Raw genomic sequence first — 57,671 nt, forward strand, 5'->3', positions numbered from 1 at the left:
CGCTGGCCGGCTTCGAGCATCCGGGCCTGGAACGCACCCTGCAATGGGACCCGCGCCATGCCCTTGAGCTGATCACCCATCTGCTGTCGACCCTTGAAAACCTGCCGCAGCGGGCGGCGCTGGAGCAAGTGGCCGAGCAGGTGGCGCTCCGGGTGCCGCCGTTGGCTGATCGACTGCCGTGGCAAGCCGTGCACATGGATATCACCGATGACAACGTGGTGTGGCAGCGCGATGCCCAGCGGCATTGGCAGGTCCAGGGCGTGATCGACTTCGGCGACCTGGTGCGTACCTGGCGCATTGCCGACCTGTCGGTGACTTGCGCGGCACTGCTGCACCATGCCGAGGGCGATCCGTTCGCCATTCTGCCGGCGATCCAGGCGTGCCACGCGATCACTCCGTTGCAGCACGAAGAGTTGCAGGTGCTATGGCCGCTGATCGTCGCGCGGGCTGCGGTGTTGGTGCTGAGCAGTGAGCAGCAGCAGAGGCTGGACCCGGATAACACCTACCTGTTGAAGAACGCCGAGCATGAGTGGGAAATCTTCCACGTAGCCACCTCGGTGCCTTTTGAGTTGATGGAGGCGGCGATCCTGGGCTGCGTCGGTGCCAAGTTGCCGCCTATTGCCGGCGAAGGCTTTGCGCCGTTGTTGCCGGGGCTGGTTGGGCGTGAGTTCGCGCTGATTGACCTGGGCGTGCTCAGCCCGCATTTCGAGGCCGGTAATTGGGAGCAGGAGGGCATTGATCGCCGCCTGCTGGAACAAGCGGCTGTGGTCCATGGCCTGGCAGCCAGCCGTTATGGCCAGTATCGACTGTCCCGGACCCAGCCCGACAGCGCCGTCGAACCCGAGACTTTCCCGCTTCATGTAGAGCTGCACATGCCCCTGGGCGCCACGGTGGAAGCACCGTTCGCCGGTACCTTGCGCTGCGCCGCCGACGGCCTGCTATGCCTGCACAGTGCGCAGTTAAGCGTTCGATTGTGGGGCGTGAACGCCTTGTTGCAACACGGCGCCGCGGTGGTAAAAGGCCAAGTGCTCGGCGAAGTTGCCGGCCCGCTGACGGTGCAACTGTGCCGCGCCGAACTCGAGCCGCCGTTGTTCTGCACGCCGTCCCGGGCGGTGGCCTGGCAAGCGTTGTGTCCCTCCCCGGCAACCTTGCTGGGGCTGGCCTGCGACGCCGAGCCGGAACTGGACCCCGAGGCCTTGCTGGCTCGTCGCGATGCCAGCTTCGCCCGCTCGCAGAAGCACTATTACGTTGACCCGCCGCGCATCGAGCGCGGTTGGCGCAATCATCTGATCGACATGCAGGGTCGCTCCTACCTCGACATGCTCAATAACGTCGCGGTGCTCGGCCACGGTCACCCACGCATGGCCCAGGTGGCGGCGCGGCAATGGTCGCTGCTCAACACCAACTCACGCTTTCACTATGCGGCGATTGCCGAGTTCTCCGAGCGTCTGCTGGCCCTGGCGCCGGACTCCATGGACCGGGTGTTCCTGGTCAACAGCGGCACCGAAGCCAATGACCTGGCCATTCGCCTGGCCTGGGCCTACAGCGGCGGGCGCGACATGCTCAGCGTGCTGGAGGCCTATCACGGCTGGTCAGTGGCGGCGGACGCGGTGTCGACCTCGATTGCCGACAACCCCCAGGCCTTGAGCAGCCGCCCGGACTGGGTGCACCCGGTGACCGCGCCGAATACCTATCGCGGCGAGTTCCGCGGGCAGGACAGTGCGCCGGACTACGTACGCAGCGTGGAACATAACCTGGCGAAAATCGCCGCGCAGAACCGCCAACTGGCGGGCTTCATTTGTGAGCCGGTGTACGGCAATGCCGGCGGGATCTCCTTGCCGCCTGGCTATTTGCAGCAGGTATATGCCCTGGTTCGGGCACAGGGCGGCGTGTGCATCGCCGATGAAGTGCAGGTGGGTTATGGCCGCATGGGCCATTTCTTCTGGGGTTTTGAAGAGCAGGGCGTGGTGCCGGACATCATCACCATGGCCAAGGGCATGGGCAACGGCCAGCCATTGGGCGCGGTGATCACCCGCCGGGAAATCGCCGAGGCGCTGGAGGCCGAGGGTTACTTCTTCTCGTCATCAGGCGGCAGCCCGGTGAGTTGCCGCATCGGCATGGCGGTGCTGGATGTGATGGAGGAAGAAAAACTGTGGGAAAACGCCCAGGTGGTAGGCGGGCATTTCAAGGCGCGCTTGGAAGCGTTGGTCGAGCAGCATCCGTTGGTGGGCGCGGTGCATGGTTCCGGGTTTTACCTGGGGCTGGAGTTGGTCCGCGACCGGCAGACCCTGGAACCGGCCACCGAAGAGACCGCGCTGCTGTGTGATCGCCTGCGGGAACTGGGGATCTTCATGCAGCCCACCGGCGACTATCTGAACATCCTCAAGATCAAGCCGCCGATGGTCACTTCCCGGCAAAGCGTGGACTTCTTCGTCGACATGCTGGCGAAGGTGTTGGACGAGTCGCTTTAACCATTTGTCGGGGTAATTCGATTGTTATCGGTAATTGTTCGGTAATTTATGAGTGGTAGATGTAAATCGTCTTTTAAGGTCGATTTTTATCCGATATAAAGGCGTCATGCTCACGCAGCCGTCCCAGGAGATTTTTCATGACCACTTTGCACAGCACCCCCCGCGCCGACGGCTTCCATATGCCTGCCGAATGGGCGCCACAGACCCAGACCTGGATGATCTGGCCCGAGCGCCCGGACAACTGGCGCCTGGGCGGCAAGCCGGCGCAGGCCGCCCACGTGGCGGTGGCCAAGGCCATTGCACGCTTTGAACCGGTGACCGTGGCGGTCTCGGCCAGCCAGTATGAAAACGCCCGGGCGCGCCTGGACGTACCGAATATCCGCCTGGTGGAAATGTCCAGCGACGACGCCTGGGTACGGGATACCGGGCCGACGTTTGTGATCAACAACAGCGGCGAAGTGCGTGGCGTGAACTGGGATTTCAACGCCTGGGGCGGCTTTGATGGCGGCCTGTACTCGCCGTGGAATCGCGATTCCCAGGTGGGCGGCAAGATCCTCGAGATCGAGCGCAGCCCGCGTTATCGCACCGAAGGGTTTGTGCTGGAAGGCGGCTCGATTCACGTCGACGGCGAAGGCACGCTGATCACCACCGAAGAATGCCTGCTCAACCGCAATCGCAACCCGCACCTGCAGCGCGAGGAAATCGAAGCGGTGCTCAGTGCCAACCTGGCTGTGGATAAGATTATCTGGCTGCCGGATGGCCTGTTCAACGACGAAACCGACGGGCATGTGGATAACTTCTGCTGCTACGTGCGCCCGGGCGAAGTGTTGCTGGCCTGGACCGATGACCCGCAAGACCCGAACTACGCACGCTGCCACGCCGCCATGGACGTCCTGCAAAGCAGCACCGACGCCAAGGGCCGCTCGTTCACAGTGCATAAAATGCCGATCCCGGGGCCGCTGTACGCCACCGAGGAAGAATGTGCCGGCGTGGATCCAGTCGACGGCACCCAGGAGCGCAATCCCACCGTGCGGTTGGCCGGTTCCTACGTCAACTTCCTGATCGTCAACGGCGGCATCATCGCGCCGAGCTTCGACGACCCGCTGGACAGCCGCGCCAAGGAGATTTTGCAGAACCTGTTCCCGCAGCACGAAGTGGTGATGGTGCCGGGGCGCGAACTGTTACTGGGGGGCGGCAACATCCACTGCCTGACCCAGCAGCAGCCGGCGCCGCACAAAAACTGAGTGCACTTGTAACAGCCTGATACCCGGTTGAGTGCCAATCGGGTGCGCCGCGGTTTGGGCGCTCACAGCAAGCCCACGGCCCGTCAGGTTCGTGGGCTTTTTTGTGACCATGTGCCGACAAACCGGGCACATTGGCATAGCTCTTGTATCGCTGTTGCGACAGGGAGCGCTTAGTCTGACTAAGCGGTTCTGTCATAAACCTTGAGTAAGTTAGCCGCTCAAGCCGTCGGAGAGAGCGCTGAAATGAATGCCGATATCAACCTTATGTACAAGCGTACGTTCCACCCCTTGCGGGTGAACGGCGACGCGATCCATGCGCTGGCGCTCTGGTTGAAGGCAAACGGTTCGAGGCAGATCAGGACGCCCGACCCGCGCCGGGTGATGAGCGAACGGTACCCGGTGGGGCTGTTCAGCGAGGATGAGGTGCAGGCGTTGTGTGAGTTGATGCAGAACTGAAGGTTGTTTTCAATGTTGCACCGGACTTTGTGGCGAGGGAGCTTGCTCCCGTTGGGGTGCGCAGCAGCCCCAAAACAGATCACCGAGTTCTATCTGGAAAAACACAGTCGCCTTATTTTGGGGGTGCTTCGCACCCCAACGGGAGCAAGCTCCCTCGCCACAGAAAAGTGCGTTGCTGTTTAGAAACTGTACGTTCCGGTAACCACCAGACTACGCGGGTCCCCAAACTGAATCTGCGCCGCACTCGTCGCCGACGCGTAGTACGTCTTGTCGCTGATATTGTTCAGCGCCGCCCTTACATCCCATTCCTTCTGCCGGAACCCGGCCAGTGCATCCCAGCGGCCATAACCCGGTAACAGCACGGTGTTGGCGTTATCCGCATAACGCTCCCCCACCAGCGTCAACCCGGTTTCCGCGTACCAGCCCATCTCCGGTTTCCAGGTGACGAACAGGCTCGCATTACGCTTGGCCACATCGCTGATGCGCTTACCTTCAAAACCGTTGTTGTCCTTCACCACCGTGGCGTCCTGCAGGCCAATGCCACCGCGTACATACCAGTTGCCGATGATCTTGCCGGCAGCGGTCAACTCCACGCCACGGGAGCGCTGCTCGCCGCTGAGCAGGGTGATGGTCGGGTCCAGCGGGTCACGGGTGCGGCGGTTGTAGAGTTCCAGTTCGTACACCGCCAGGGTGGTGCTCAAGCGGTCATCGAGCCAGTCACTCTTGACCCCGATTTCCTTCTGCCTGGTCAGCTCCGGGCTCAGCTCGTTGGCGTTGCCCGCCGCATTGGGCGTGATGCCGATCAGGCCGCCACCGGTGGGCGAGAAGGTCTTGCTCCACGAGGCGTAGAACGAATGGTGTTCCAGCGGCGTCCAGACCAGGCCCACCCGCGGGCTGGTGCTGTGGCTCACGACCTGTTCCGAGGCGTTGGTCAGTTTGTTGGTGGACTCCACATCAAAGCGGTCGTAGCGCAAACCGGCGAGCAGTTGCCACTGATCGTTCAGGCGCAGTTGGTCTTGCACATACACGCCCTGGCTTTGCACTTCGGTGTGGCTGCTGCTGAATGCCGGCAGGCGACCGTTGTGGCGCAGGTCCGGGTTGGGGTTGTACACATCCACGCTCGGCACGGCGGCGAGCGGCGCCCGATAGAGTTTCGGGTCACGGCGCTGGTTGCCCAATTCCACTCCGGTCAGCAAACGATGCTCCAGGCCAAAAGTGCTGAAGCCGCCTTCCAGTTCGACGTTGTTGAGGATGTTGCGTGTGGTCAATTCCTGCTGCCAGCGTTGGCGCCCGACCTTGTTGGTTTTGGGGTCGTAGCTGACGGCGTAGGTGTTATCGAAGTCGCTGTCGAGGGTGAACACGCCCAGGGTATGGCGCAGTTGCCAACTGTCGTTCAACTCATAGGCCAGCCGGGAGCGCAGGGATTGGGACGTGTCGTCGATGTAATCGCGCTTGTCACCATAAGTGGTGCCGCGGCTGACATCCGCCGGCCGCCCATTGACCCCGGGAATGCCACGGTCGGGCGTGCGGTTGTAACGGCTGTATTCGTACTGCACCAGCCAGTTCAGGTCGGGGGTCAGTTGCCAGCTCATGGACGGTGCAAACAGCTGGCGATTGCCGCTGACGCCGTCGCGGAAACTGTTGTTGTCCTGGTTGCCCATGTTCAGGCGCAGGCTGATGTTATCGGTGGGGTCGGTGCTGAGGTCGGCGTACAGGCTGCGCAAATCATTGCTGCCGCCTTGGGCTTCGATGCTGGAGACGCGACCGGCCTGGGGCAGTTTGCTCACGCGGTTGACGATGCCGCCCTGGCCGCCGCGCCCGTACAACACGGCTGCCGGGCCTTTGAGCACTTCGATGCGTTCGATGTTGTGCAGGTCGCGTACGTATTGGCTGTCGTCGCGAATACCGTCCAGATAGAAATCGTTACTGGCGTCGAAACCGCGGATGCGCAGGCTGTCGAACCGCGTGTCGGCGCCGCTGCTGACGTTGGGCACGCCGCTTAAGGCCTGGCCCAGGTCATTGGTGCCGTAGGAACGCAGGCTGTCGGTTTTCACCGAGTCGATGGCCTGGGGCACGTAGCGCACGGGTGTGGCGGTGCGGGTAGCGGTACTGGTTTCCTTGACGCGCGGGTCGTCTTCGTCGGCTTCAGCACTCACGGAAGTTTCCGGCAGGACGGTGGCAGCGCAGGCAAATCCGGCAGACAGCAGTACAGAAAGCCCAAGGGTAATGGGCGTCAGGCGCAGGGCAGGCATCGGGGTGTGTATCCAAAAAGGTTGGCAGGATAAAAGCGCGTTAATGGTAATGCTTACTATTTGCGCAGGTTATCTATTCCTAAGTTGACCCTTCTGAAAAATGTTACGGCATATGTTTTACAGGGATATTCGACCGATTCCCGAAACAGTCTGGGAGCCAATTCGGGGTTTTTCCGAACTGTAGGTAAGACTAATCTGCCGGGCATCAACGTCTATCGGAGCCCGTCATGTCGGCAGCCACGCTTCATTACATTTACGACCCGCTGTGCGGCTGGTGTTACGGCGCCGAGCCGCTGCTGCATGCCGCCCGGGATGTATTGCCTGTCCAGCTGCACGGCGGCGGCATGATGACCGGCGCGAATCGCCAATCTGTCTCGCTGCAGTTGCGTGACTACGTGATGCCCCATGACCGGCGCATTGCCGAGTACACCGGGCAACCGTTTGGCCAGGCGTATTTCGAAGGCTTGCTGCGGGACCACGACGCGGTGTTCGACTCAGCCCCGCCCATCAGCGCGGTGCTGGCCGCAGAAAAAATTGCCGGTCGCGGCCTGGAATTATTGGCGCGTTTGCAAACGGCGCACTACGTCGAAGGTCGCCGAATCGCCGATAACGACGTGCTGCTGACTCTGGCTGAGTCCATCGGTTTGGATCCTCAAGTCTTCAACACAGCCTTCAATGAAATCCAGGGCGCAGAAACCCAGGCTCACATCAAAGACAGCCGCCAATGGCTGGCAAAAATCGGCGGCCAGGGCTTTCCCACCTTGGCCCTGGAGCAGGGCGGCCAACTGCAATTGCTCGACATCAGCCCCTGGCTGGGCAAGCCCCAAGCCTTTGCTGAGTGGCTGAGACAAACAGTCGCAATTTCGATTCCAACCACCCAATCGAGTGCACCAATGTGTGGCCTGCAGGGTTGCGAAGAGCCGAGAAGGGCTTGATAGAGCCTTGCACCATGATGGCTATTTAATGTTTCTTAGACTTTTTTAGCCTAAATACAGACGATTCACGAAATTGACACACAGTAAAGGGCGCGGATAGGATTCGCCCCAACGCCTGTGGCTAACCGCCATGACTTCTCCAATAAAAAAAGGCCCGCGGCATTTTAGTCGTCCGCGGGCCTTTTTTTATCTGGGGAAAGTCGACACCAGAAAAGCAACACGGAGCCTGGTGTCACAGCGCGTACTCAACCAGTAATAAGGAATATAAGAAAATGTTGAAACAACGGATGGGGCTGATCGCTCTGGGGATTTTGAGCGCTACGCAAGCAATGGCTGACGACCAATCCCAATCAAAGGGTTTTGTTGAAGACAGCCACCTGAACATTGCGGCACGCAACGCGTACATCAGCCGCGACTACAAGAACGGCAAGCAAGACAAAGCCGAATGGGGCCAGGGTTTCATCGGCAAGTTCGAGTCCGGCTTCACCCAAGGCACCGTCGGTGTGGGTGTGGACGTGATCGGCCAGTACGCCATTCGCCTGGACGGTGGTAAAGGTCGCAGCGGTGCTGGCGGTATCGACTTCTTCAAGCAAGGCGACAGCGGCGCAGCAGCCGATGACCTGGCCAAGGGCGGCGCAGCCGTCAAGGCACGCATCTCCAACACCGTGATCAAATACGGTCAGCAGATGCCAGCCGTGCCGGTGCTGCAGTACGACAACTCCCGTCTGTTGTCGGAAACCTACGAAGGTACTTCGATCGTTTCCAAAGAAATCGCCGGCCTGCAACTGGACGCTGGTCACTTCACCAAGGAAGCTCGCAAGAGCGCCGAGGGTTCCGACAGTGGCGCGCTGAAAAGCATCGACTACATCGGCGGTAGCTACAAATTCACCGAAAGCCTGTCGGCAGCGCTCTACGCTTCCAACATGCAGGACGTGCTGAAGAAGCAATACGTCAACGTCAACTACGTGCTGGCCCTGCCAGAGAAACAATCGTTGACCTTCGACTTCAACGGCTACAAAACCAAGCTCGACCGTAGCTTCGCCCTGGAAAACCAAGGTGACGCCGACGCTCGCGACAACAAAATCTGGAGCCTGGGCGCCACGTGGGCCGTTGGCCCGCACAGCTTCACCCTGGCCCACCAGCGCAGCACCGGTGACACCGGTTACCTGTACGGCGGCTACCGCAACGCAGGCGGCATCGGCGACGGTGGCAACACCATCCTGCTGGCCAACTCCTACTGGTCTGACTTCAACGGCAAGGACGAGCGCTCCTGGCAAGCAGGCTACGGCCTGGACTTCAGCGCCTTCGGCGTGCCTGGCCTGACCTACAACATCGCCTACGTGCGCGGCACCAACATTGACGACGGTTCCAACCGCGGCAGTGGCACCGAGCGTGAGATCTTCAACCAGTTCAAATACGTGGTACAGAACGGCCCGGCCAAAGACCTGAGCCTGCGTGCCCGTGCGTCGTGGTTGCGCGTTTCCAACAACGCCAGCAACTACAACGTGGGCGGTAACGAGATCCGTCTGTTCGCCGACTACCCAATCAACGTTTTCTGATTGATTCGGCGTCGCGCCTGATTCCAGGCGATAAAAAACCCCGACTGGTTCGGGGTTTTTTTATGCCTGGGATCTGAGCTTATTGATTACATAGCATCACTAATGAAGTACTCCGCCCCACCTTTATCCACCTCAAGCAACCTCATAAATTGGCCCCACTGCCTGCCCATCATGCCGATGGGCACGTCACTGGAGCCTTGTCATGCCATTTGTCAGCGTACGCATCACCCGCGACGGCGTTACCTCGGAGCAGAAAGCCCAGGTCATTGCCGAAATCACCGAAACCCTCGAGCGCGTCCTCAACAAACGCCCCGACCTGACCCACATCGTCATCGAAGAAGTCGACACCGATAACTGGGGCTATGCCGGTATCACCACCACTCAATACCGCAAACAGCTCGCGGAAAATCCGTCATGAGCACGCCCGTCACCCTCGACTTCATCTCCGACGTGGTGTGCCCGTGGTGCGCCCTCGGCGCCACCGCCCTGGAACGAGCCATCGACAACCTGGCGGGCGAAGTGAAGGTTGAGCTGACCTTCAAACCCTTCGAACTCAACCCCGACATGCCGGCCGAAGGCGAAAACGCCGTCGCCCACATGATGCGCAAATACGGGCGCAGCGCCGAGGAAGTCGCCAGCGGTAAAAGGATGCTGATGGAGCGCGGCGAGGCCATCGGCTTCAGCTTCGACCTGGAAAAACGCAGCCACTTCTACAACACCTTCGACGCCCATCGGTTGCTGTTTTGGGCGTTGCAGCAAGGGCGCCAGACCGAGCTGAAAAAGGCCTTGTTGCGTGCGTACTTCAGCGATGGCCAGAACGTCAGCGACCCCGAAACCCTGGCGCGTTTAGCCGCCGAGGCCGGGCTGGACCTTGAAGGCGCACGCAAGGTGCTGGGCTCTACCGCCTACGCCAACGAAGTGCGCGAGCTTGAAGTGTTCTACCGCGAGCACGGCATCAACTCCGTGCCGGCCATGGTCCTCAACGGCCGCCAGTTGGTTTCCGGGTCGCAATCAGTCAGTTACTACGAACAGATGCTGCGGGAAATGTCCGCCGCGGCTGCTTGAACCATCCCATTTTCCCTATAGAGGTTTCATCATGAGCAATTCGAAAAAAGTCGTTGTGATTACCGGCGCATCCCAAGGCCTTGGCGCGGCGGCGGTAAAGGCTTACCGCGAGCTGGATTACCGCGTGGTAGCCACCTCCCGGTCGATCAAACCGTCGACCGATCCGGACATTCTTACCGTAGCCGGCGACATCGCCGACCCGGCCACCGCCGAGCGCGTCATCCGCGAAGGTGTGGCGCGGTTTGGCCGCATCGACAGCCTGATCAACAATGCCGGGATCTTCGTTGCCAAACCGTTCACCAGCTACACCCACGAAGACTACGTGAACGTGCTGGCGGTGAACCTGAACGGATTCTTCTACATCACCCAACTGGCGATTACCGAGATGCTGAAACAGGGCGCCGGGCACATCGTCAACATCACCACCAGCCTGGTGGACCACGCGATTGACGGCGTGCCATCGGTACTGGCTTCGCTGACCAAAGGCGGGCTGAACTCGGCGACCAAATCGCTGGCGATTGAATACGCCAAGCGCGGGATTCGGGTGAATGCGGTGAGCCCGGGGATTATCAAGACGCCGATGCATGGTGAAGAGACGCATGCGGCGTTGGGCAGCTTGCATCCGGTTGGGCATATGGGGGAAGCGCGGGATATTGCGCAGGCGATTGTTTACCTGGAATCGGCTGGGTTTGTGACGGGTGAGATTCTGCATGTGGATGGTGGGCAGAGTGCCGGGCACTAAGCGACGCGGCTGAACGAAAAAACGCCCCGGACCGTGATGGTTCGGGGCGTTTTTGTGTGTGACGGCTTCAAGCCAAGCACTCTAAAACAAACAACAAAGATCAAATGTGGGAGCCGGGCTTGCCCGCGATGGCGATGGCCCAGCCAACACATCCACAATCTGATACACCTACAGATTATTGCCCGGCGACTCCAACACCTTCACCACATCATCAATCACCGCCTTGCTCATCTCTTGCAGATAGTGCGAAGCCCAGGCGTAGCGATCCGTATCCCGAATCATCGCCGCGTCCTCTGCCAACAGCTTGGCGACATGCAGCAAATTGGATACGTGAGACAGCGCTTCAGGCAGGGAAACCCCGCTGTTAACGCGAAACAAAGGCTGGTCGGAATGAAATGAAAAAGGCGTAACGCCGAGGGTAGTGAGGTTAGACGGATTTGGAGCGTTCATCGGTAAAACTCCCGTATCAAGTGAGAGCTACCACGTTCGTTCTCAGGCGAATGGGTGGCAGCTGTGCGCAGGCTGAGAACCGGAGATACAGGAACCCGGCAGACCCGAAGGTCTCCCACGCACAGCCGCCATTGCACGAAACTACGGGCGTAAAAAAACGCCTGCAAATCGTGATTGGTGGCGCTGTTGCGCCTGCATCATGTCGGGTTCTCAGGCCCGGTCGCTGAATTGGCAGCGACGGGGGGAGGGTAGCGTGGTGGTGGGGTGGGTGCAACTGGGGAAATAGTTGTTTCGTTTTGCTGCTGCCGGGCTTGGTTCTGGCGGCCTGAAAATGAGTCTGTCGCGTTTTCTCAGAACGCTGAGCTTGAAGGGCAGGTTTGCTATTCCTGCAGCCAGCTCAGGATGCAAAATCGTGCGGCTCGTGCAGTTATGCCGTTTTATGGATACGTCATAATTATTGGCTACCCATAATTTGGCATAAAGAAGACGGCCATCCGATGGACGACGCAATTCGCCGCAGCGTAGAACGACAATTCGCCGAACTTACCGGCGGTTACCATCTGCCACGCTTTGCCCGCGTTGTCGCAGTGGCCGACGCGCCCGCCGGCGTCGGGATCTGCGACGACTTCCGTCCACGCGACGCGGTCGACATTGAGGTCATGGGCCCGGACGGTGAGCCAGACACCAAGCTGCCGATCCTGGCCGGCGTGCCTTTGCCGCTGCCCACCGGTGGCGAGGAAATGGGCATTTATGCGTTCCCCGAGGAAGGCACCCAAGTCGTGCTGTGTTTCGCCTACGGCCTGCCGCACAAGCCCTATATCCAAACGATTCTGCCCCACGGCCTGATCATGCCCAGCGTCCCGAAGGGTGACCAGGTGTGGCTGCACAGCGAAGCCTGTCAGCAGCGTGTCGACGCGGACGGCAACTGGCTGCGCCAGACTGACGGCAAGATCCTGGACAAGGCGATCGAGCGGGAAGTGGAGGCGATGGGCAACACGGAGCGGTTCCAGAGCCACACCAGGACCGTGGACGACCATTCCACCGAGTTGGTGGGCGGCATCAAGACGTTTGAGGCCTTGGGAGCGCTCAAGCTGCTGTCGGGCGGATCTGCGAGCCTGGCGGCGGTGGATGACTTGCACCAGGCGACCGGGCGGGACTTGAACCTGGTGGTGGGGCAGAAACACAACGCCACGGTAGGTGGCGACATGGAGGAAAGGATTCACGGGTTACGCAAGAGTGTGGCGGTGTTCAACCAGCAACTAATCGCGCCCAAGACATGGTTGGGATCTGATGCTGTGAACGTGCTGCAGGTGCTGTGCGATCTGCTCGATCTGGTCGAGCAAATGAATATTCAGTTAGCTGTTCATACCCATGGTCCGACACCAGTACCTAACAACGCGGCCGCATTTACTTCTAAGGCAGTTGAAACACACCAATTAGCCAGACAACTTGAAGAAATAAAGCTGTAACGTCAAGTCGGATGAGATTTATAGAAATAAATGTAGCCCTGTTTCGCAGGGCTACACCAGAATACTCTGTTGCGTAGGGTATTATAGATAATTTTAATAGGCTCATTTTCTGCGAGACTTGGGAAAGTATTGCCTTTCTTCAATCTCCATATTCGCACCGCTATACCCAGGAAATAATTTTGATGGACCATAACCGAGCGCTCTAAGATGCTTTGCAACTTTTTCAGACTCATTATTAGGGAGCGTAATTTTAATGAGCATGTTAGGTCTTTCGCCTATCTTATGGCTGTCGAAATACTTCTGTATTAAACTTACTAAACATGTTTTTGCATCATCGGTATAGAGTTCATCACCCAAAAGACTATCAATTCCCGAGAGCTTTGTAGACCAGTGTGTAAATAAACCCTGCTGGGCGGATAGGTTAGGGTTGCCGTGATAGGGTGGGGTGATTAACTTAAGCGGAAACTCCCTGAGTAGTTTTTTCTCTCCTAATAAATCCGCAGCTTTATGAACCTCATATAAAAAACCTATATCTTGGATGTTAAGTCCCCAAATACATAGCTCGCCATTTGTATTGAACCCCTTTTTTTCTCCGCTAAGCTTTGGTGCCGTTGCAAAATAAGCCGCTACCAGGGGGTCGTAAGTCCAGTCTAGTAAGCGTGTAGGAACCCCGTAATGTTGAGCTAGGGCAGCCGCATTTAGCATGTCATCTGGAAGCCAAGTGTCCCCGGTTTTCCATCCTGCCATTGTATTATATTCGGCTTTTTTGTAATGTAGATTTCGAAGTAGTTTAGATTCTGGTATATAGAGTCCTTGCATGTCTGCAATTCTATAAAAGTCGCGAATTAATTGATATTCGACTGTTGCTTGAGTGTAGGGTTCGTTCTCTCTGTCGGGTGGAACATCAAAAAAAATCAACATTTTTTTTCGCATGTCTTCAAGAGCACCGTCGCGTAGTGCAGAAGGGACGAGCGAGTAATTTGCGTTGTGTTGGCCTCTGAATATGTAGTCGCCGAAGGATAACTCCCTGCTTGGTAGTTTTCGGTGCAGTAAAATATTTAAGAACTCATCGCTCGTTAGTGTTTTCTCTTCTAGAACTAATGTGCTCATGTCTTGCCTTCATTCTTCAGATAAAAGTGATTTTTTCTTGCGTTAAGACAAAATCTACCTGAGCGTCTAGCGCCCGTAGAGTCGCTTGATTTAAGCGGGCTGTTCTTGGTCCTTCAATATTCCGTAAATACCCATGAATTGAATATCCAAAAAGTCATTGTTTCGAATCAATGTGAGGATTTGATTTGGTCTGAACATCACCTGTCTAGCGTTAATAGAACCATCCCAAGTCTGAAACAAGAAATTTTCTGCGACTTTAAAATCAATACCCCACCAGTGTACAAATACATTTAGGAATGAAGTCATAACCTGAAGCGCCGCCTTGGCATCCTTATGAGTGTAGAGCTCTGGGTCATTACCTAGGAGCTTCGGCTTTGGGTCCTTTCCTTTCTTAAACTCTGTCTTTAGGGCAGTGTGGCTGATGGTGCCATCTTCGCCTGCTGCGGTTTCCACTGACATGGACCGGGTTGCGACTTTCGGATGAACCATAACATTTCGGTTTTTTATAAGGTTTTTAACCGCTTGAACGTAAGAGTCTCCGGCATCAAGGTGGTGATTTGTATGCCATTGAAGAACAAAATCAAATTTTTCTATTGTTGTGAATTTATCGATTTTCTCTCGCAAAACGCCTATCAATTCGATTGATTCAAGGAACGAATTAGCCGCCGCCTCGATTGCATAGTTCACAGACAATACTGAAGACTTTGCCAGCGCGCTATTTAGATCTGAGTCTTCGCATGCTGCTGCCGCCTCATATAGTAGAACGGCATCCGAGAAAATCAGCAAAAAGTTGTTTTGCGATAACGTTACTTCACGAATCATATTCCTCTCCTTATCTAGCTGGTAGATGTCCTTGTGGCTCGTGCTGGTGGAGCGTAACACCCGCGCTACGTTGAGGTGATGAGTCAAATGCAGGTGCAAGATTGAAAAAATCCACACTCGTAAAAAACCAGTCTGAAAAGCACTTATCCCCCTCCCGCCGACGGGGTTTGCGTCCTTTTTTTGTGCAAACCCGGATGTAGTGCAAACGAACCGGCAGCCCAGGCGGGCCGGGGCGTTCTGCGGGCGACCGGCAGTTTCACAGATTGCAAAGTTTTGAAGAGAAGTGCAGTGCGGTTGCACAGCGGTCCAGCAGACGACTACGAACGGGTCAGGGCTGGAGGCCCCGGTTTCGTTGGGTCGAAAATTTTAAAACATTCGAACCAGGCGGTTTTCAGAATCGCAATCGGTCGAAAGTGCACGTCATTGCAGTTACAGGGCGTGTCTCAGGATATGCAGGGAGCTGCCCGCCGGCTGGGCCTGGTAGGCTGATTACATGGGGGAGAGGGAATTCAAACTTTTGCAGCGGCGCCGCGTACATGAGGGAGGGCGCCGAGGCGTTCCAGGCGGGCGAATTCCGCTTCTACCAACGGGACCAGCAACTGGTTCAATGAGCCATAAAGTGTGTCGGCCTGATGTTGAGTCAGTCGTTTTACCGTGCCGGTCACGCCGCTGGCGCCGCACACGCAATCGGGATCAATCCCGAGGATGTCCAGCGCACCATCTATATAGCCTCGCAGGTAGTCAGCGCGGTTGAACAGAATCAGGCTGGCCGGGCCTTTCAGGTAGTCCCAATGGACTTCCCACAGGGCGCCTTTCTTGATGACTTCAATTTTTGGAATGGGAGCGACGGAGCTGGGCTTTGTCATTGTGTTCTCCGGATTAAAGTCACGAAGCGAGAGCAGTCTGGTGGGGCGTGCCTAAACGGCTGCTGAAAACTTTTTCCATGTACACCCCCTCCTGACACGTAAGTGGCGTCAGTGGGTCGAGAAACGCCTGAAAAGCCCCGGATTCATTGGGGGGCGTCACTTACAGTCACGTCGTCAAAAAGTGTAAGTCAGGAAAGAGGCTTTAAAAAACCCTTTAAAAACAGTAGGTTGAAAAATCCTTCACTTACAGTCACGAACTGTTCGGCACCGACACTGATTTGACAGTCTACTTACGGTTTAGAAATGGTTCTAAGCTGTTGAAATATAAGGGATAGAGATAGATAAAAAATCTCACTTACACTTCTTGCGCACTTTTGATGGGTGCACCGGAAAAAAATTCCCGTGTGTCGTAGGCGGGACGCTTGAGGGGTGGACACACTTCTGCGGCGTTCACTTTGGCGGGGTCTTGGCCAACCAGTACTGCCTCATCTCAACGTTCGAGCTGATACCAAAACCCTGAAATACTCATCTGACAGTCACTAATGTGGTGTCGCACGTTCAGTACGTTTTGAGATCCACCAAGCACATAAACCCCCGAGGATGAATAACGCTGGCAGCAAAACGGGCAACCCTAGCGAAAACGGAAGAAACGCTTCTATCTGGGCCTTCATGCCCCTAAGAATGAAAACGACTCCGGTTATTAAGGTGATACCTGTCATGCGGGCAAGTGAGCTAGATACGATGAGCCTCCGGCTCGCAAATGCCATATACAAAAAGTAAAGGGTGATCATGCAGAGAGCCACAATAAGCGTCACCGCAATGCTAACGCGATTGGGCGCAGGTACGGATGAATCGACATATTTTACCTCCTTAATACCTGCAATCCGCGCATGCGCTTCGAACTTAGGCGCCCCTCCCGATGTAAGGATTGTGAAGAAAACTGAGTCGTCGGGATTCACCAAATAAGGAGCGATCTTGGCCCGTTTGTCATCGACGGATATTTTTGCTGTGATGCCAGCAGGAATGGTTTCAGCGATCTGGGCAGTAACAACCGAGGCCTCATTCTTCGTGAACAATTCGATTGGCGATTCAAACTCACTGCTTAGAATTGGTTTTGATCCATCATTCACTACCTCAAAAAGCGAGAGATAAGGACGATCGATATTATGTCCGTCTAGGGTAACCTGGAGGTCTTTGATGCCTGCTTTCGGGCCTAGCTGAAGGGTCGTCGAAGACGAGAGTTTGACTGAAATAGACCGCGCTTCTTGGCTGGATTGCCAGAGGACAGGGATTAGCGCGCAAACAAGCGTGACTAAAAACATCACAATATATTTCCAGTCGATCGCCTTCCAGTTCATCGCGTCATTCCGTTGTTACGTGACTTGTTACGTTTAGCAGACAAACAAAAGCCCCGCATCACTGCGAGGCTTTGTTTTGTATGGTGCCGGCACCAGGAGTCGAACCCGGGACCTACTGATTACAAGTCAGTTGCTCTACCAACTGAGCTATACCGGCGTGTTAGGGCGACGATTATAGCGATTGGCAAGCTTCTGTAAACCCCTGAATTCTGACTATTTTTGCAACCGCCCGGGTTTTTTCTGCTCGGCCTCGTTTCAACCACCCAAACCCCGCAAATCCCATGCGCTGGATCACTGGAAAAGGTCTGTGCGTAGTGGCAACATGCCACTCATCATCAGCCGTCCCAGAGATGAAGGGGCGCTCCAACGAACCATCGGCATCTATCAGGATCAATCCTGAGCGCGTTCGCGCGACGAATGCACTCATATAAGGAAGCACCACGTGAAACGGAATCTCTCCCTGGCTCTGATCGTCCTGGCCGCCACCCTCGGTGGCTGCGCCGCCTACAAGCCAGCCAACGACCCGGCCCTTGTCGGCCAATGGAAAGGCCTGCGCGCAGAAAGCGGCAAGTGCCAGTTCCTGTCCTGGAACAATAACCTCAAGCCCGACGGCCGTTTCACCATCACGTTTTTCCGTGATGCGCAGCAAACCCAGCCGATTCAAACCGAGAAAGGCACCTGGTCTGCGGCTAATGGCAAGAATGAGTTGAGAACGGATGGCGTGCGTACGCCTGATATCTACACCTACAAGATGGTCGACACCGACACGGTTCATTACGTGAGTGTGGCGGCGGACCCGACTGGCGATTGCCAGGAGGATTATGAGTTCACCGAGCACCGTATTCGCGGTTAAAGCGATTTAGCTTCAGATGAGATTTTGTGGCGAGGGAGCTTGCTCCCGCTGGAGTGCGCAGCGCTCCCACTGTTTTTTGGGGCTGCTTCGCAGCCCAGCGGGAGCAAGCTCCCTCGCCACAGGTTTGTTGCTCACGCTGTTAGCTGCCTTCATTGCACGAGTCCGCAAACTTCATGTACTCAAACACGCGCTTCTGGCCATGGGAATCCAGGTAAGTCATCCGCGCATTCACCACGCCACACGCGGCACCACCATCGTCCACCGTCGACAGCACTTGCTGAATATCCAGCTTTTGGCTGGCCTCGGCGTGGGCTGAAAAGGCGGCAATGTTGAGCAAGGCAAACAGGCTGCTGGCGATGAAGGTGGTCCGGTTCATGGGGTGTCCTCTGGGGTTCAATAGGTGATGTGTTTCGTTGGAGCCTATTGAGCGCCCGGGAGGTATCCGGCCTGTGTCATGCACCCCGGCCTTTTGCCTCGCCATGTATTGAGAGGGGAATTGCATACAACTTGATACATAAACCCGACCGTTAGAGGGATTAGTCGGTCAGGCCTTTTGCTTAGATGTTTTCGGCATAACGACCATCGGTTTTCCCTTGAATAAGGCGAGCCTTTACGTATTCTGTTTCGAAATATTAAGCGTCAGATTAATAGCGGAATCGTTTAATCGCTTTTATGGCGCGCTGAGGGTTAATCACTTAGTTGTAATTTGATTTGTCAGCTAAGCAGGTTTTCCTGACCAGCCGGCCAGCAATTTTACCAATAAAGCATCACAACCTTTTGATCTTCAAGAAAATGGTAAAAAAATCAAAAATAAGTCAAAAAATCGACACAATGCCACTCGTCGGAAAGAATTAATCCAAAAGCATCAAAATACTGACACCATCAATCTGATATCACAGAATGCCGCCTGCCAACACATAACTAGAAATACCAAGGTCAGCCTTATGCGCTGACCTTTTTATCGCCTTTAAAGCTATTAATCGGGGAGGGCCGTGGGTGAGTCGCGCAGACGATATTTCAAAACTATTCAATAAGCTGGGCGCCAATCCAAATGGCTACCGGGAGTTGCAGGCCGTCCACGATTATCTTGAGGATGATGTGGTCGTCGAGCGTTTCGACGCCGTGCCCACCCCCGTCAAGGCCGCTTCTCCGGTCGTCCGGGATGAGCCGCCGTCGGCGCCATTGCTGCGTTTGCTCGAGGAGTTGACCCAGGCCGAAGCCGGTCACGTGCAGCCACCCGAAGTGGTGGAAGGGCCGACGGGTGAGGTGTACTCGGAGCAATCGTCGCCCAAGGTGATTGTGGTGGTGTCGCTAAAAGGCGGCGTCGGCCGCAGCACGCTGACCGCCGCCATCGCCAGCGGCTTGCAGCGTCAAGGTCGCCCGGCGCTGGCGCTGGACCTGGACCCGCAAAACGCCCTGCGTCATCACTTGTGCCTGGGCCTGAATCTGCCCGGCATCGGTGCGGCGAGTTTGAGCAATGAGTCGTGGGAAGGCCTGTCTGAGCGTGGCTTTGCCGGTTGCCGGCTGGTGGCGTTCGGTGAGACCAACAACGAACAGCAACAAAATCTCAATCGCTGGCTGGGCGAAGAAACCGAATGGCTGCCCAAGCATCTGGCCGGCCTGCGCCTGAATGGCCAGGACACGCTAGTGATCGACGTGCCCGCCGGCAACACGGTGTACCTGCATCAGGCCATGGCCCTGGCCGATGTGGTGTTGGTGGCGGTGCAGGCGGACGTCTCGTCATTCAGCACCCTGGCCCAGATGGACAGTGTGCTGGCGCCGTACCTTGAGCGCGCAAAGCCGCCACAGCGTTACTACGTGATCAACCAACTCGACGGCGCCCACCGCTTCAGCCTGGACATGGCCGAAGTGTTCAAGGCGCGCCTGGGCGATGCACTGCTCGGCACGGTCCACCGTGACCCGGCGTTCAGCGAAGCCCAGGCCTACGGCCGCGATCCCCTCGACCCTACCGTCAACAGTCTCGGCTGCCAGGACATTCATGCCCTGTGCCGCACGCTGCTCGAACGCATCGATTCGGACCTTCCATGACCGACACTACGTCCTCTACGCCCCACACCCCGGGGCGCACTGAACAGCGCCTGGACGCCGCGATTTCGCGCTTCAACCGCTGGCCCGATGCGCTACGCAAAGTGCTGGTGGTGATCAGTTGCGTGATCGGCACCCTGTTGCTGGTGAGCATCGTCAGCGCGCCGCTGGACCTCTACAGCCAGTGCCTGTTTGCGGCTGTGTGCTTCCTCGCGGTGCTGGTGCTGCGCAAGATTCCCGGGCGCATGGCGATCCTCGCGCTGGTGGTGTTGTCGCTGGTGGCGTCGCTGCGCTACATGTACTGGCGCCTGACCTCCACCCTGGGCTTTGAAACCTGGCTGGACATGCTCTTCGGCTATGGCCTGGTGCTCGCCGAATTGTACGCGCTGGTGGTGCTGATCTTCGGCTACGTGCAAACCGCCTGGCCGCTGCGTCGCGAGCCGGTGTGGCTCAAGACGGAGCCGTCGGAGTGGCCCACTGTCGATGTGTTCATCCCGACCTATAACGAGGCGTTGAGCATCGTCAAACTGACCATCTTCGCCGCCCAGGCGATGGACTGGCCCAAGGACAAGCTGCGGGTCCACGTACTCGACGATGGCCGTCGCGATGACTTCCGTGATTTCTGCCGCAAGATCGGCGTGAACTACATCCGCCGCGACAACAATTTCCACGCCAAAGCCGGCAACCTCAATGAAGCGTTGAAGATCACCGACGGCGAATACATCGCGCTGTTCGACGCCGACCACGTGCCGACCCGTTCCTTCTTGCAGGTCAGCCTCGGCTGGTTCCTCAAAGACCCCAAGCTGGCGATGCTGCAAACGCCGCACTTCTTCTTTTCGCCCGACCCGTTTGAAAAGAACCTCGACACCTTCCGCGCCGTGCCCAACGAGGGCGAACTGTTCTACGGCCTGGTGCAGGACGGCAACGACCTGTGGAACGCCACCTTCTTCTGCGGTTCGTGTGCGGTGATTCGCCGTAAGCCGTTGCTGGAAATCGGCGGCGTGGCCGTCGAGACCGTGACCGAAGACGCTCACACCGCGCTCAAGCTCAACCGTCTGGGCTACAACACCGCTTACCTGGCAATCCCGCAGGCTGCGGGCCTGGCCACTGAAAGCCTGTCGCGCCATATCAACCAGCGTATTCGCTGGGCGCGGGGCATGGCGCAGATTTTCCGCACCGACAACCCGCTGCTGGGCAAAGGCCTGAAGTGGGGCCAGCGCATCTGCTACGCCAACGCCATGCTGCACTTCTTCTATGGCTTGCCGCGGCTGGTGTTCCTCACCGCACCGCTGGCCTACCTGATTTTCGGCGCGCAGATCTTCCACGCTTCGGCGCTGATGATCGTCGCCTATGTATTGCCCCACCTGGTGCATTCGAGCCTGACCAACTCGCGGATCCAGGGGCGCTTCCGCCACTCGTTCTGGAACGAGGTCTACGAGACCGTGCTGGCCTGGTACATCCTGCCGCCAGTGCTGGTGGCGCTGGTCAACCCTAAGGCCGGTGGCTTCAACGTCACCGACAAGGGCGGGATCATCGACAAGCAATTCTTCGACTGGAAACTCGCGCGGCCGTACCTGGTACTGCTGGCGGTGAACCTGGTCGGGCTGGGCTTCGGTCTCTATCAGTTGATCTGGGGCGATGAGTCCACCGCGGTCACCGTGGCAATCAACCTGACCTGGACCCTCTACAACCTGATCATCACCAGCGCTGCAGTGGCGGTGGCTTCGGAGGCGCGGCAAGTGCGTTCCGAGCCGCGGGTCAGCGCAAAATTGCCGGTCAGCGTGATCTGCGCCGACGGCCGTGTGCTCAAGGGCACCACTCAGGATTTCTCGCAAAACGGCTTCGGCCTGATCCTCGCCGACGGGCACCAGATTGCCCAGGGCGAACCGGTGCAGTTGGTGCTGTCGCGCAATGGTCTGGACAGCCTGTTCCAGGCGCGGGTGGTGTTCAGCAAGGGCGCGCAGATTGGCGCGCAATTCGATGCACTGTCCCTGCGCCAGCAAAGCGAACTGGTACGCCTGACGTTTTCCCGCGCCGACACCTGGGCCGCCAGTTGGGGCGCCGGCCAGCCCGATACACCGTTGTCTGCCCTGCGTGAAGTCGGTGCCATCGGCATCGGCGGCCTGTTTACCCTGGGCCGCGCCACGCTGCATGAATTGCGTCTGGCGCTGCGCCGCACTCCCTCACAACCGCTCGATACGCTGATGGACAAGCCATGACTTCCACGATATTTGCCCGCCCGCAGTCGCGCGGTGTGCTCGCGCTGATGATCGCTTCGCTGCTGGGCCTGGGCTCGCAGGCACAGGCTGCTGCACCCGCCGTTGCGGTGCAGAGCACGGATGACGGCTACAGCCTGACCCTCAAGCAATTGGGCCGCCGCGACACCATGAACCTGCAAGGCGTGGAAGCGTCCGACAGCGTCAACTTCGACATCCGTGCCGATGAAGTAGTGAAGGGCGCGCAACTGCTGCTCAAGTACAGCTACTCGCCGGCGCTGCTGGCGGACCTGTCGCAGATCAACGTGCTGGTCAACGACGAAGTCGCCGCCAGCCTGCCGCTGCCTAAAGATGGCGCAGGCATCCAGCAGGAAAAGCTGGTGCAGATCCCGGCGCACCTGATCACCGAATTCAACCGCTTGAGCCTGCAGTTCATCGGCCACTACACCATGTCCTGTGAAGACCCGCTGCACAGCAGCCTGTGGGCCAAGATCAGCAACAGCAGCGAGCTGAAAGTGCAGGTGCAGCCGATCGTCTTGAAGGACGACCTGTCGGTGCTGCCGCTGCCGTTCTTCGACAAGCGTGATGCGCGCCAGGTCAGCCTGCCGTTCGTGTTTGCCACCGCGCCCGACAACGCCGCGCTGGAAGCCGCCGGTGCACTGTCGTCGTGGGTAGGCGGCATGGCCAGCTACCGCGGTGCGACGTTCCCGACCACCCTCGGCGAGATCCCGGCCAAGGGCAACGCCATCGTGCTGGTGCAAAGCACCCAGGCCGTGGACGTACACGGTGTGGCAGTACCCGAGCCAAAAGGGCCGACCCTGACCCTGATCGCCAACCCCAACGACCCGAATGGCAAGCTGCTGATCGTCTCCGGCCGCGACGGCGCCGAGCTCAAGCGCGCCGCCACCGCCGTGGTGCTGGGCAACCCGGTGTTGACCGGCAACAGCGTGGTCATCACCAAGCTCGACACCCTGGCCCCGCGCCGCCCGTACGACGCGCCGAACTGGTTGCCCAGCAACCGCCCGGTACGCCTTGGCGAGCTGGTGGAGCTGAAAAAACTCAACGTCTCCGGCTACAACCCGGGCCCGATCAGCGTCGACCTGCGCCTGCCGCCCGACCTGTTCAACTGGCGTGAAGAGGGCGTGCCGCTCAACGTCAAATACCGCTACACGCCACAGCAGGTGTCTACCAACTCGTCCTTGCTGATTGGCCTGAACGACCAGTTCATGAAGTCCGTGGCGTTGCCGTCGGTGACCAACCTGGGCGGGGGGCAAAGCCTGCTGGACCAGCTGAAGAAAGACGAAACCCTGCCCCGTGAAGTGACGACCCTGTTGCCTATCAGCTCGGCTTCGCCCAAGTCCAAGCTGCAACTGCGCTTCATGTACGACTACATCAAGGAAGGCGAATGCCGGGACATCATCGTCGACAACATGCGCGGCGCGATTGACCCGGACTCCAGCCTGGACCTGAGCACCTACCAGCACTTTATTGCGATGCCGAACCTCGGCGTGTTCAACGATTCGGGCTTCCCGTTCACCCGCCTGGCTGACCTTTCGGAGTCCGCCGTAGTGATGCCGGACAACGTCGGCACCGATGAGCTGAGCGCTTACCTGACCGTGATGGGCCGCTTCGGCGAGTCCACCGGCTACCCGGCCACCGCTGTCAAAGTGGTGCAGGCCAAAGACGTGCAAAGCGTTGCCGACAAAGACCTGCTGGTGCTCGCCACCGGCGGCAACCAGCCGCTGTTGCAGCAATGGCAGCAGTACCTGCCGGCTACCAGCGACGGCCCGCAGCACCACTTCCTGCTGTCTGACCTGCCGCGCTATGTGCGCAGCTGGATCAGCCCGGACGCCGCCGCCAACCAGCATCCGGCCAACGCCGGTATCACCTTTAGCGGCCTGAGCAACAGCACCTGGTTCGCCGGTTTCCAATCGCCGCTCAAGGCCGGGCGCAGTGTGGTACTGATCGCCAGCAACCAGCCGCAGGGCCTGCTTGAAGCGACCTCGGCGCTGATTGGCGGTGACGACTACAAAGACTCGATCCAGGGCAGCCTGGCGGTGGTGCAGGGCACGCAGATCAGCTCGCTGGTCGCCGACCAGCAGTACTACGTCGGCGACCTTAACTACTTCAAATTCATGCAATGGCAGCTGTCCCAGAACCTGGGCTGGATGTTGGCAATCACCTTCCTCGGTCTGCTGGTGCTGACCTGCCTGATCTACCTGGCACTGCGTGCCCGTGCAAAACGGCGGTTGGCATGAGCCCTTTGCGTAGCGCGATTCTGGCCGTGATCGGCAGTACCTTGTTTGCCGGTGCCGCCCAGGCACAGACCTGTGATTGGCCGCTGTGGCAGAACTATGCCAAGCGCTTTATCCAGGACGATGGCCGGGTGTTGAACTCGTCCATGAAGCCGACGGAAAGCAGCTCGGAAGGGCAGTCGTACGCGATGTTCTTTGCCCTGGTGGGCAATGACCGGGCGACCTTCGACAAGCTCTGGACCTGGACCAAGGCCAACATGGCAGGTGCCGACATCGGCCAGAACCTGCCGGCCTGGTTGTGGGGCAAGCGCGCCGACGGCAAGTGGGGCACGATCGACCCCAACTCCGCCAGCGACGCCGATTTGTGGATGGCCTACGCCTTGCTCGAAGCGGCGCGCGTGTGGAATGCACCGCAGTACCGCAGCGACGCGCAACTGGTGCTGGCCAACGTTGAACGCAACCTGATCGTACGTGTGCCGGGCCTGGGCAAGATGCTGTTGCCGGGGCCGGTGGGCTATGCGCATCCGGGCGGCCTGTGGCGCTTCAACCCAAGCTATCAAGTGCTGCCGCAACTGCGTCGCTTTGCAAAAGAACGTCCGAACGCCGGTTGGAGCGAAGTGGCCGAGAGCAACGCGAAGATGCTCGCCGACCAACCGAGCAACCCCCACGGCCTGGCGGCCAACTGGGTCGGTTATCGCGCCACCAGTGCGAACACCGGGCTGTTTATCGTCGATCCGTTTTCCGATGACCTGGGCAGCTACGACGCGATCCGCACGTACCTCTGGGCCGGCATGACCGCCAAGAGTGACCCGCTGGCCGCGCCGATGCTCAAGGCGTTGGGCGGGATTTCCCGGGCGACCGCTTCGTCGGTCACCGGTTTTCCTCCGGAGAAAGTCCATGTGCTGACCGGTGAAGTCGAGAAAAACAACGGCTACACGCCGACGGGTTTCTCGGCCTCCACCATGGCCTTCTTCCAGGCCCGGGGCGAAACCGCCCTGGCGCAACTGCAAAAGCAGAAGGTCGACGACGCCCTCGCGAAAGCCCTCGCGCCATCGGCGGCGGACAGTGCGCAGCCGATCTACTACGACTACATGCTCAGCCTGTTCGGCCAGGGCTTCGCTGATCAAAAGTACCGTTTCGAACAAGACGGCACGGTGAAATTATCCTGGGAGTCAGCATGCGCCGTCACACGCTAGCCGTTGCGATTCTGGCGGCCCTGGCGTCTACCGCCAGCTTTGCCGAAACCACTGACCCGCAAAGCCTGCTGATCGAGCAGGGCTATTACTGGCAGTCGAAAAAGAACCCGGAACGCGCCCTCGAGACCTGGCAGAAACTGCTGCGCCTGAGCCCCGAGCAACCGGATGCGCTGTATGGCATCGGCTTGATTTCGGTGCAGCAACAGCGCCCGGCTGAAGCGCAAAAGTACCTGGCCCGCCTGCAGGCGTTGAGCCCGGTGCCGCGCCAGGCCCTGTTGCTGGAGCAGGACATCACCCTGAATATTCCGGCCAACGCCAAGTTGCTGGAGCAGGCCCGCGAGCTGGGCGAGCCTGAAGAAGAGCGTGAGCAGGCGGTGGCGTTGTATCGCCAGATCTTCCAGGGGCGCCAGCCTCAGGGCCTGGTCGCCCGCGAGTATTACAACACCCTGGGCTTTACATCCAAGGGCACGAACGAAGCCATCGCCGGCTTGCAACGCTTGTCCCGCGAGCGGCCGAATGACCCGATTGTGGCGCTGTTCCTGGCCAAGCATCTGGCGCGTAACCCGGCCACCCGGGCCGACGGCATTCGTGCGCTGGCCAAGCTGGCGCCGAACAACGACGTGGGCGGCAATGCCGATGAAACCTGGCGCTTTGCGCTGATCTGGCTCGGCCCGCCGAAGAGCGATCAGGTGCCGTTGTTCCAGCAGTTCCTCGCGGTGCACCCGGACGACACCGAGATCCGTGCGCTGATGAACAAGGGCATCGCCCAGGGCAAGAGCGGCGCCGGTTGGCAACGTGATCCGCAGATGACCAAGGCGTTCAAGGCGCTGGATGACGGCGACCTGAAAACCGCCGAGCCGCTGCTGGCTGCGCGCCTCAGCGAAAAATCCAACGACGTCGATGCCCTGGGAGGCATGGGCGTGCTGCGCCAACAGCAGCAGCGCTTCAGCGAGGCCGAAAGCTACCTGGTACAGGCCACCCGTTTGCCGGGTGGCGCGGCGTGGCAGTCGGCGCTCAATGATGTGCGCTACTGGAACCTGCTGAACCAGGCTCGCGATGCGCAGCGTGGCGGTCGTACCAGCCAGGCCCGTGACCTGGTGGCCCAGGCCGAACGCCTGAACCCTGGCCAGCCCGGCGCGGCCGTGGCGCTGTCCGGCTTCCAGGCCCAGGACAATCAGTTCGAAGCCGCCGAAGCCGGCTACCGCAAAGTACTCGCCCGTCATCCTGGCGACCCGGATGCACTGAGTGGTTTGATCAACGTGCTGTCCCAATCCGGGCAGCCGGAAGAAGCCTTGAAGCTGATCGACTCGGTATCGCCCGCCGAGCGCGCCAAGTTTGCGCCGAGTGTGAAGATCACCGCGTTGCGCGCCACTCAGGTCGGCAAGCTGGCCGAGCAACGGGGTGATTTGAAAGCCGCGCAAGCCGCCTACAAACAAGCCCTCGATGCCGACCCGGAAAACCCGTGGACGCGCTTCGCCCTGGCACGCATCTACCTGCGCGACGGCCAGATTCGCAACGCCCGCGCACTGATCGACGGCTTGCTGGCCAAGCAACCGAACCAGCCGGACGCGCTGTACACCAGCACGCTGTTGTCGGCCGAGTTGAGCGAGTGGAAGAAAGCCGAAGAGACCCTGGCGCGGATCCCGGCCGGGCAACGTACCGCCGACATGAACGAGCTGGGCATCGATATCGCCCTGCACAAGCAGACCGACATTGCCATCGAGACCGCACGCCGTGGCCAGCGCCCGGAAGCCCTCGCGCTGCTGGGCCGCAGTGAAGCCATGACCCGGCAGAAGCCTGAGCGCCTGGCGATTCTGGCTGCCGCTTATGTGGAAGTCGGTGCCACGCAGCAGGGCCTGGATATCATGCAGAAGGTGGTGGATAACAACCCGAACCCCACCGTCGACCAGAAGCTGCTGTACGCCAACGTGCTGCTCAAGGCCAACCACTACACCGAGGCGGGCGACATACTGCGTGAAGTGCAGGGCCAGCCATTGAGTGAAACAGGCCGCCAGCGCTACGACGATTTGATCTACCTGTACCGGGTCAAGCAGGCCGATGCCTTGCGCGAGAAAAACGACCTGGTCGCGGCCTACGACATGCTGTCGCCGGCCCTTGCCCAGCGCCCTAACGATGCACTGGCGGTAGGTGCCTTAGCGCGGATGTACGCGGCCAGTGGCAACAGCAAAAAAGCCATGGAGCTTTACGCTCCGTTGATCCAGCAGAACCCGAACAACGCCCGCCTGCAACTGGGCCTGGCGGATATCGCGCTGCAAGGTCGTGACCGTGGCCTGGCGGAAAGCGCCAGTGAAAAGGCGCTGTCCCTGGAACCGGGTAACCCGGAGATCCTCACCTCGGCGGCGCGCATCTATCAGGGCCTGGGCAAAAACAACGAAGCCGCTGCGCTGCTGCGCAAGGCGCTGGCGATTGAGAACAGTCAGAAGAGCCAGACGCAACTGGCCCAGGCCGGTTCCCAGGGCGTCCCTTACAACCCCTTCGTCGGCTTGCCGGGCCAGCGTCGCCAGGTCACTGACCTGACCGTCGCCGGTCCAGTACCGCCGCCGATTGATGCACCGACCAATGTCGTGCCGGAAAACGCTTTGGCCGCCTCCGGGCGTCCGGCGTCGAACAACTGGAGTGAGCCGTTCGAGCCACCGTCGAAGATTGCTTCCCTCGACACCGCCAACCTGAGCCCGGCGCGTCGTGCGCTGGATACGATCCTGCGAGATCGCACCGGTTATGTGGTGCAGGGTTTGAGCGTTCGCAGCAATAACGGTGAAAGCGGGTTGAGCAAAATCACTGACGTTGAGGCGCCGTTCGAGGTGCGGATTCCAGTGGGTGACCTCAACGTTGCCGCACGCGTGACGCCGGTGCACTTGAGTTCCGGCAGTGTGAAAAGCGACTCCGCCACCCGGTTTGGCGGTGGTACTGCCAACCCGGCGGGCTCTCAGAGCGACACGGGTGTCGGTTTCGCCGTTGCCGTGGAGAACCCGGATGAAGGCCTCAAGGCCGATATCGGCGTCAGCCCGCTGGGCTTCCTGTACGACACCATCATCGGCGGCGCCAGTGTCTCGCGGCCGTTTTCCCAGGGCTCCAATTTCCGTTACGGCGTCAACGTTTCGCGGCGTCCGGTCACCGACAGCGTGACCTCCTTTGCCGGTTCCGAAGACAAGCGCACCGGCGAAAAATGGGGCGGCGTGACCGCCAACGGTGGGCGTGGCGACCTGAGCTACGACAACCAGAAGCTCGGTGTGTATGGCTACGCGTCGTTGCACGAGATGCTGGGCAATAACGTCGAAGACAACACCCGTCTGGAACTGGGCAGCGGCATCTACTGGTACCTGCGCAATACCCCGACCGACACCCTGACCCTTGGTCTCAGCGGTTCGTACATGCGCTTCAAAGAGAACCAGGGTTACTACACCTACGGCCAGGGCGGCTACTTCAGTCCACAGGGCTTCTACTCCCTGGGTGTGCCGGTGCGTTGGGCGCAGAGCTTTGATCGCTTCAGCTACCAGATAAAAAGTTCGGTGGGCCTCCAGCGTATCGAGCAAGATGCAGTCGATTATTTCCCGGGGCATGACCAGCTTCAGCGTGCCCGGGGCAATCCGAACTATGCCCAAGATACAAAAACCGGCATCGGCTACAGCTTCAACGCTGCCGCCGAATACCGCCTCAGCTCGCGCTTTTACCTGGGTGGCGAAGTCGGTCTCGACAACGCCCAGGACTATCGCCAGTACGTCGGCAACGCCTACCTGCGCTACCTGTTTGAAGACCTGAGCGGGCCTATGCCCTTGCCGGTCAGTCCGTACCGTTCCCCTTATTCGAATTGATTGATAGGAGTCATCCATGCCTGTTTCCGCTTCTGCTATTGCCGGCCTGACCCTGCTGGTATTGGGCGAAAGTCACATGAGCTTTCCTGATTCGCTGCTCAACCCGCTGCAGGACAACCTCACTGCCCAGGGCGCCAAGGTTCACTCTATCGGTGCATGCGGCGCCGGCGCGGCCGACTGGATCGTGCCGAAGAAAGTCGAGTGCGGCGCCGAGCGCCTGCCCGGCGGCAAGGCCGAGATTTTCGGCAAGAACGGCATGAGCACCACGCCGATCAAAGACCTGATCGCCAAGGACAAGCCGGACCTGGTGGTGATCATCATCGCCGACACCATGGCTTCGTACCCGGAGCCGCAGTTCCCGAAAGTCTGGGCCTGGAAAAGCGTGACCTCCCTGACCAAAGCCATCACCGAAACCGGCACCAAGTGCGTGTGGGTCGGGCCGGCGTGGGGCAAGGTTGGTTCGCAGTACAAGAAGGATGACGCGCGCACCAAGGTGATGTCGCAGTTCCTCGCCACCAACGTGGCGCCGTGCACCTACGTCGACTCGCTGACCTTCTCCAAGCCGGGCCAGTGGATCACCACTGACGGCCAGCACTTCACCATCGACGGCTACCAGAAGTGGGCCAAGGCGATCGGCGAGTCCCTGGCGAAGTTGCCACCGGCCGCTGTGACCAAGGGAGCGCAATAATGAAGCGGATTACCCTGGGCCTGGCGACCTTGCTTGCCAGCGTCAGCGCCTACAGCGCCGACATCCCGCTTTACCCCACCGGCCCGGAGAAAGATTCGGCGTTCCTGCGCCTGGCCAACGGCACCGACGGCGAGCTGAAATTGCTGCCACAAGGTTCCAAGGCCAGCCTGGTACTGGGCGGCGACAAGCTGGTGTCTGACTACCTGCCAGTGTCGGGCGGCAAGACTCCGATCAAGGGCGTATTGAGCCAGGGCGGCAAGGATTCCGAGCTGGCCGTGACCGTCGCACCGGGTGAGTTCGCCACCGTGGTCGCCGTGCCGGATGCCAAGGGCGGCACGCGCCAGTTGGTGATCCACGAACAACCCGACGACTTCAATGCGCTGAAGGCCTCGCTGGCCTTTATCAACGCCGACGCAGCCTGCGCCGACGCGAGCCTGGAAGCCGTGGCGCAAAAAGCCGAGCTGTTCAAGAAGGTCGCTGAAGGTTCGATTTCGCGCCGCATGATCAACCCGGTGGAACTGTCGGTGCAGCTCAAGTGCGCCAATGCACCGGTCGGCCAACCGCTGACCTTCACCCTCAAGGCCGGCGAGCGCTACAGCGTGCTGGCCCTGCCATCGGCTGCCGGTTCGAGGTTGCTGTTTACCTCCGACACGCTCGCTAACTGATCGGGCCCGACACCACCATGGTCTTTGCCTCACTGGAATTCCTCACGCTGTTCCTGCCGGCCTTCCTGTTGATTTATGCGCTGGCCCGTCCGGGCTGGCGCAACGTCATCCTGTTGATCGGCAGCTGGCTGTTCTACGGCTGGTTGAGCCCGCTGTTCCTGTTCCTGCACATGGTGTTGACCGTGGTGGCGTGGGTCGGCGGCTTGCTGGTGGACCGTTCCCGTGAAGACGGCAAAGGCCGGGTGCGGTTGTTGATCGCGTTGATCGTGTTCAACACCGCCGTGCTGTGTTGGTACAAGTACGCCAACATCGTCGCGGGCACTGTGAGCGAGGTGATCACCTGGTACGGCGCCATGCCGCTGGAGTGGCAGCGCGTGGCGTTGCCGGCGGGGTTGTCGTTCATTGTGTTGCAGGCGATCTCGTACCTGGTGGACGTGCATCGGCATACGGTGCCGGTGGAGCGCAGCTTCATCAATTACGCCACCTATATCTCGATGTTCGGCCACTCGATTGCCGGCCCGATCATTCGGTATGACTGGGTACGGCGCGAGCTGAACCAGCGCTATTTCAACTGGCCGAATTTCAGCCTCGGTGCCCGGCGCTTCATGATCGGCATGGGCATGAAAGTGCTGGTGGCCGACACCTTGTCGCCGCTGGTGGACATCGCCTTCCACCTGGAAAACCCGAGCCTGGTGGATGCCTGGATCGGCTGCCTGGCGTACTCGCTGCAACTGTTTTTCGACTTCGCCGGCTACAGTGCCATGGCCATCGGCCTGGGCTTGATGCTGGGCTTCCACTTCCCGGAAAACTTCAACCGGCCGTACCTGGCCAGCAGCATCCAGGACTTCTGGCGGCGTTGGCATCTGTCGTTGTCCAGCTGGCTGCGGGACTACCTGTACATCGCCCTCGGCGGTAACCGCGACGGCGTGTGGCGCACCTACCGCAACCTGTTCCTGACCATGGCGATTGCCGGGTTGTGGCATGGCGGTGACAGCTGGAACTACCTGTTGTGGGGATCGGCCCACGGTATTGCGTTGTGCATCGACCGGGCGTGGTCGCGCTCGAGCCTGCCGAGCATTCCACCGGTGCTGTCGCACATCTTAACGCTGCTGTTTGTGTGCCTGGCCTGGACACTGTTCCGCGCGCCGGACTTCCATTCGGCACTGACCATGTACGCCGGCCAATTCGGCATGCATGGCATTGCACTGGGTGATGCGTTGGCGGTGGCCATGCGCCCGGCCCATGGCATGGCTGTGTTGCTCGGCTTGGTGTGCATCATCGCGCCGATCTGGCAGACCCGCTGCGAGCAGCGTTTTGGTACGCAGCCCTGGTTTGTGGTGGCCGCGTCCCTGTGGCCGGTGGCCGGGTTTGTGTTGTCGTTCGCGCTGATTGCCAGCCGCGATGCCGTACCGTTTCTGTACTTTCAGTTCTAAGGAAGCCTGACGATGCCCGCCCCTACCGCGCCGACCCCACCGAGTGAATTGGCCGTTCGCACCAGCCCCCTGGCGGGCTGGGTGCTGGTGCCTTTCCTGGCGGCGGGGCTGTTGTCTTGCGTCTGGCTGATGGTCAAGGGCCCGGTGAGTTTCCTGCCGCCCAAGGTCGACAGCGACATGCTGCTGCATGGCGACGTGACCCATCGGTTTGCCAAGGAACTGTCCAAGGCGCCGATGGCGATTGAAGCGGCGAATCTGGAGCGCGGCGCCAGCTGGCTGGCGTTCAGCGACACCGGGCCGCGGGTGCGCCAGGGTTGCCCGGGCTGGCTGTTTATCAGCGATGAACTGAAGCTCAACCGTCACGCCGACGACAATGCGCGCACTAAGGCGGACGCGGTGATCGACCTGCAAAAGCAGCTCGGCCAACGCGGTATTGATCTGCAAGTAGTGGTGGTGCCGGATAAAACCCGCATTGCCGCCGCCGAACGTTGCGGCTTGTATCGTCCGGCAGTGCTGGATGGCCGAATCCGGCAATGGACCACGCAGCTGCAAGCGGCGGGCGTTGAAGTCCTGGATTTGACCGACACCCTCAAACCCCTCGGCCCGGAAGCGTTCCTGCGCACCGACACCCACTGGAGCGAAATCGGCTCGAATGCCGGCGCCCGTGCCGTGGCCCAACGCATTCAGCAGCGGGGTATCAAGGCCACGCCGGAACAGGCCTTCGACATTACCCAGGCGCCGCTGGCACCGCGTCCGGGTGACCTGGTGCGCTTGGCCGGTCTCGACTGGTTGCCGCCGAAGTTGCAGCCGGTGGGCGAGCAAGTTGCCGCCAGTACGGCCCATGAGAATGGTCCTGCGGCGTCCAGCAACCCTGACGATTTGTTTGGCGACGCCGGGCTGCCGAACGTGGCGCTGATCGGCACTTCGTTCTCGCGTAATTCGAACTTCGTGGGTTTCCTGCAAAAAGCCTTGAATGCACCGGTGGGTAATTTCAGCAAAGACGGTGGCGAATTTTCTGGCGCCGCCAAAGCTTATTTCGACAGCCCGGCGTTCAAGCAAACGCCGCCCAAGCTGCTGATCTGGGAAATTCCGGAGCGTGATTTGCAGACGCCGTACGATTCGATAAAGATTAGTCAGTAAATTGACCATTTACCGCTCGTCTTAAAGATTTCTTCAGAAACACCAAAATAATGACACTCTCGATCCTTTGTCACAGAATGCGTACACAAAGGCGCCCACAAAAAGACCTGCGGTAAGCATCAGTACAGCTGACCTTTCACGTCTTTACGATGCGTCGTGAGGAGTGTTGGCGATGAGCCGAACCGATGATCTTTTTGAGTTGTTTGATAAGACAACTGCCAATGATGTCCAGGGAATGGATTCGATGCTGCAATTCTTCGAAGACATCCCCGTCGATGACAGCGCCAGCCTGAACATGGGCAGCGGCGCGTCGTTCTCCCCGCATTCCCCCTGTGCCAACGAGCAGCGGCGCGAAGCCCCGAGCATCCGTGCGAACGTGGTGGCGTTGGTGTCAGTCAACGGCGGTGTAGGCCGTAGCACCCTGGCCACGGCACTCAGCAGCGGTATGCAACGCTTGGGGCGGCCGGTAGTGGCGCTGGACCTGGACCCGCAGAACGCGCTCTATCATCACTTCGGCCTGAGCCACGCCTTGCCTGGCATCGGGCGCACCAGCCTGCACAACGAGCGCTGGAGCCAGATCCTTCATTCGGGCTTTGCCGGTTGCCAGGTGATCACTTTTGGCGAAACCGATATCCGTCAGCAGGAAGACCTCCAGCGCTGGCTGAAACAGGAGCCGGACTGGCTGGCGCAACATCTGTCGGCCCTGGGCTTGAGTGAGCACGACACCGTGATCATCGACACTCCGGCGGGCAACAACGTCTACCTGCATCAGGCGCTGAACGTGGCCGATGTGGTGCTGGTGATTGCCCAGGCGGATGCCGCCTCCCTTGGCACCCTGGAACAGATGGAACAGTTGCTGGTGCCGCACCTTGGTCGCCAGCCGGCGCTGCGTTGCCATTTCGTGATCAACCAGCTCGACGAAACCTCCGGCTTCAGCCTCGACATGGTCGAGGTGTTCAAGAAGCGCCTGGGTGAAAACCTGCTGGAAGTGGTGCACCGGGATTCGGCGATCAGCGAGGCCCTGGCCTTTGGCAGCGACCCGCTGGATAACGAAGCCGCGAGCATGGCCTGTGACGATATCAACGAGCTTTGCCGCCTGTTGATTGCCCGCTGAAAAGCCCGGGTTATGCCGCTAACGCCAGATGCTTATGCACAATCGGTTGGTTGGACATGTCATGAAACCGCAATTTTGCGGAGCGGTTCTCATCAGGCTGCAACTGCCTGTTTTGCGTGCGTTTTATTTTATGAACAAAAAATGACCAGTCAGCATTTTGCCCTGTAAAGCTTGCTGCTACGGCCTGCGCAAGAATTCCATCAACAGAGTTATCCACAGGGCACGCTGCGACAAAATGCCCCTTAATTGCGCTCGGCCAGCAGCATCAGGTTGCGCGGGGTCAGCGGTGTTTCGCAGAAGCTGCCGACGTGCACGGTGTAGCCGTTCTCCGTGAGAAACAGCGCGCGATCCAGCACCAGCCACATCTCCAGCGGGCGCCGAAACAGGCCACGCAGCAATTCCAGGTTTCTTACCTCGGCCAAGCGCCGCCAGCCTTGGGCCTCCAGCGCCAGCCAATCCTGTTCACCGGTGGATAATCCCTTGAGCGCCGCCAGTTCGCGGCAGTAGTCGGCGAAGGGCTTGGCCAGCCAACTCGCGGGCAGCGATGGAGTGGGCAGGTACTCGTCACTGCCGCGCAGTTGCCGTTGCAGACCATCGAAGCCCAGGCGCCTGGCCATCGAGGTGTCGCGCTGCTGGCGCACTCGCGCCCCAGCGGTAACGGTTTCGCTCAGCGGCAGGCCGAGGTCTTCCACCGATAAACGCAGTGATGAAGCCTGGGCGGTCATCGACAGTGGCAGGTAATGCTCGGCGCGGATGCGGTTATAGCAGCACGGTGCCACGGCCAGTTGCCGGCAGCCGGCGGCGCTGGCCAGCTGGAGCAGGCGCACATGCAGGTCACCGCACGCATGCAGGGCGACCGGGGTTTGCTCGGGGCCGATCTGCATGTCGGCCATCACGTCTTGCAGGCGATGGGTGACGGGCAATCGATGGTGTTCGCTGAGCGCCTGCCCCGAGGCGATCAGGGCCGGGTCGTATTCCAGGCATGTCAGTTGTTGCCCGGGTTGCAGCAGCCGGCGGCCGAGGTGGCCCTTGCCGGCGCACCAGTCGAGCCAGTGTTTTGGTGTTGCGGCGAATTGCAGCGCGGCACCGAAGGCTTCGATCTGCTGCCATTTGCGGCCGGGTACATCGATGTTCAAACGATGGTGGGCGGCTGGTAGGGCACTGGACGGTAAGTTATCCACAGCACTGAGATTCAGCGACTGTATCGCCAGCTCGGGAAAGGGCGCGGGTGCCGGCAGGGTGTGAGGTTGGTTATGGCTGCTTTCCGCGTCTGCCAGCGAGCGCTGTCGCAGCCAGTGGGCGAGCTCGGGGTGCCGGGTTTCCCACGGCAATTGCAGGTGGGTAAAGGGCCGTGGTCGCCACAGCCCTTGATGCTCGGTGAGGAACGCGTCCAGCGCCTGGAAGCGGGCGAGCAGTTGCTCACCCGTCAACGAGGCGTCAGCGGCCCTGGCAGGCATCGACCCGCAACCAGCGTTCCAGCAGCTTGAAGAAGCGCACCAGGACGTAGGACATCAGCAGGTAGAACAGCCCGGCGGCGAAGAAAATCTCCACGGGCAGGTAGGTGCGGGCAATGATCGTGCGGGCCATGCCGGTCAGCTCCAGCAAGGTCACGGTACTGGCCAGGGCGCTGGCCTTGAGCATCAGGATCACTTCGTTGCTGTAGGCCGGCAGACCGATGCGCGCGGCACGCGGCAGGATGATGTAGAACAGCGCCTTGGGCTTGGACATGCCCAGTGCCCGCGCCGCTTCGATTTCACCCGGCGGGATGGCCTGGATCGCGCCACGCAGGATCTCGGCGATGTAGGCGGCGGTGTGCAGGGTCATGGTGGCGGTAGCGCACCAGAACGGGTCCCGCAGGTAGGGCCACATGGCGCTCTCACGCACGGCGTCGAACTGCGCCAGGCCGTAATACACCAGGAACAACTGCACCAGCAGCGGCGTGCCACGGAAGAAGAAAATGTAGCAGTAGGGCAGGGTGCGCACGTACCACAGGCGTGATGAGCGGGCGATGCCCAGTGGGATCGCCAGCAGCAGGCCGGCGATCACCGCGATGGCCACCAGCTCCAGGGTCAGGGTTGCGCCCTGGGCCAACCGAGGTAGCCACTTGATGATCACGGCCCAGTTCAGGCCCAGGTCGAAATGCGCCAGCCAGCTGTAGTCGCCACTCATTGCGTGCTCCTCGCAAAGCCGCGCGCGGCACGTTTTTCCAGGAAGTGCATGCCGGTCATCGCCAGGACGGTGAGGCCCAGGTACATGAAGGCCGCGACCATAAAGAAGGTGAAGGGCTGCTTGGTGACGGTCACGCCGATCTGCGCGTGGCGCATGATTTCTTCCAGGCCGATCACCGAGACCAGCGCGGTGTCCTTCATCAGAATCATGAACAGGTTGCCCAGGCCCGGCAGGGCGATGCGCCACATCTGCGGCATGATCAACCGGGTGAAGATCCGGAACTTCGACAGGCCCAGCGCGACACCGGCTTCACGGTGGCCCTTGGGGATTGCCAGGATCGCCCCGCGGAACACTTCCGTGGCGTAGGCGCCAAAGCACAGGCCCAGGGCGATAACCCCGGCGGCGAAGGCGCTGAGGGACAGGTCGGGGTTGCCGAAAAACTCCCCGAGGGAACGCATCAGGTTGACCGTGCCGAAGTAAATCAGCAGCACCCACAGCAGTTCCGGGATGCCACGCACCAGCGTGGAGTAGGCGCCGCCAAGCCATTGCAGGGGCTTGTACGGGGAAGTCTTGGCCAAGGCGCCGGCCAGGCCGAGCACCAACCCAAGGCACAGGGCCGTGAGCGCCAGCTTGACGGTCATCAGCGCACCAGCGGCGAGCGCCGGGCCGAATCCGTAGAGGTCGAAATTCATGGTTTAGTCGTTTCGCAAGGCAAAGCTCAGGACCGGCGCACTCAAGGGAGCACGCCGGGCAGGCCATTCAGGATCACTCGATGCTGAAAGGGAAGTACTTGTCGTTGATCTTCTTGTAGGTGCCGTCGGCCTTGATTTCAGCCAGTGCGGTGTTCAAGCGCTCGCGCAGTGCATCGCCTTTACGCACGGCGATACCGATCTTGTCGCTCTCAACCACCGGGTCGCCTTTGAATTCGTAGGCGGAACCGTCTTTGCTTTTCAGCCACTCGTACTGTACGTACTTGTCGGCGAGCATCCCGTCCAGTCGGCCGGAAGTCAGGTCGAGGTAGGCGTTTTCCTGGGTGTCGTAGAGCTTGGCGGTGGTGTCCGGCAGCTTGTCTTCCAGGTAGGTACCGGCCAGCGTCGCGCGTTGTGCACCGATGATCTTGCCCTTCAGGTAGCCGGCGTCGGTCTTGAAGTCCTTGGTGGCTTTGGGCGCGATGAACTGCAGCTTGTTGGAGTAGTACGGGTCGGTGAAGTCGACGGCCTGCTTGCGTTCATCGGTGATGGACAGCGAGGAGACCAGGAAGTCGAACTTCTTGGCGTTCAGGGCCGGGATGATGCCGTCCCAATCGGAGACGTACACCTTGCACTCGACTTTCATCTTGGCGCACAGGGCGTCGCCGATGTCTTTGTCAAAGCCCACTACGTTGCCGCTGGCGTCTTTATTGTTGAAGGGCGGGTAGGCCGCTTCGATCCCCATGGTCAAGGTCTCGGCCATTGCCGAGGCGCTGAATGCCATCGAAACGGCGGCAGCCAGGAGGAATTTTTTATAGTTCTGCATGCATGTTGCTCCGTTAGCGGTTGCTGGACATGAATTGTTTGCAGCGCGCCGAAAGCGGGTTTTCAAATACCTGCTGTGGCGATCCTTGCTCTTCGACCAGGCCCTGGTGCAGGAAAACCACTTCACTGGACACCTGACGGGCGAAGCCCATTTCATGGGTGACCAGCAGCATGGTGCGGCCTTCTTCGGCCAGTGCGCGGATCACATTAAGTACTTCCTGAACCATTTCCGGGTCAAGGGCCGATGTGGGCTCGTCGAACAGGATGACCTTGGGCTGCATGGCCAGGGTGCGGGCGATGGCGGCGCGTTGCTGCTGGCCGCCGGATAATTGCGCCGGGTAGGCGTGGCGCTTGTCACTGATGCCGACCTTGGCCAGCAAGGCTTCGGCGACTTCGATGGCCTCGGCCTTGCTCTGGCCGAGCACGCGGCGCGGGGCCTCGATGATGTTGTCGAGGATGCTCATGTGCGGCCACAGGTTAAAGTTTTGAAACACAAAACCGATCTCGCTGCGCAGGCGGTTGATCTGTTTGCCGTCGGCGGCCACCAGTTCGCCGTTTTTCGCGGCCTTGAGCTTGAGTTCTTCACCGGCCACCAGGATTTGCCCCTGGTGCGGATTTTCCAGCAGGTTGATGCAGCGCAGGAACGTGGACTTGCCGGAACCGGAGGAACCCAGGATCGAGATCACATCGCCGTCGCGGGCGGTCAGCGAGATGCCTTTAAGCACCTCCAACTCACCATAGCGTTTATGCAAGTTGCGGATTTCAAGCGCGGGCGTGGCCTCAGCCATGTGGGGTCCTCATTGTGTTCATTGCGCTCCTGCTGTTGGGCCGCCTTCCTGGCGAGGCGCCAAGCTAGCATAGCGTTTGGATGACAGCCAACAGCCCTGCGGGCGGTTATCAGACGGTGTGCGGCAGGGTGTCGCATCGGCACAGCAGTGTGTCGCGCCATCAACAACCGAACAGCCGTTTGAACCCGGATTCCCACAGGTTTTGCGTAAAAAAGGGCGCGATGGTGCCAGCTTTGGCCGGGTGTTGGAAGGGTTAAACGGGTGAACGGTCCTTATCAGCCCTTTAATAGGGCGTCACGCACAATTTGTGTGTGTTTTTGGTGCGCCTGTTCGTCTTTGAAGTGGGTCGCACAGTAACGCTATAGCGGAATGCCATTAGTGTCAGTGACTTACGTGAGCTATTGAGTTTCCCTACAGCCCGCGTCAATCGCGGCTCTGTAACATTTTGGCGCAAATCTTGCGTAAAAAATAAAGAACGCCCCGTTGGTTTCTTTTCACGAGAAAGACGCCAGGCCGGGTGGACCGTATTCGCAATTCCTCGCAAAGGTGTGTCAATGAGTAGTACGCAAAGCTCCAATGACCTCGAACAGGGGCTCAAACCGCGTCACGTCACCATGCTGTCGATTGCCGGCGTTATCGGTGCCGGGTTGTTCGTCGGCTCCGGCCACGCGATTGCTGCGGCCGGGCCTGCCGTGCTGCTGGCGTATGCCGCCGCAGGTACCCTGGTGGTGTTGGTGATGCGCATGCTGGCCGAGATGGCCGTTGCTTCGCCGGATACCGGTTCGTTCTCTACTTATGCCGACCGCGCGATCGGGCACTGGGCCGGTTTTACCATCGGCTGGTTGTACTGGTGGTTCTGGGTGTTGGTGATTCCGTTGGAAGCCAACGCTGCCGCGACCATCCTTCACGCCTGGTTTCCCAGCGTGGCGATCTGGGCGTTTACCTTGATCATCACCTTGCTGCTGACGGCGACCAACCTGTTCAGCGTGAAGAACTACGGCGAGTTCGAGTTCTGGTTTGCGTTGATCAAAGTGGTGGCGATCATCGGCTTTGTGATCCTCGGCATCCTGGCGATTTTCGGCTTCCTGCCGGGCAGCCAGGTCAGCGGTGTTTCGCACCTGTTCGACACTCAAGGCTTCCTGCCCAACGGCATGGGCGCGGTGTTGGCGGCGATCCTGACCACCATGTTTTCGTTCATGGGCACCGAGATCGTGACCATCGCGGCCGCTGAATCGAAGAACCCGGGCCAGCAGATTTCCAAGGCCACCAACTCGGTGATCTGGCGGATCGGCTTGTTCTACCTGGTGTCGATCTTCATCGTGGTGGCCCTGGTGCCGTGGAATGATCCTGCACTGGCGGCGGTCGGTTCCTACCAGACCGTTCTGGAGCGCATGGGCATTCCGAATGCCAAGCTGATCGTTGATCTGGTGGTGTTGGTGGCGGTGACCAGTTGCTTGAACTCGGCGCTGTACACCGCTTCGCGCATGATGTTCTCCCTGGGCCGCCGCGGCGATGCGCCGGCTGTGTCCAAGATCACCAACAAGAGCGGCACGCCTTACTGGGCGGTGTTGCTGTCTACCGGCGCGGCGTTCCTGGCGGTGTTTGCCAACTACGTGGCCCCGGCTGCCGTGTTTGAATTCCTGCTGGCCAGCTCCGGCGCGATCGCCTTGCTGGTGTACCTGGTGATCGCCGTGTCGCAACTGCGCATGCGCCAGAAGCGCACCGAAGCGGGCGAGAAGATTGCCTTCAAGATGTGGCTGTTCCCGGGCCTGACGTACGCGGTGATCGTGTTCATCGTGGGCGTGCTGACCATCATGCTGTTCCAGGAAGCGCACCGGGTGGAGATCATGGCTACCGGGATCCTGAGCTTGCTGGTGGTTGCGGCGGGGCTGATGGTGTCGCGTCGGCGCAAGGGCCGGAAGGTTGGGGCTGCGGTGTTGAATTGATGGGTTGAAATACGATCCATCAAGCGCTGTAAAAAACTGTGGGAGCCGGGCTTGCCCGCGATGGCGGTGTGTCAGTCGAGACAGATGTTGACTGACTCACCGCCATCGCGGGCAAGCCCGGCTCCCACATTGCGTTTTGTATCAGCCTTCGGAGTTAACCAGTGCCTGTGATGCCGCCACGTAATCGGCCTGGAACTCTGGTGATTCGATCCACGCCAGGGCCGCTGCTTCATCGTCGGTATCCGTGGCCCACTGGCGATACTCGATCAGCGCCGCAAGGATAAAGTCAGTCGCTTCCTCTTCACCTTCCTGCTCCAGCACCACCGCCAGCAGCGGGTGCGCCAGGAACACCGCACACAGCGCCTGCTGGCTGGTTTCGCCAGCGGTGCGCATCTCCAGGAACAGCTCGGTCAAATCCACCGATTCAAGGTCAATGCGGCTGTCATCGCCAGCGAAGGCATCGGGCTTGGTGGCGACGGCGCGTTGAGTGCGGTTCTGCTTGGCCTTGGCTTTTGCCCGGTGGGCGCGTTTTTGCTGCTTGTTCGGCGAGGCCATGGGCTCACGTCCTTGGTGTCAGGATCTGGGAATGGCGTATTGAAGCGCAGGTCCGGGGAAATCCCAAGGGTTTCTAGGTGCGATCCGTCACTTGGTGACCCGGAGTGCCTTCGGCCAATTCCCCTCGTTGTAGCCACGCCAGCGCAATCGGCCACAAACGATCCTGATACTGGCTGCGAAAGAACGCGAAATGTCCGACCTCCTTTTCGCCGATATCTTCAGGGGCGATCCGCAGGTGCGTGCGCTCGCTGCCTTCGAAGTACCTCAGCAGGCGCTCGATTGCCGGCACTGTGCCAAATGGGTCATCGGTGATGCTGATCGCCAATACCTGCGCCTTCACCCGAGAAAACGGCAGCTCACTCAACGCCCGCCCGCTGGGGCGTTTTTCATAACCTGCCGTCGGCGTACTCCAATCGCGCACCACACCTGCCGGCGTATCTTCCAGCCAGCCCATGCGCTTGCCCGGGAAGTAGCCAAACATCGCGGTCACCAACGGCATCACCACATGCCACTTGGTAAACATCCGCCAGCGCCCGCTCGCCTCGTAGTCGCGCCAATAGGCGAACTGCGCGCCCACCGTGACCAATCGCCGGATCACCGCGCCGGAGGCCCCAAGGCCCGCCGCGCACCCACCAAAACTGTGCCCGACCACATCAATCGGCTGCCCCGCAAACTCCCGCTGCGCGCGCTGCAGGATCGCTTCGAAGTCCAGCACGCCCCAATCCGACCATGACGCCTTGAAGCCCTTCAGCGAGCCGCTGCGGGATTCGCCGATGCCACGGTAGTCGTAGGTGATGACATCGAAGCCATTGGCAAACAGGTAGTCGGCGAAGCGTGAATAGTGACGGCAGCGCACGGAGGTGGCGGCGTTGATGATGACTACCGGGCGCTCGAGGTCGGTTCTGATGTGGCGCCAGGTGAAGCCGCCAATGAGGTGGCCGTCGGCGGCGGCTTCGCGGAAGGGTTCGGCTTGGGGGCGGATTGGCAGATTCATGAGCTGGCTCGATCATTGCGCTTTCGATGGGGCGTCAGAGGCCCGTGCGCAGTTTTATAAGAAGTCGAAGCTAACAAATTTCTGTCGCTAAGACCCCGACGATTTTCTGATGCTCGACCTGAGCGACTCAAATGCCTAGGCTTGGGCCCTCTCGCCCTATCAGAACCTGTCCATGACTCGCGACACCCTCGAGCAACACCAGATCCCGATCTACTTCGCCGCCGTGCTGCTGGCTGCCGTTGTCGGCCTGCTGGCGCCCTCCATGTCTCAAGGCCTGGCCGCCCTGGTCACGCCCGCCATCGCCGTGCTGATGTACGCGATGTTCCTGCAAATCCCGTTTCTGGACCTGCGCCAGGGCTTGGGCAACAAGCGCTTCATGTACGCGTTACTGCTGGCCAACTTCATCCTGATTCCGTTGCTGGTGTGGGCGCTGACCCGTGGCCTGGTAGCGCAACCGGCGATTCTGGTGGGAGCGTTGCTGGTGCTGTTGACGCCGTGCATCGACTACGTGGTGGTGTTCACCCACATCGGCAAGGGTGATTCACGGTTGATGCTGGCAGCAACCCCGATCCTGTTGCTGCTGCAACTGTTGCTGTTGCCGCTGTACCTGGGGTTGATGCTGGGGGCGCAATCGCAGGTGGTGGTTTCGGTGGGGCCGTTTGTCGAGGCCTTCCTGCTGCTGATCGTGGCGCCGATGATTCTGGCGGTGCTGACGACTTCCCTGTCCCGGCGCTCTCGGGTCATCAGTGCCTGGAACGATGCCTGGGCCTGGCTGCCCGTGCCGGCCATGGCGCTGGTGCTGATGGTGGTGATCGGTTCGCAAATCACCGCGGTGGTACGCGATATCGGCCTGCTGGCGCCGGTGATTCCGGTTTACGTCGGCTTTCTGTTGCTGGCGCCGCTGATGGGCGCATTGGCTTCGCGGTTGTTCAAGCTGCCGGCGAGTACGGCGCGGGCGGTCACCTTCAGTGCTTCTACGCGCAATTCTCTGGTGGTGTTGCCGCTGGCGCTGGCGTTGCCCGAAGACATCCGTGGGCTCGCTGGCGCAGCGGTGATCACGCAAACCCTGGTGGAACTGGTGGGGGAGCTACTCTACATCCGGCTGATGCCGCTGCTGATTTGGCCCGCTCGTCGTTAGGCGGATGAATGTTTGATTCCGTTCAGGGGTTATTCAGGAGAGTGTTCGGCAACATGGGCCGGTTTACCCCACCTGACAGGCTGAACAATGGATCAACACAACCGCTTTCGAATGGAATCGCTGGGAATCTTTTTCATCGCCTTGCTGCTGTTTACCCTGGGGATCTGGGACCAGCAGCCACAAGGCTTCGATGGCCGATGGGCCGTCTTCATGCAAGAGATGTTTCGCCACGGCCCGAGCCTCTTCCCGACCACCTATGGTGAGTCTTACCCGGACTATCCCGGCACGGCGACGTATCTCAGCTACCTCTTTGCCCGCTTGTTCGGGGCGCCCAATGATCTGGCCAACGTGATGCCTACCGCCCTGGCATCGGCCGGGGTCATGGCGCTGATCTACCGCTTGCTGGCACCGTCCGGTCGGGCGTGGGCGCTGCTGACGGTACTGCTCACCGCATTGACCGCCCAGTTGCTGGAAAAGTCGCGTTCGGTGTGCCTGGACCAGATGGTCTCGTTTCTGTGCCTGGCGAGTTTCTATCTGTTGCATACCGGCGAGCGCATGGGCTCGCGGCTGCGCCAATATGCGGTCTTTCCGTTATTCGTGGTGGCGTTTGCCATTCGCGGTCCCTTGGGGCTGGTCGAGGTGTGCGGGGTGGTCTGTGTCTACTGGGCGATGGGCCCGGCCCGCACGCGGCAAGAGCGGATTGCACTGCTGAAAAAGGTCATTGCCCACGGGGTTATCGGACTGATCCTGCTGGCAGGCTGTTGGTGGGTGCTGTTGAAGCTGGCGCGGATCAGCGGCGGCGATGCCTTTGTCGATGATGTGCTCAGGATGCAGTTTACCGGGCGCCTCGACGAAACCGGCGAGGCGTTCTACTTCTACTTCAAGTTGAGCCTGTACCGCTATTTCCCGGTGGTGCCGCTGGCGCTGGCGACGATGATTGTCCTGCGTCACAAATGGTCGGTGCGCAACGAGGATGCCGATGTGCAGTTGGCGGTGCGCCTGGCCGCCTGCGGGCTGATGATTCTGCTGGGCCTGTCCATCCCGCACTTCAAGCGCGCTTATTACATTGTGCCGATGGTGCCGATGTTCGCTGCAGTGGCGGCCTACGGCTTGCTCCAGGCCCAGGGCTGGCTGCTGGGTGTGCGTCGTGGTTATGAGTGGTTGGTGGCGGCGTTGCCGGTGCTCGGGATCGTGGTGGTGTTTGTCTGTCGGCACCTGTGGCACAAGCACGGTTACTGGCCGGACGTTTCAGTGCCGGCGTTGGTGGGTGTGCTGATTGTGCTGCAACTGGCCGCCGTGATTGCCTGGCGGCGTTTGCAGGACAGTCTCGGGCGGCGCCTGGTAGTGCTCAGCCTTATTGCATTGGCTACCCAATGGCTGGTGCTGGTGAAGGTGGTGGAGCCGGCGAAGGACCTGCAATTCGACACCAGGAACTTCGTTGGCGCGGTGGAGAAACTGCGAGCCGGCAATCCCGGGATCCTGGTGTTTGTCGATCTGGCCAAAGACACCTGGGCGATCCGCTACATCATGAACCTGGATCACGACGAGAAGCCGCTGTTCATCGGGCGCAACGAACCCTTGCTGGTGGACACGCTGCCGCGTCCCGCCTGGGTGATTGTGGAACGCAAGCAAACCGCGTTGCTCAATGGCACGCCACTGGAGCATATGGCGCCGGTGTTCAGCGGGCGATTGAATGACAACCCGCTAATGGTGTTTCTGGTGAAGTGAGTCAGTTGCCTTATTCGTCGTGGCTCCGGGGTGATGCGAGAGGCGATCACTGGGGAATTAAGGACAGATCAATAGGGTCATAAGGCGCAGCGGGTCCCCGACGGTTTGGATCGTCTTGCTGTATGGTCGTCGTTTAAATGACCGTCGGGTCTGATAAAACGCTTTGCAGCCTGCCGTAAAGCACGCGTCTGCTAGGCTTTGGTACTTTCGTAGTGATGATTTCTGGATGTGACATGGAAGCAGTAAAAATGGATTTTGCGTACGCGGGCGCTGAGAGTGCCGGTAGTGCTCACGTGATCGGCCGTTCCTGGTTTGGCGGCCTCAGTATTTGTTTTGACGGCGGCTGCAGCTACCCGTCGATGATCGGGGTGCTGGAGGCCGTGTTTAGGCGCTACGGGCGTCTGGTGCGTTTTGGTGAGTCGCTTTCGGCGCAGGATTGGATTACGCGCGTGGAGGAGAGTGGTTTTCACATCTCCGAGCAGGAGCGGGCTGCGGTGTTGACGTTGATGCGCGGAGGGGGCTGAAGGGGGGGGCAAAAAATCCAGACAACAAAAAACCCGCACCAGGCGGGTTTTTTGTGTGTTTCAGATGACGTTTGCACCACCTGAAACTAATTAGTGGTGCCCAGAGACGGAATCGAACCGCCGACACGGGGATTTTCAATCCCCTGCTCTACCGACTGAGCTATCTGGGCAACGGGGCGCATTAAACGGGTTTTTCAGGGGGTCGTCAAGCAAGTTTTCAAAAAATATTTAATTATTACCGTCGCTTACGGGCCAACCCCCAAATTTGATCAATTATTCAGCAGGTGGCACGTAGCCGTCGGCCTTGGCGTAATCTTCGCCGGAAAAGAACTTGTCCATCTCGCCTTGCAGGTATTTGCGGTCTTCGGCGTTCATCATGTTCAGGCGTTTTTCGTTGATCAGCAGGGTCTGGTGTTTTTGCCAGTCGGCCCAGGCCTTGGCAGAGACGTTGTCGAAAATGTCCTGGCCCTTGGCGCCAGGGAACGGGGCGCGTTCCAGGGCGGGCAATTCTTCGTGGTACTTGCGGCAGATGATGGTGCGGGTCATGACGGAACTCCTGCGTTCAATACTTCAGCCGCGCGCTTCAGCAGTTTCTTTACCGGGGCGGCAAGGCCCAGGCGCGGCGGGGTGGCGAGGTTATACCAGAGCCAGTCAGCCTCGGCCACGTGATGGGCAGACTCCTGGACCTGGACCAGCCAGGGTTCGATAGCCAGTTGGAAGTGGCTGAAGGTGTGGATCAGGCTCGGCAGTGCCTGTTGCTCGCCCAACGCCAGGGAGTGCTGGTTGGCCAGGTGTTCCAGGTCGCTCAGGTCATCCAGTTCCGGCAAGCTCCACAAACCGCCCCACAGGCCCGTGGAAGGGCGACGGTAAAGCAGAATCGCGCCTTCGCCATTGGCCAGCAGCGGCATCAGCGTGCGCTTCTGGGGCACGGTCTTGCGGGGTTTGGGGATCGGGTAGCGGGTTTCCAGGCCGAGCATGTGGGCTTCGCAGCCCTTTTCCAGCGGGCACAGCAGGCAACTGGGTTTGCTGCGGGTGCAGAGCGTGGCGCCCATGTCCATCATCGCCTGGGTGTAGGCATTGACCCGGTCATGGGGCGTAAAGCGCTCTGCGGTGGCCCACAACTGCTTGGCAACCTTCGGCTCGCCCGGGTAACCCTCTTGCGCGGTAAAGCGTGCCAGCACGCGTTTGACGTTGCCATCGAGGATCGGCGCCCGCAGGCCCATGCTCAGGCTGGCAATCGCGCCGGCGGTGGACAGGCCGATGCCGGGCAGCTCGGTGAGCTTTTCGACGTCACGGGGAAACTCACCGGCGTATTCGGCCACGACAATCTTCGCGGTCTTTTGCAGGTTGCGCGCCCGGGTGTAGTAACCCAGGCCGGTCCACAGGTGCAGCACTTCGTCTTCCGGCGCGGCAGCCAGGGCTTCGACTGTCGGCAGGGAAGCCATGAACCGGTCGAAGTAGTTCAGCACGGTGCTGACCTGGGTCTGCTGCAACATGATCTCCGAGACCCATACCCGGTAAGGCGTGATGCCCTGTTGCCAGGGCAGGTCGTGGCGACCGTGGCGGTCGTACCAGTCGAGCACCGCCGATGAAAATTGCTCGCTTCTCATCGTTTGAACAGGCCTTTCAGAGCATCTTTCAACTGTGGATTGACCTTGTCGAGCTTCTGCTCAAGCTTCTCGCTGAGCTTGTTGCCTGCTGCCTTGATAGCGACCTGGCTCAGGCCGTCCTTGTCCAGGCGGCAAGCCTTGGCGCCCAGTTCCAGCGGGCCGCGGCAGCGCAGTGGGACTTCGATGTTCTGGAAGTTGGAACCCACCTCGCAGGCCGGGTCCGGCACTTCGCGCTGGTCGCCTTCGACGATGATGCCGACGCGGTAGTCCATGCCCAGCACACGCAGGTCGATGTCACCGTTGCCGTTGACGGTCAGGCCCGGGATGCGCACTTTCAGGTCCGGGTTGCTGGCCACGCCGTTACGGAAGGTCAGGTTGCCCTTGAGTTCCTGGAACGGGGTGTCCTTGCCGCGCTGCTCGCCGCTGAGGGTCTTGCGGTTGAGCAAGGCGATGCCGGTGCACAGTTGTTGCTCAAGGTTGGCGTTGAGCAGCACACCGTTATTGATCACGAAGCTGGCGGTGCCGTTGAGGCTGTCGATCAGGGCCTTCTGGCTATTGCCGCGGCCATTGAGATTGCTGTCGAGGGTGAGCTGGCCCTTCACCGGCGGGTTCTGCCCCTGGGCTTGCAGGATGCGCTCGACCGGCACTTGTTTGATGCGGGTTTGCAGCGCCAGCAACGGGATGTCCTGACGCACGTCAAGGTTGCCGTTGGCCTGGAAGGTGCCGTTGTAGAGGCCGCCGCTCAAGGTGTCGAGCTTGAGCTGCCCATCGAGGCCGGAGGCTTTCAGGGCGGCGTTCTGGATCGGCAGCTTGCTCAGGGTGAGTTGGCCGAAGGACAGGTCGGCATTCACGTCCAGGGCGCGCAGGCGGGTCAGTGGCAGCAGTTTGTCGGTGCTCCACGCGCCCTTGGTCGGGGCGTCCGGCAGCGGTGTGGTGCCTCCGGCCGCCATGGCGCCGGCTTCGCTGCTTTGCACTTCAGCCTGGCGGGCGGCCGTCGCACCTTTGGCAGCGTCGGATTTGGCTGGCAGGTAGTTGTCGGCATTGAACGTGTCGGCCTTGAGCTGCACCCGCAGGGACTGCTTGGCGAAATCATCCACGGCCACGCGACCGGTGAAGGTGCTCTCGTCGAGTTTCAGGTTGAGGTCTTCAAGGGCCAGGCTGGTGGGCGTGCCCTTGAGGCGGCTGACCAGTTCGACCTTGCTCAGGCTGCCCGCGGCCATCGGTGGCAGCGGGTTGCCGACGCTGTCGAGGAACTTGGCCAGGTCAAACTGGGCAATCGACAGAGCGCCGCTGAGTTGCGGGGTCTTGTCCAGGTCGTTGACCTTCAGCTCGCCCAGGGCGCGCAGTTGGTTCAGCGACAGCTTCATGCCAGTCCATTCGGCGATGTTGGCGGAGAGATCCACCAGCAATTGGCCCTGGGTCGAAAAGGTCAGGGTCTTGCCTTGCAGCGGCTCGCCGGTGGCTTCACCGGTGAGTTTCATGTCTTCGAACTGGTAGCGCTGGAGGGCGCGTTGAATGCGCAAGTTGCCGTTCAGCTCGGTCTTGACGCGCATCAGCGGCTGGTTGGTGCCGAGGAAGGCGGTGAGTTTCAGCGGGATGCTTGCACCTTCATGCACGGCGCCGGCACTCAACTGGATGCTTTCGGCGCTGAACTGCTTGCCGGTCTGCTCGTCGTTGTATTCGACGCGGGCGTTGTTGATGGTCAGGCTGTCGATGTCCAGGCGGATCGGCTGTGGCGGCTTTTCAGGCTTGGGCGGCGTGGCCGCTTCAGCGACGGCGGGCGTGCTGGCAGGCGTGCTCGGGTCCGGCACATTCTTGCCGATGTCTTCCCAGTTGCCATGGCCATGCACATCTTTGTTCAGGCGCAGGTTCAGGCCTTCGACACGCACATCGCTCATCTGCACTTCGCGGCGCAGCAGCGGCAGCACGCGCACCGAGAGGCCGAGCATCTGCAAATCGGCAAACGGCTGGGTCGGGTTGGTCAGGGTCGCAACGCTGGCCTCGTGCAGTTCAAGGCCGAGCCAGGGGAACAGGCTCCAGCCGATGTCGCCATTGAGCGTCAGCTCGATGTGGGCCTTGTCGCGGGCAATCTGGCGAATCTCGTCTTTGTAGTCGTTGGGATCGAAGAGATGGGTCAGGGCAAAGCCTAGAGCCACAATGATCAGCAACAGCCCGAGAAGTACCAGACCCAGGATTTTGCCGAACGCTTTCATGGGCGAGTCCTTGTATGTCGTTTTAAAATTTAGCCGCAGAGTATAACGCCCGAAGGCTTACGTCAGTTCGCGGATAGTTACATTGTATCTAGAGGCCGGAAAACGGAATTTTGGCGTCAAACAAATCAGATATCCCGAAAAAGGTGATATCAGTTTGGTTTTTCTGTCATCCACAGATGCTAATCTCTGCGTGTTCGTCCGCCTTCTGCGACTAAACGTCGCGCAAAAATGGAGCTTTACTCAACAAATATGGCCACGCCTTGCGTGTAAGGCCAAAGGAGAGAGCGCCCGACGGACACATACTAATAACTGGGGGAAACACCAATGAGCACTAGCACTGTGGCAGGTTCAACTGCCGCACAGCCTGCGTTCCTGTCCAAGGAGCGCATTATCGCCAAGCCCGGGTTCAACCGTTGGCTGGTACCGCCGGCCGCCCTGGCCATCCACTTGTGCATCGGCATGGCCTATGGCTTTTCGGTGTTCTGGCTGCCGCTGTCCAAGGCGCTGGGTATTACCGCACCGGTCGCCTGCGCGCCGGACATGAGCTTTATCAGCCAGGTCTTCTCGTCCCAATGCGACTGGCCCATCTCCATGCTGGGCTGGATCTACACCCTGTTCTTCATTTTCCTGGGCTGCTCGGCAGCGATCTGGGGCGGCTGGCTGGAACATGCCGGGCCACGTAAGGCCGGTGTCGTGTCGGCCTTGTGCTGGTGTGGCGGCCTGCTGATCTCGGCATTGGGGATTTATACCCACCAGATCTGGCTGATGTGGATCGGCTCCGGGGTCATTGGCGGTATCGGCCTGGGCCTGGGCTACATCTCGCCGGTTTCGACTCTGATCAAGTGGTTCCCGGACAAACGCGGCATGGCCACCGGCATGGCGATCATGGGCTTCGGCGGCGGCGCGATGGTTGGCGCCCCGTTGGCAGCCGCGCTGATGGGCCACTTTGCCTCGCCGACCAGCGTTGGCGTGTGGCAGAGCTTCGTGGTCATGGCCGTGATCTACTTCGTGTTCATGATTGGCGGCGCCTTGTCCTACCGTGTTCCGCCGACCGGCTGGAAGCCTGAGGGCTGGACTGCCCCGGCGAAGAAAGCCAGCAACGCGATGATCACCCACCGTCACGTGCACGTGAACGTGGCCTGGAAAACCCCGCAATTCCGTCTGGTCTGGCTGGTGCTGTGCCTGAACGTGTCTGCCGGTATCGGCATCCTCGGCATGGCTTCGCCGCTGCTGCAGGAAGTGTTCGGCGGCAAGTTGCTGGGTAACGGTCTGACGTTTGGCCAGCTGGATGCCGGTCAACTGGCGGCCATCGCGGCCATTGCCGCCGGCTTTACCGGTCTGTTGAGTCTGTTCAACATCGGTGGCCGGTTCTTCTGGGCGTCGTTCTCCGACTACCTGGGCCGTAAAAACACCTACTTCGTGTTCTTCGCCCTGGGCTTTGCCCTGTACGCATTGATCCCGAACCTCGGCCATCTGGGCAACGTGGCACTGTTCGTCGCGGCCTTCTGCATCATCCTGTCGATGTACGGCGGTGGTTTTGCGACTGTCCCGGCTTACCTGGCGGACCTGTTCGGTACGCAAATGGTGGGCGCGATCCATGGTCGCCTGCTGACGGCATGGGCAGCAGCGGGCGTGTTGGGCCCGGTGCTGGTGAACTACCTGCGTGAGTATCAGTTGAGCATCGGCGTTGAACGCGCTGCGGCCTACGACATCACCTTGTACATCCTCGCCGGCCTGCTGGTGCTGGGCTTCATCTGCAACCTGCTGGTACGGCCGGTGGCAGACAAGTACTTCATGACCGACGCGGAACTGGCTGCCGAGCAGGCGCTGGGCCACGACAAGGGCGCCGATTCGAGCACCGTGCTGGAATGGAAAGCCTCTTCCGGCAGCGTGCCGTTGGCGGTTGCCGCCTGGCTGGCGGTGGGTATTCCGTTGGCGTGGGGCGTGTGGGTCACCCTGCAGAAAACCGCGGTACTGTTCCACTAACACCGCGGCAGAGTGGGCCCGGTTCCTGAGGGAACCGGGCTTGTGTGGGAGCTGGCTTGCCTGCGATAGCATCACCATGGTGTAACTGAAACACCGAGGTGTCTGCATCGCAGGCAAGCCAGCTCCCACATAATCCAGTCCCGCCTGAACCCGTGCTCACCTGTATGCACATGTCTATCCCCGACATTCCTCGCGTCAACTCGTCAGTCTTATCCCCTCCGATGTTTCTGTTTAGCGCCCGCGCCCCTATAATGGCTGCCTTTTTCGCCCAATGATTTTGCGGAGCTGGTGATGGCCGAACGTAAGGCGTCCGTCGAGCGCGACACTCTGGAAACCCAGATCAAAGCCTCGATTAACCTGGATGGCACCGGAAAGGCCCGATTTGATATCGGTGTACCTTTTCTTGAGCACATGCTGGACCAGATCGCCCGTCACGGGCTGATCGACCTGGATATCGTCAGCAAGGGCGACCTGCATATCGACGACCACCACACCGTGGAGGATGTCGGTATCACGTTGGGCCAGGCATTTGCCAAGGCCATCGGCGACAAGAAAGGCATCCGTCGCTACGGCCACGCCTATGTCCCGCTGGATGAAGCGCTGTCGCGTGTGGTCATCGACTTCTCCGGCCGCCCGGGCCTGCAGATGCACGTGCCGTACACCCGCGCCACCGTGGGCGGCTTCGACGTCGACCTGTTCCAGGAATTCTTCCAGGGCTTCGTCAACCACGCGCTGGTCAGCCTGCACATCGACAACCTGCGTGGCACCAACACCCACCACCAGATCGAGACCGTGTTCAAGGCCTTCGGTCGCGCCCTGCGCATGGCCGTGGAGCTGGATGACCGCATGGCCGGGCAAATGCCGTCGACCAAGGGCGTCCTGTAATGCAGACGGTCGCGGTTATCGATTACGGCATGGGTAACCTGCACTCGGTGGCCAAGGCCCTCGAACACGTAGGTGCCGGCAAGGTGCTGATCACCAGCGATGCCGACGTGATTCGCGAAGCCGACCGGGTGGTTTTCCCGGGGGTCGGCGCGATTCGCGACTGCATGGCCGAGATTCGCCGCCTGGGCTTCGACAGCCTGGTGCGTGAAGTCAGCCAGGACCGGCCGTTCCTCGGCATCTGCGTGGGCATGCAAGCCTTGCTCGACAGCAGTGAAGAGAACGACGGCGTCGACTGCATCGGCCTGTTCCCGGGCCAGGTGAAGTTTTTCGGCAAGGGCCTGCACGAAGACGGCGAGCACCTGAAGGTGCCGCACATGGGCTGGAACGAAGTGCGCCAGACCGTGGATCACCCGCTGTGGCACAACGTGCCGGACCTTGCGCGTTTCTACTTCGTGCACAGCTACTACATCGCCGCCGGTAACCCGCGCCAGGTGGTGGGTGGCGGGCACTATGGCGTCGACTTCGCCGCGGCCCTGGCCGACGGTTCGCGCTTTGCCGTGCAGTTCCACCCGGAGAAGAGCCATACCCATGGCCTGCAATTGCTGCAGAACTTCGCCGCGTGGGACGGGCGCTGGTAATGGCCAAGAAGGTCAAGCCGCCGATCCTGAACCTCACTCCCCAGCAGGAGAGTGAGGCCACCGACAAGATCAAGCGTTTCATGGAAGACCGCTTCGAGCTCAAGCTCGGTTCGTTCGAGGTTGCAGAAATCCTCGAACTGTTCACCACTGAAATTGCTCCGCACTATTACAACAGGGCGATTTTCGATGTGCAGACGCACCTTAAAGAAAGGTTCGAAAGCATCGAAAGCGACTTGTGGGCGCTCGAGAAACCCTGATTTCCCGAGCAACGCTGAATATCGAATAAGGTTTGCCAGATGCTGATTATTCCCGCTATCGATCTCAAGGACGGCGCCTGCGTACGTCTGCGCCAGGGCCGTATGGAAGATTCCACGGTGTTCTCCGATGACCCGGTGAGCATGGCTGCCAAGTGGGTGGAAGGTGGCTGCCGTCGTCTGCATCTGGTGGACTTGAACGGTGCGTTCGAAGGCCAGCCGGTCAACGGTGAAGTGGTCACGGCGATTGCCAAGCGCTACCCGAACCTGCCGATCCAGATCGGCGGCGGCATCCGTTCCCTGGAAACCATCGAGCATTACGTGAAAGCGGGCGTGAGCTACGTGATCATCGGTACCAAGGCGGTCAAAGACCCTGCCTTTGTTGCCGAAGCCTGCCGTGCATTTCCCGGCAAGGTGATCGTGGGCCTGGACGCCAAAGACGGTTTCGTCGCCACCGATGGCTGGGCCGAGATCAGCACCGTCCAGGTGATCGACCTGGCCAAGCAGTTTGAAGCCGACGGCGTCTGCGCCATCGTTTATACCGACATCGCCAAAGACGGCATGATGCAGGGCTGCAACGTGCCGTTCACCGCTGCGTTGGCTGCCGCCACGAAGATCCCGGTGATCGCGTCCGGCGGTATCCATAACCTGGGCGACATCAAGTCGCTGCTGGACGCAAAGGCGCCAGGGATCATCGGCGCCATCACCGGCCGTGCGATCTATGAAGGCACCCTGGACGTCGCTGAAGCCCAGGCTTACTGCGACGCCTACAACGGCTGAGGACTGACCATGGCGCTGGCCAAACGCATCATCCCTTGCCTGGACGTCGACAACGGTCGCGTGGTCAAGGGCGTCAAGTTCGAGAACATCCGTGACGCCGGCGACCCGGTGGAAATCGCCCGTCGCTACGACGAACAGGGTGCTGACGAGATTACCTTTCTCGACATCACCGCCAGCGTCGACGGTCGTGATACCACACTGCATACCGTCGAGCGCATGGCCAGCCAGGTGTTTATCCCGCTGACCGTGGGCGGTGGCGTGCGCACCGTGCAAGACATTCGCAACCTGCTGAACGCCGGCGCAGACAAGGTCTCGATCAACACCGCGGCCGTGTTCAATCCGGAGTTTGTCGGCGAAGCCGCGCAGCACTTCGGCTCGCAGTGCATCGTGGTGGCCATCGATGCCAAGAAAGTCTCAGGCCCCGGCGAAACCCCGCGCTGGGAGATCTTCACCCACGGCGGGCGCAAGCCAACCGGGCTGGACGCGGTGCAGTGGGCGATGAAGATGGAGGCCCTGGGCGCCGGTGAAATCCTGCTGACCAGCATGGACCAGGACGGCATGAAAAACGGCTTCGACCTGGGCGTGACCCGCGCCATCAGCGATGCCCTGGGCATCCCGGTGATTGCTTCGGGCGGCGTCGGCAACCTGCAGCACCTGGCCGATGGCGTGATCGAAGGCCACGCCAGCGCAGTGCTGGCGGCGAGCATTTTCCACTTCGGCGAATACACCGTGCCTGAGGCAAAGGCCTACATGGCGGCGCGCGGTATCGTCGTACGCTAAACGTCACTGGACACCATGGCAGGCTCGCGGCACTCTCTGGGCTTGCCATGGATTCCGGTAACTTTCATGTTCAAAGACCTGCTGCTCGCCCTTGCCAGTACTACCGTTCTGTTGACGGGTTCGGCTCACGCTGATGAACCGTCCGACAGCGCTTCCCTGGTGCTGCTGACGGAAAACTTTCCGCCGTACAACATGGCAAAAAACGGCAAGAACTTCGCCAAGGAAGAGAACATCGAAGGCATCGCCGTGGACATCGTCCGCGAGACCTTCCAGCGTGCCGGCATTTCCTACAACCTCACCCTGCGTTTCCCTTGGGAGCGAATCTACAAACTCGCCCTGGAAAAACCCGGCTACGGTGTGTTCGTGATGGCGCGCCTGCCGGACCGTGAGGCGTTGTTCAAGTGGGTCGGCCCCATCGGCCCGGACGATTGGGTGCTGCTGGCCAAGGCTGACAGCAAGATCCAGTTGAGCGACCTTGAGCAGGCCCGGCGCTACAAGATCGGCGCCTACAAGGGCGATGCCATCGCCGAGAGCCTGGAGAAGCAGGGCCTGAAGCCGGTCATCGTGCTGCGGGACCAGGACAATGCGCAGAAACTGATCGATGGCCAGATCGACCTCTGGGCAACCGGTGACCCGGCGGGCCGTTATCTGGCGCGCCAGGTCGGGGTGACGGGGTTCAAGACCGTACTGCGCTTCAACAGCGCCGAGCTGTATCTGGCATTGAACAAGAATGTGCCGGATGACGTGGTGGCCAAGCTTCAGGCAGCCCTGGATCAGTTACGAGAAGAAGGTGTCGTCGATCAAATCATGGGGCGTTATCTCTAAAGCCGTTTCTCCTGGCGGGGTAACAGGTGCTTCCTCGACCGGGCCTGGCTCTACGGGTGGAACCAGGACGGGTGCTGGTTCGTCTACCTCAGGCGCCTGTGCCGTTGATTCGCTGAAATACACTGTGTCGCCGTTGGTGTAGCTGACGGTGGCTGCCAATTGGCTGCCGTCCTGTCGATAGAGCTTGTATTCGCTGCGTACAACGTAGGCCGCGATGGTCTGGCTCGCCGGCACGTAGGCCGCCACTTCCAGCGAGGTTGAAGTGCCCCAGCCTTTCGCTGATTGGGCGGTATGGGTGAAGGACTTGTTCAGGTGTGCAGAAAAAATCACCGGTCGAGTAATCGGTGACCACTCGTACGCAAACTCAATACCCGTCGCCGCTATGAAGTCTACCGAGCTATCGCCTGCCTCGCCCTTGCGTGCCGTCCAGTTGAACGTTTTGCCCTGGAGCGTCGTATTGTGCCCAACGCCGACAGGTAGATAGCGGTCGCTTCTTTCCAGTCGATAGATGGGCGATTGATGCAGTTGCTCAAGTGGCGTCAGGTTGCTGTCTTTCACGACAAACCACGGCAACTCGCAAACGTGGGAAGACGCTTCGGTTTCTTCCAGGGCAAGCGGTGTGGGTGGTGCAGGCAGGGTGCTTTCCTGCACTGCCAGCTCCATGCGCAAGGCGTACGGCCTGGCGCCGAAAGAAGGCCGGGTCCAGCTGTCGGCGCCGTAAAAGGTGCCCGCTGCGATATAGGCTTCTGCGGGCTGGACGTCGGGGGTGTGGATGTCCCAGGCGCTGAAGTCTATGCGAGACCCGCTGCCCTTGTCGCTCCATATCGGGTTGCCGATATAGGCATCGACCACCAGGTCAGCCCGGACACAACGAATCGCATTCAGTGTCGGTTTGTCATAACCGATACAGCAGACCATCCCCATTGCCACATAGCCTTCGGGAGGCACGGGTTTCCATACGGAACACTCGGATCGAACCTTCTTTCCGGAGTTTTTCCAGACCAGATTAAAGTCCACCGGCGCTCGAAGCGCAGTGCCATTGACGCTGTCTGCTTCGCTGACCACCGCGACGAATTTTCGGTTATTGATCGTGCGATAGTCGCTGACGATCACGTCACCCAATGAAGAAAAACTGTTCAGCGCATCGGCCGTTGTGTTGGGGCGCCAAAAGGTGGCAGCTTTATCGACGCCTGAATCCTTGGCGCTCCAGAGCAGGTCAAACTCCGTGGTGAAGTTGATCAGCAGATCTTTGAATCGTATGGGTTGCATGGTTTGTCGTCCCAATTCTATTAAAAGTTGCAGGCCCCGGTATGGGTGGCCTGTGCGGCTGCGCTGCAACTATTGAATAAAACGGGAGGCGCCCAGCGGTAGCTATATAGAGCGCCCGGAACCCATCACGGGGTCAGCGATAGGTGCCGTCTTTGCCATGGCCAGCCATCGCGCGATTGCTGCGCAGGCTGATCATCAGCTTGATATCGATCCACTCGATGCCCTGGGCCTTGAGCTTGGGCAGCTCGCGTTCCAGTACCGCCAGCGTCTGTGGATAAGGGTGGCCGATCATCACCGCCGAACCCTGTTTGTGGGCCAGCTTGATCGCGGTTTGCAGTTGGGTGGTGATGGCCGCTTCAGTGCGCTCGTCATCGAGGAACACGTCCCGCGAGACGCTGGCCAAACCGATCTTCTGCGCTTCGGCAGCGGCCACGGTCTGGGCGCTGGTGCGGCTGTCGACGAAGAACTTGTGGCGCCGTTGCAATTCGCCCATCAACCACGCCATGGCCTCGGGCTGCGCTGTCATGCGGCTGCCCATGTGGTTGTTGATACCGGCGGTGTACGGCACGGCCTTGAAGGCGGCGTCCAGGCGTTTGCCGAGTTCTGCGATGGGCAACTCCGGGTGCCAGGCGAACGGGCCGGTGGCCGGGTCCATGGGCATGTGCAGGATCACGATCTTGCCGGCCTTGTGGGCTTCGCGGGCGAATTCGGCGGCGTGGGGTGTGTCGGGCATGATCGCCGTGGTCACAGGGCCAGGCAGGGCGAGCACGCGACGATCCCGGGGCAGATTTTGCCCGAGGTCGTCGATGATCAGGGTCAGGTAGGCTTTGTGTTCAG

The 57,671-nt window shown here is 60.0% G+C and carries 50 protein-coding genes, 2 tRNA genes and 1 pseudogene (2 of these 53 only partly in view); 31 read left to right on the forward strand and 22 right to left on the reverse strand.

Features of this window, described 5'->3' with window-relative positions:
- The 3 genes from HX875_RS01015 to HX875_RS01025 form a co-directional block, all read left to right on the forward strand.
- Positions 1-2,471, forward strand: partial view of an aminotransferase gene (locus tag HX875_RS01015; protein ID WP_177040975.1) — the 3' portion only. Its footprint begins 439 nt before the window's first position; the window shows 2,471 of its 2,910 coding nt (coding positions 440-2,910); its start codon lies off the left edge, out of view; the stop codon is at positions 2,469-2,471.
- A 137-nt stretch (positions 2,472-2,608) separates the two neighbouring features.
- Entirely contained in the window at positions 2,609-3,715 is a 1,107-nt protein-coding gene (aguA, locus tag HX875_RS01020; RefSeq protein ID WP_177040977.1) for an agmatine deiminase, read from the forward strand.
- Positions 3,716-3,958: 243 nt separating this feature from the next.
- Positions 3,959-4,171: a hypothetical protein gene (locus HX875_RS01025; RefSeq protein WP_177040979.1), complete on the forward strand. Its 213-nt coding sequence runs from the start codon at positions 3,959-3,961 to the stop codon at positions 4,169-4,171.
- Between the two features lie 179 nt (positions 4,172-4,350).
- Here HX875_RS01025 and HX875_RS01030 read toward each other — a convergent pair whose 3' ends face one another.
- Positions 4,351-6,423, reverse strand: coding sequence for a TonB-dependent receptor (locus HX875_RS01030; protein ID WP_177040981.1), 2,073 nt, complete (start codon positions 6,421-6,423; stop codon positions 4,351-4,353).
- Positions 6,424-6,650: 227 nt separating this feature from the next.
- Here HX875_RS01030 and HX875_RS01035 point away from each other — a divergent pair, with 227 nt between their 5' ends.
- The 5 genes from HX875_RS01035 (at position 6,651) to HX875_RS01055 (ending at position 10,724) form a co-directional block, all read left to right on the forward strand.
- Positions 6,651-7,358: a DsbA family protein gene (locus tag HX875_RS01035; protein WP_177040983.1), complete on the forward strand. Its 708-nt coding sequence runs from the start codon at positions 6,651-6,653 to the stop codon at positions 7,356-7,358.
- Between the two features lie 272 nt (positions 7,359-7,630).
- Complete coding sequence (locus tag HX875_RS01040) at positions 7,631-8,917, forward strand: OprD family porin (protein ID WP_177040985.1); 1,287 nt, start codon at positions 7,631-7,633, stop codon at positions 8,915-8,917.
- 202 nt (positions 8,918-9,119) lie between these two features.
- Positions 9,120-9,335 (forward strand): tautomerase family protein, encoded by a 216-nt coding sequence (locus HX875_RS01045; protein WP_003218111.1) that lies wholly within the window; start codon positions 9,120-9,122, stop codon positions 9,333-9,335.
- On the forward strand, positions 9,332-9,982 hold the full coding sequence (locus HX875_RS01050) for a DsbA family oxidoreductase (protein ID WP_177040988.1): 651 nt from the start codon (positions 9,332-9,334) through the stop codon (positions 9,980-9,982). The genes HX875_RS01045 and HX875_RS01050 overlap by 4 nt, the downstream gene beginning before the upstream one ends.
- Positions 9,983-10,013: 31 nt before the next feature.
- Positions 10,014-10,724, forward strand: coding sequence for an SDR family NAD(P)-dependent oxidoreductase (locus HX875_RS01055; RefSeq protein WP_003218108.1), 711 nt, complete (start codon positions 10,014-10,016; stop codon positions 10,722-10,724).
- A gap of 168 nt (positions 10,725-10,892) precedes the next feature.
- Here the strand turns inward: HX875_RS01055 and HX875_RS01060 are convergent, their stop codons facing one another.
- Positions 10,893-11,174, reverse strand: a complete 282-nt coding sequence (locus tag HX875_RS01060) for a DUF3077 domain-containing protein (protein WP_177040990.1) — start codon at positions 11,172-11,174, stop codon at positions 10,893-10,895.
- Between the two features lie 497 nt (positions 11,175-11,671).
- Here HX875_RS01060 and HX875_RS01065 point away from each other — a divergent pair, with 497 nt between their 5' ends.
- Positions 11,672-12,643 carry a hypothetical protein gene (locus HX875_RS01065; RefSeq protein ID WP_177040992.1) on the forward strand — a complete coding sequence of 324 codons (972 nt, stop codon included), beginning with the start codon at positions 11,672-11,674 and terminating at the stop codon, positions 12,641-12,643.
- 102 nt (positions 12,644-12,745) lie between these two features.
- On the opposite strand, the gene HX875_RS01070 is transcribed toward HX875_RS01065, so the two are convergent.
- The 5 genes from HX875_RS01070 to HX875_RS01090 all read right to left on the reverse strand — a co-directional run bounded on the left by HX875_RS01070 (position 12,746) and on the right by HX875_RS01090 (position 16,956).
- A complete protein-coding gene (locus tag HX875_RS01070) occupies positions 12,746-13,753 on the reverse strand; it encodes an FRG domain-containing protein (RefSeq protein ID WP_177040994.1) in 1,008 nt (335 codons plus the stop codon).
- Positions 13,754-13,843: 90 nt separating this feature from the next.
- Complete coding sequence (locus tag HX875_RS01075; RefSeq protein WP_177040996.1) at positions 13,844-14,575, reverse strand: hypothetical protein; 732 nt, start codon at positions 14,573-14,575, stop codon at positions 13,844-13,846.
- 509 nt (positions 14,576-15,084) lie between these two features.
- Positions 15,085-15,441 (reverse strand): hypothetical protein, encoded by a 357-nt coding sequence (locus tag HX875_RS01080; RefSeq protein WP_177040998.1) that lies wholly within the window; start codon positions 15,439-15,441, stop codon positions 15,085-15,087.
- Between the two features lie 539 nt (positions 15,442-15,980).
- Positions 15,981-16,799, reverse strand: coding sequence for a hypothetical protein (locus tag HX875_RS01085; protein ID WP_177041000.1), 819 nt, complete (start codon positions 16,797-16,799; stop codon positions 15,981-15,983).
- Between the two features lie 81 nt (positions 16,800-16,880).
- Positions 16,881-16,956: transfer RNA gene (locus HX875_RS01090), tRNA-Thr, on the reverse strand.
- A gap of 285 nt (positions 16,957-17,241) precedes the next feature.
- Between HX875_RS01090 and HX875_RS01095 the strand changes: the two genes are divergently transcribed.
- A complete protein-coding gene (locus tag HX875_RS01095; RefSeq protein ID WP_177041002.1) occupies positions 17,242-17,652 on the forward strand; it encodes a hypothetical protein in 411 nt (136 codons plus the stop codon).
- Positions 17,653-17,791: 139 nt separating this feature from the next.
- Here HX875_RS01095 and HX875_RS01100 read toward each other — a convergent pair whose 3' ends face one another.
- A complete protein-coding gene (locus tag HX875_RS01100) occupies positions 17,792-18,028 on the reverse strand; it encodes a DUF2790 domain-containing protein (RefSeq protein WP_177041004.1) in 237 nt (78 codons plus the stop codon).
- 689 nt (positions 18,029-18,717) lie between these two features.
- On the opposite strand from HX875_RS01100, the gene bcsQ (HX875_RS01105) reads away from it, so the two are divergent.
- From bcsQ (HX875_RS01105) to bcsQ (HX875_RS01150), 10 genes are all read left to right on the forward strand, one after another.
- Positions 18,718-19,701, forward strand: a complete 984-nt coding sequence (bcsQ, locus tag HX875_RS01105; RefSeq protein WP_177041512.1) for a cellulose biosynthesis protein BcsQ — start codon at positions 18,718-18,720, stop codon at positions 19,699-19,701.
- Complete coding sequence (gene bcsA, locus HX875_RS01110; RefSeq protein WP_177041006.1) at positions 19,698-21,917, forward strand: UDP-forming cellulose synthase catalytic subunit; 2,220 nt, start codon at positions 19,698-19,700, stop codon at positions 21,915-21,917. Before bcsQ (HX875_RS01105) ends, bcsA begins: the two co-directional genes overlap by 4 nt.
- A complete protein-coding gene (bcsB, locus tag HX875_RS01115; RefSeq protein WP_177041007.1) occupies positions 21,914-24,172 on the forward strand; it encodes a cellulose biosynthesis cyclic di-GMP-binding regulatory protein BcsB in 2,259 nt (752 codons plus the stop codon). The genes bcsA and bcsB overlap by 4 nt, the downstream gene beginning before the upstream one ends.
- The gene (bcsZ, locus tag HX875_RS01120; protein ID WP_177041009.1) at positions 24,169-25,365 is read left to right on the forward strand and encodes a cellulose synthase complex periplasmic endoglucanase BcsZ; all 1,197 of its coding nucleotides are present in this window, start codon (positions 24,169-24,171) and stop codon (positions 25,363-25,365) included. The genes bcsB and bcsZ overlap by 4 nt, the downstream gene beginning before the upstream one ends.
- Positions 25,347-29,198: a cellulose biosynthesis protein BcsC gene (locus tag HX875_RS01125; protein WP_177041011.1), complete on the forward strand. Its 3,852-nt coding sequence runs from the start codon at positions 25,347-25,349 to the stop codon at positions 29,196-29,198. The genes bcsZ and HX875_RS01125 overlap by 19 nt, the downstream gene beginning before the upstream one ends.
- 16 nt (positions 29,199-29,214) lie before the next feature.
- Entirely contained in the window at positions 29,215-29,886 is a 672-nt protein-coding gene (locus HX875_RS01130) for an SGNH/GDSL hydrolase family protein (RefSeq protein WP_010169025.1), read from the forward strand.
- On the forward strand, positions 29,886-30,551 hold the full coding sequence (locus tag HX875_RS01135) for an alginate O-acetyltransferase AlgF (protein ID WP_177041013.1): 666 nt from the start codon (positions 29,886-29,888) through the stop codon (positions 30,549-30,551). The genes HX875_RS01130 and HX875_RS01135 overlap by 1 nt, the downstream gene beginning before the upstream one ends.
- 17 nt (positions 30,552-30,568) lie before the next feature.
- Positions 30,569-31,984: an MBOAT family O-acyltransferase gene (locus tag HX875_RS01140; RefSeq protein WP_177041015.1), complete on the forward strand. Its 1,416-nt coding sequence runs from the start codon at positions 30,569-30,571 to the stop codon at positions 31,982-31,984.
- A gap of 12 nt (positions 31,985-31,996) precedes the next feature.
- A complete protein-coding gene (locus tag HX875_RS01145) occupies positions 31,997-33,124 on the forward strand; it encodes an alginate O-acetyltransferase AlgX-related protein (RefSeq protein WP_177041017.1) in 1,128 nt (375 codons plus the stop codon).
- A 172-nt stretch (positions 33,125-33,296) separates the two neighbouring features.
- Positions 33,297-34,238, forward strand: a complete 942-nt coding sequence (gene bcsQ / locus HX875_RS01150) for a cellulose biosynthesis protein BcsQ (protein ID WP_177041020.1) — start codon at positions 33,297-33,299, stop codon at positions 34,236-34,238.
- Positions 34,239-34,248: 10 nt separating this feature from the next.
- Here bcsQ (HX875_RS01150) and HX875_RS01155 read toward each other — a convergent pair whose 3' ends face one another.
- From HX875_RS01155 to HX875_RS01180, 6 genes are all read right to left on the reverse strand, one after another.
- Positions 34,249-34,455: a hypothetical protein gene (locus HX875_RS01155; protein WP_177041021.1), complete on the reverse strand. Its 207-nt coding sequence runs from the start codon at positions 34,453-34,455 to the stop codon at positions 34,249-34,251.
- Positions 34,456-34,480: 25 nt separating this feature from the next.
- Positions 34,481-35,695, reverse strand: coding sequence for a methyltransferase (locus HX875_RS01160; RefSeq protein WP_177041022.1), 1,215 nt, complete (start codon positions 35,693-35,695; stop codon positions 34,481-34,483).
- Positions 35,676-36,365 (reverse strand): ABC transporter permease, encoded by a 690-nt coding sequence (locus HX875_RS01165; protein ID WP_029615812.1) that lies wholly within the window; start codon positions 36,363-36,365, stop codon positions 35,676-35,678. The genes HX875_RS01160 and HX875_RS01165 overlap by 20 nt, the downstream gene beginning before the upstream one ends.
- Before the next feature lie 38 nt (positions 36,366-36,403).
- Positions 36,404-37,099: an ABC transporter permease gene (locus HX875_RS01170; protein ID WP_010169038.1), complete on the reverse strand. Its 696-nt coding sequence runs from the start codon at positions 37,097-37,099 to the stop codon at positions 36,404-36,406.
- Positions 37,100-37,172: 73 nt separating this feature from the next.
- A complete protein-coding gene (locus HX875_RS01175; protein ID WP_010169040.1) occupies positions 37,173-37,922 on the reverse strand; it encodes an ABC transporter substrate-binding protein in 750 nt (249 codons plus the stop codon).
- 13 nt (positions 37,923-37,935) lie between these two features.
- Positions 37,936-38,709, reverse strand: coding sequence for an ABC transporter ATP-binding protein (locus HX875_RS01180; RefSeq protein ID WP_169386600.1), 774 nt, complete (start codon positions 38,707-38,709; stop codon positions 37,936-37,938).
- Positions 38,710-39,263: 554 nt separating this feature from the next.
- Here HX875_RS01180 and gabP point away from each other — a divergent pair.
- Complete coding sequence (gene gabP / locus HX875_RS01185; RefSeq protein ID WP_177041023.1) at positions 39,264-40,655, forward strand: GABA permease; 1,392 nt, start codon at positions 39,264-39,266, stop codon at positions 40,653-40,655.
- A gap of 141 nt (positions 40,656-40,796) precedes the next feature.
- On the opposite strand, the gene HX875_RS01190 is transcribed toward gabP, so the two are convergent.
- Positions 40,797-41,210 carry a hypothetical protein gene (locus tag HX875_RS01190; RefSeq protein WP_177041024.1) on the reverse strand — a complete coding sequence of 138 codons (414 nt, stop codon included), beginning with the start codon at positions 41,208-41,210 and terminating at the stop codon, positions 40,797-40,799.
- A 76-nt stretch (positions 41,211-41,286) separates the two neighbouring features.
- Positions 41,287-42,204 (reverse strand): annotated as a pseudogene (locus HX875_RS01195) (alpha/beta hydrolase family protein); the annotation flags it as partial.
- Between the two features lie 172 nt (positions 42,205-42,376).
- On the opposite strand from HX875_RS01195, the gene HX875_RS01200 reads away from it, so the two are divergent.
- The 3 genes from HX875_RS01200 (at position 42,377) to HX875_RS01210 (ending at position 45,594) form a co-directional block, all read left to right on the forward strand.
- Entirely contained in the window at positions 42,377-43,342 is a 966-nt protein-coding gene (locus HX875_RS01200) for an arsenic resistance protein (RefSeq protein WP_177041026.1), read from the forward strand.
- A gap of 87 nt (positions 43,343-43,429) precedes the next feature.
- The gene (locus HX875_RS01205; protein WP_177041027.1) at positions 43,430-45,070 is read left to right on the forward strand and encodes an ArnT family glycosyltransferase; all 1,641 of its coding nucleotides are present in this window, start codon (positions 43,430-43,432) and stop codon (positions 45,068-45,070) included.
- A 233-nt stretch (positions 45,071-45,303) separates the two neighbouring features.
- The gene (locus HX875_RS01210) at positions 45,304-45,594 is read left to right on the forward strand and encodes a hypothetical protein (protein ID WP_256348013.1); all 291 of its coding nucleotides are present in this window, start codon (positions 45,304-45,306) and stop codon (positions 45,592-45,594) included.
- A 94-nt stretch (positions 45,595-45,688) separates the two neighbouring features.
- Here HX875_RS01210 and HX875_RS01215 read toward each other — a convergent pair.
- From HX875_RS01215 to HX875_RS01230, 4 genes are all read right to left on the reverse strand, one after another.
- Positions 45,689-45,764, reverse strand: a tRNA-Phe gene (locus HX875_RS01215).
- Between the two features lie 103 nt (positions 45,765-45,867).
- Entirely contained in the window at positions 45,868-46,140 is a 273-nt protein-coding gene (locus HX875_RS01220; protein WP_010169058.1) for an oxidative damage protection protein, read from the reverse strand.
- Positions 46,137-47,204 carry an A/G-specific adenine glycosylase gene (gene mutY, locus HX875_RS01225; protein WP_177041028.1) on the reverse strand — a complete coding sequence of 356 codons (1,068 nt, stop codon included), beginning with the start codon at positions 47,202-47,204 and terminating at the stop codon, positions 46,137-46,139. The genes HX875_RS01220 and mutY overlap by 4 nt, the downstream gene beginning before the upstream one ends.
- Positions 47,201-49,417: an AsmA family protein gene (locus tag HX875_RS01230; RefSeq protein ID WP_177041029.1), complete on the reverse strand. Its 2,217-nt coding sequence runs from the start codon at positions 49,415-49,417 to the stop codon at positions 47,201-47,203. Before HX875_RS01230 ends, mutY begins: the two co-directional genes overlap by 4 nt.
- Before the next feature lie 324 nt (positions 49,418-49,741).
- Between HX875_RS01230 and HX875_RS01235 the strand changes: the two genes are divergently transcribed.
- From HX875_RS01235 to HX875_RS01265, 7 genes are all read left to right on the forward strand, one after another.
- Positions 49,742-51,403, forward strand: coding sequence for an OFA family MFS transporter (locus HX875_RS01235; protein ID WP_177041030.1), 1,662 nt, complete (start codon positions 49,742-49,744; stop codon positions 51,401-51,403).
- A gap of 291 nt (positions 51,404-51,694) precedes the next feature.
- A complete protein-coding gene (gene hisB / locus HX875_RS01240; protein ID WP_003218037.1) occupies positions 51,695-52,288 on the forward strand; it encodes an imidazoleglycerol-phosphate dehydratase HisB in 594 nt (197 codons plus the stop codon).
- Entirely contained in the window at positions 52,288-52,926 is a 639-nt protein-coding gene (hisH, locus tag HX875_RS01245) for an imidazole glycerol phosphate synthase subunit HisH (protein WP_177041031.1), read from the forward strand. The genes hisB and hisH overlap by 1 nt, the downstream gene beginning before the upstream one ends.
- Complete coding sequence (locus tag HX875_RS01250) at positions 52,926-53,183, forward strand: DUF2164 domain-containing protein (protein ID WP_003218033.1); 258 nt, start codon at positions 52,926-52,928, stop codon at positions 53,181-53,183. Before hisH ends, HX875_RS01250 begins: the two co-directional genes overlap by 1 nt.
- 39 nt (positions 53,184-53,222) lie before the next feature.
- Complete coding sequence (hisA, locus tag HX875_RS01255; protein WP_025859460.1) at positions 53,223-53,960, forward strand: 1-(5-phosphoribosyl)-5-[(5-phosphoribosylamino)methylideneamino]imidazole-4-carboxamide isomerase; 738 nt, start codon at positions 53,223-53,225, stop codon at positions 53,958-53,960.
- Between the two features lie 9 nt (positions 53,961-53,969).
- A complete protein-coding gene (hisF, locus tag HX875_RS01260; protein ID WP_003218030.1) occupies positions 53,970-54,740 on the forward strand; it encodes an imidazole glycerol phosphate synthase subunit HisF in 771 nt (256 codons plus the stop codon).
- 66 nt (positions 54,741-54,806) lie between these two features.
- On the forward strand, positions 54,807-55,565 hold the full coding sequence (locus tag HX875_RS01265) for a substrate-binding periplasmic protein (protein WP_177041032.1): 759 nt from the start codon (positions 54,807-54,809) through the stop codon (positions 55,563-55,565).
- Here HX875_RS01265 and HX875_RS01270 read toward each other — a convergent pair.
- On the reverse strand, positions 55,518-56,834 hold the full coding sequence (locus HX875_RS01270; protein WP_177041033.1) for a Vps62-related protein: 1,317 nt from the start codon (positions 56,832-56,834) through the stop codon (positions 55,518-55,520). The genes HX875_RS01265 and HX875_RS01270 overlap by 48 nt on opposite strands.
- Positions 56,835-56,967: 133 nt before the next feature.
- Positions 56,968-57,671 carry the 3' portion of a divergent polysaccharide deacetylase family protein gene (locus tag HX875_RS01275; RefSeq protein WP_177041034.1) on the reverse strand. Its footprint extends 79 nt past the window's final position, so the window shows 704 of its 783 coding nt (coding positions 80-783); the start codon falls outside the window, past its right edge — the gene reads right to left on this strand; it ends in the stop codon at positions 56,968-56,970.

Origin of the sequence: Pseudomonas yamanorum (assembly GCF_013386765.1) — a bacterium.
Lineage (GTDB): Bacteria > Pseudomonadota > Gammaproteobacteria > Pseudomonadales > Pseudomonadaceae > Aquipseudomonas > Aquipseudomonas yamanorum_A.

Excerpts from the sequence above, each read along its gene's own strand:
- aguA (WP_177040977.1), top strand. The coding sequence starts at position 2,609 with ATGACCACTTTGCACAGCACCCCCCGCGCCGACGGCTTCCATATGCCT.
- HX875_RS01025 (WP_177040979.1), top strand. The coding sequence starts at position 3,959 with ATGAATGCCGATATCAACCTTATGTACAAGCGTACGTTCCACCCCTTG.
- HX875_RS01030 (WP_177040981.1), bottom strand. The coding sequence starts at position 6,423 with ATGCCTGCCCTGCGCCTGACGCCCATTACCCTTGGGCTTTCTGTACTG.
- HX875_RS01035 (WP_177040983.1), top strand. The coding sequence starts at position 6,651 with ATGTCGGCAGCCACGCTTCATTACATTTACGACCCGCTGTGCGGCTGG.
- HX875_RS01040 (WP_177040985.1), top strand. The coding sequence starts at position 7,631 with ATGTTGAAACAACGGATGGGGCTGATCGCTCTGGGGATTTTGAGCGCT.
- HX875_RS01045 (WP_003218111.1), top strand. The coding sequence starts at position 9,120 with ATGCCATTTGTCAGCGTACGCATCACCCGCGACGGCGTTACCTCGGAG.
- HX875_RS01050 (WP_177040988.1), top strand. The coding sequence starts at position 9,332 with ATGAGCACGCCCGTCACCCTCGACTTCATCTCCGACGTGGTGTGCCCG.
- HX875_RS01055 (WP_003218108.1), top strand. The coding sequence starts at position 10,014 with ATGAGCAATTCGAAAAAAGTCGTTGTGATTACCGGCGCATCCCAAGGC.
- HX875_RS01060 (WP_177040990.1), bottom strand. The coding sequence starts at position 11,174 with ATGAACGCTCCAAATCCGTCTAACCTCACTACCCTCGGCGTTACGCCT.
- HX875_RS01065 (WP_177040992.1), top strand. The coding sequence starts at position 11,672 with ATGGACGACGCAATTCGCCGCAGCGTAGAACGACAATTCGCCGAACTT.
- HX875_RS01070 (WP_177040994.1), bottom strand. The coding sequence starts at position 13,753 with ATGAGCACATTAGTTCTAGAAGAGAAAACACTAACGAGCGATGAGTTC.
- HX875_RS01075 (WP_177040996.1), bottom strand. The coding sequence starts at position 14,575 with ATGATTCGTGAAGTAACGTTATCGCAAAACAACTTTTTGCTGATTTTC.
- HX875_RS01080 (WP_177040998.1), bottom strand. The coding sequence starts at position 15,441 with ATGACAAAGCCCAGCTCCGTCGCTCCCATTCCAAAAATTGAAGTCATC.
- HX875_RS01085 (WP_177041000.1), bottom strand. The coding sequence starts at position 16,799 with ATGAACTGGAAGGCGATCGACTGGAAATATATTGTGATGTTTTTAGTC.
- HX875_RS01100 (WP_177041004.1), bottom strand. The coding sequence starts at position 18,028 with ATGAACCGGACCACCTTCATCGCCAGCAGCCTGTTTGCCTTGCTCAAC.
- bcsA (WP_177041006.1), top strand. The coding sequence starts at position 19,698 with ATGACCGACACTACGTCCTCTACGCCCCACACCCCGGGGCGCACTGAA.
- bcsB (WP_177041007.1), top strand. The coding sequence starts at position 21,914 with ATGACTTCCACGATATTTGCCCGCCCGCAGTCGCGCGGTGTGCTCGCG.
- bcsZ (WP_177041009.1), top strand. The coding sequence starts at position 24,169 with ATGAGCCCTTTGCGTAGCGCGATTCTGGCCGTGATCGGCAGTACCTTG.
- HX875_RS01125 (WP_177041011.1), top strand. The coding sequence starts at position 25,347 with ATGCGCCGTCACACGCTAGCCGTTGCGATTCTGGCGGCCCTGGCGTCT.
- HX875_RS01130 (WP_010169025.1), top strand. The coding sequence starts at position 29,215 with ATGCCTGTTTCCGCTTCTGCTATTGCCGGCCTGACCCTGCTGGTATTG.
- HX875_RS01135 (WP_177041013.1), top strand. The coding sequence starts at position 29,886 with ATGAAGCGGATTACCCTGGGCCTGGCGACCTTGCTTGCCAGCGTCAGC.
- HX875_RS01140 (WP_177041015.1), top strand. The coding sequence starts at position 30,569 with ATGGTCTTTGCCTCACTGGAATTCCTCACGCTGTTCCTGCCGGCCTTC.
- HX875_RS01145 (WP_177041017.1), top strand. The coding sequence starts at position 31,997 with ATGCCCGCCCCTACCGCGCCGACCCCACCGAGTGAATTGGCCGTTCGC.
- bcsQ (WP_177041020.1), top strand. The coding sequence starts at position 33,297 with ATGAGCCGAACCGATGATCTTTTTGAGTTGTTTGATAAGACAACTGCC.
- HX875_RS01160 (WP_177041022.1), bottom strand. The coding sequence starts at position 35,695 with ATGCCTGCCAGGGCCGCTGACGCCTCGTTGACGGGTGAGCAACTGCTC.
- HX875_RS01170 (WP_010169038.1), bottom strand. The coding sequence starts at position 37,099 with ATGAATTTCGACCTCTACGGATTCGGCCCGGCGCTCGCCGCTGGTGCG.
- HX875_RS01175 (WP_010169040.1), bottom strand. The coding sequence starts at position 37,922 with ATGCAGAACTATAAAAAATTCCTCCTGGCTGCCGCCGTTTCGATGGCA.
- HX875_RS01180 (WP_169386600.1), bottom strand. The coding sequence starts at position 38,709 with ATGGCTGAGGCCACGCCCGCGCTTGAAATCCGCAACTTGCATAAACGC.
- gabP (WP_177041023.1), top strand. The coding sequence starts at position 39,264 with ATGAGTAGTACGCAAAGCTCCAATGACCTCGAACAGGGGCTCAAACCG.
- HX875_RS01190 (WP_177041024.1), bottom strand. The coding sequence starts at position 41,210 with ATGGCCTCGCCGAACAAGCAGCAAAAACGCGCCCACCGGGCAAAAGCC.
- HX875_RS01200 (WP_177041026.1), top strand. The coding sequence starts at position 42,377 with ATGACTCGCGACACCCTCGAGCAACACCAGATCCCGATCTACTTCGCC.
- HX875_RS01205 (WP_177041027.1), top strand. The coding sequence starts at position 43,430 with ATGGATCAACACAACCGCTTTCGAATGGAATCGCTGGGAATCTTTTTC.
- HX875_RS01210 (WP_256348013.1), top strand. The coding sequence starts at position 45,304 with ATGGAAGCAGTAAAAATGGATTTTGCGTACGCGGGCGCTGAGAGTGCC.
- HX875_RS01220 (WP_010169058.1), bottom strand. The coding sequence starts at position 46,140 with ATGACCCGCACCATCATCTGCCGCAAGTACCACGAAGAATTGCCCGCC.
- mutY (WP_177041028.1), bottom strand. The coding sequence starts at position 47,204 with ATGAGAAGCGAGCAATTTTCATCGGCGGTGCTCGACTGGTACGACCGC.
- HX875_RS01230 (WP_177041029.1), bottom strand. The coding sequence starts at position 49,417 with ATGAAAGCGTTCGGCAAAATCCTGGGTCTGGTACTTCTCGGGCTGTTG.
- HX875_RS01235 (WP_177041030.1), top strand. The coding sequence starts at position 49,742 with ATGAGCACTAGCACTGTGGCAGGTTCAACTGCCGCACAGCCTGCGTTC.
- hisB (WP_003218037.1), top strand. The coding sequence starts at position 51,695 with ATGGCCGAACGTAAGGCGTCCGTCGAGCGCGACACTCTGGAAACCCAG.
- hisH (WP_177041031.1), top strand. The coding sequence starts at position 52,288 with ATGCAGACGGTCGCGGTTATCGATTACGGCATGGGTAACCTGCACTCG.
- HX875_RS01250 (WP_003218033.1), top strand. The coding sequence starts at position 52,926 with ATGGCCAAGAAGGTCAAGCCGCCGATCCTGAACCTCACTCCCCAGCAG.
- hisA (WP_025859460.1), top strand. The coding sequence starts at position 53,223 with ATGCTGATTATTCCCGCTATCGATCTCAAGGACGGCGCCTGCGTACGT.
- hisF (WP_003218030.1), top strand. The coding sequence starts at position 53,970 with ATGGCGCTGGCCAAACGCATCATCCCTTGCCTGGACGTCGACAACGGT.
- HX875_RS01265 (WP_177041032.1), top strand. The coding sequence starts at position 54,807 with ATGTTCAAAGACCTGCTGCTCGCCCTTGCCAGTACTACCGTTCTGTTG.
- HX875_RS01270 (WP_177041033.1), bottom strand. The coding sequence starts at position 56,834 with ATGCAACCCATACGATTCAAAGATCTGCTGATCAACTTCACCACGGAG.